The sequence below is a fragment of the Flavobacterium sp. Leaf82 genome (assembly GCF_001422725.1).
Classification (GTDB): Bacteria; Bacteroidota; Bacteroidia; order Flavobacteriales; family Flavobacteriaceae; genus Flavobacterium.
In genome coordinates, this window is record NZ_LMMA01000001.1 from 288,356 (window position 1) to 346,026 (window position 57,671).

Genomic DNA, 57,671 nt, shown 5'->3' on the forward strand with positions numbered 1-57,671 from the left:
CGCATCTTCTGATAGTGGAGAGTTCTTAGTTCAGATCGAAATGCCAAAAGATGCTTCGTTAGAACAAACGAACTTTATGACGCAAAAAGCAGAAGCTTATTTAAAATCTCAGGAATATGTTCACAGCCAGATTACAACGGTAGGACAAACCAGTGAAGGTTTTGGAGCATCTCAGGCTACAGCTTACAAGGCAGAGATTGACGTAAAAATGATCGAACAAAAAGATCGTACAGATGATGCCAATGTTTATGCTGCAAAAATCAAACGTAAACTTGAAAAAGTATTAGTTGGAGCAAAAGTAAAAACAGTTCCTGTAGGTATCTTAGGTACTGCTGAAGATGCTACATTAGGATTAATCGTAACAGGTCCATCAACAGAAAGTGCTATGGCATTTGCTAAATTGGCAGAAGCTGAATTGCGTACAATTCCAGGAACAACAGAGATTAAATTAACTGTTGAGGACGGAAACCCTGAGGTAAACGTTAAAGTAGACCGTGATAAAATGGCGGCTTTAGGATTAACACTTCAAACAGTTGGTTTAACCATGCAAACTGCTTTTAGCGGAAACACAGATGGTAAATACAGAGCTGGAGAATACGAATATGATATTAACATTAGATACAATGCATTTGATAGAAAAAGTATTACTGATGTAAGTAATCTGATCTTTATTAATGCTGCAGGACAACAAATTAAGTTATCTCAATTTGCTGATATTACAGAAGGTTCAGGACCTAGCCAGTTAGAGCGTAGAGACAAATCAGCTTCTGTAACTGTAAAAGGACAAAACGTTGGGGTTCCTTCAGGGACAATTGTAACACAATGGCAGGCTAAATTAGACAAGCTTAAAAAGCCAGCCGGAGTAAATTATATCTGGGGTGGAGATCAGGAGAACCAATCTGAAGGATTTGGTACTTTAGGAATCGCTTTATTAGCTGCAATTATTTTGGTTTACCTTGTAATGGTGAGTTTGTACGACAGTTTCGTTCACCCGTTTGTAGTATTATTTGCTATCCCATTATCATTTATTGGTGCTTTATTAGCATTAGCATTAACAAATAATTCATTAAATATCTTTACCATTTTAGGTATCATCATGTTGATTGGTCTGGTGTGTAAGAATGCGATCATGCTGGTCGATTATACCAACCAAAGACGTGCTGCAGGAGAATCAATCAGAACAGCATTAATTCAGGCGAATCACGCACGTTTACGTCCGATCCTGATGACAACAATTGCGATGGTATTTGGTATGTTCCCAATTGCATTAGCATCCGGAGCAGGAGCTGAATGGAAAAACGGATTGGCTTGGGTAATTATTGGAGGATTAATATCTTCATTATTCCTAACACTTATCGTAGTTCCTGTAATCTACCAAATTATGGAAGGTATTATCAGAAGATTATCTAAAGGTGAGAAAATCGATTACGAAGCTGAAATGGTTGCTGATTATGAGCACACTGAATTAAGCGAAGACGGTTTTAACCCTAAACATACCCATTAATTGATTTAATTTTAGAATGAAAAATCCCAAATTCCTTAACTGGAGTTTGGGATTTTTTTTGAATGCTATTAGCGATATTTTCAAGATTACTTAACAGATTATTGATTCTATACAAATTGATAAAGAAGCTCTAATTGTTTTACAAGGACTAAATATTAAAGGCTAATAAGAGTTTTATAAAAACAAAGAAGCCCAAACTCCATAAGGAGTTTGGGCTTCTTTTTGATTCTTCCTGAAGAAGGATTGGAGTTTTAGTACTCCGTTATTTCTTCACAATCTTAATTGTTTTTGTCTTTCCTTCAGATTTTACTTTTAAGAAATAAAAGCCAGAAGAAACATTCGATAAATCAATTTCAGAATGAGTATTATTTACTTTTTGGTTTAAGATAGATTTTCCAGAAACAGATATTATTTCGATCTCATCAATAACAGCAACATTATCGATCGTTAAAGTATGGTGTACCGGATTAGGATAAAATCTAAAATTAGGTAACGCAATATCCGGAGTAGAAAGAGATCCATTTAATTTTGCTGTAACAGCTAAACGGTCAATACTTTCAATTCCGTTTATGGTTTGAGAGGCATAATATTTAGTTCCATCAACTAAAACTGTTGTTAATGGCAAAGTAGCTTCGGTAAATTTAGTTGTATTTCCTGATAAAGGATTCTGATTGCTGTACCATTTAATATTTTGACCATCAATAACCAAATCTCCTAAAGTTTGACCAGGTTTAAATTCTATAGTTATTACATCTTTACCCTCTATCAAAGGACTTGGAGGATTTAAAGTTGTAGCAACAACTACCATACATCCATTTTGATCTCTTACAAATACATTGTAAATCCCGTAGTTTACAACTGTAAAAATGTTACTGGATTGAAAAATGATTCCGTCTAATGAATATTGATAATTACCAGTTCCGCCAACAGCAGTAACAATTATAGTCTTATTATCTGCGGTTAAAGTAGCAAATATAGGTTCTGGCTCAGTTAATATTATGTTTACAGTTGCAATACAGCCATTAGTATCTTTAGCTTCTACAGTATAAACGCCAGGAGAAAGGTTCGTGAAAATGTTAGTATTTTGAAAAACACTTCCGTTTATCGAATAAATATATGGTTCTTGACCACCTACAGCAATAGCCGTTATTATTCCGTTTGAAATACAAGATGCGTTAGAAACAACTGTTGCATTAAGAAACAATGGATCTATAGGTCTTACTACTATAACAGAAGAGTAGATATCATTTTGCGCATCACGAACCGTTATTATGTAATTGCCGGGTTGTGTAACGACAAAAGTATTTGAAAGATTATATGTTACACCATTATCTATCGAATATTGATAAGGGGCAGTTCCACCTGTTGCGTTTATAGTAATAATTCCCATTGGATTAACACAACTTGGCTGACTAACAGTAGCAGTTGCAAAAAGCGTTTCTAATGATGGTGCTGTAATCGTTACTAATGTAGATGCTGATGTACATCCTTTTGCATCTGTTACAATTACACCGTAAGTTCCGGGTGCAAGATTGCTAAAAGTATTAGACGTCTGGGAAGGAATTATAACAGCATTATTACCATTTAAAAGCGAATAGGTGTAAGGAGCAGTTCCTCCAGTTGCGGCAGCAGTTATACTTCCGTCATTACTATTGTAAGTTGTAGTATTAGTAATCGTCCAGATTGTACTTACAGGTACGCTAGGATATGCTACTATAACATATATTGTTGCAATACAGCCGTTGCTGTCTTTTGCAAATACAGTATAACCTCCGGGTGATAAATCACTTGTACTTGCTGGAGAATAACTATTTCCTCCATTAAAAGAATAAGTATAAGGAGCTTGCCCGCCAATTGCATTAATAGATACAGAACTTTTACCTCCACAAATTGTGGCTTCGGTAATAGTTGAAGTTAATGTCAATAATGATGGCGATTCTACAACAAAAGTTGAGTTGAAAACGCATCCATTAGCATCCTTAACGCTAACATTATGTGTTCCGGGTGCTGCTCCAAAATACATGTTATCGGTTTGATAATTATTTAAACTATTAACCGCGTATAGATATGGAGGCTTACCGCCAGTTGCTGTAATAGTTATCGTTGAATTATAATTTACTGAACAATCTACAATCTTAGTACTCGCAACTGTTGCTGTTAAAGGAACAGGTTGTTCAAGAATTATACTATTTGTAATTACAGTACAATTAAGAACATCTTTTACACGAACAAAATAACTCCCTGCTCCCAAATTTGTAAAAATAGGACTAGTGGTATAAGTTACACCATTATCTAACGAATATTGATATGGAGTTTTCCCTCCGGAAGCAGTAACATTTATAGTAGCATTACTTAAACAATCTATACTTTTACTTAAAACAAGATTAGTTGATAAAGGAACATATGGAACTATAGTAGCTGTAAGACTTATTACAACATTTTGGCTGTCTTTAACAGTTATAATGTAATTTCCCAGAGACAGATTAGAAAATGTATTCGAAGCAGTATAGTTTACACCATTATCTATCGAATATACATAAGAACCAGAACCTCCTGTTGCAAGAACAGTAATTTCAGCTTTGGGATTATTACAAGTTATAGGAGTTATATTAACGGTAGCCAATAATGCAGGTAGATCAGGATTATTAGCAACTGTGATGTTCGTTTTATAGTAAATACATCCGTTTGCGTCTTTAACCTGAATACCATATGATCCGGCTTTTAGACCTGTAAAAATATTCGAAGCCTGAAAATGACCACTTGGCAACCCACTATTATCTGTAATTGCATAACTATAAGGAGAAATTCCACCTGTAGTACTAACAGTTATTACGCCGTCATTACTGCTGGAAGTTGTAGAATTAGTAACAACTTCTGATAATAAAAGAATAGAAGGCTGTAATAGTAATACATCATTAGTAATGGTACAGTTTGCGGCATCTTTTACAGTCACAACATAGTGACCTGCAGATAAATTACTAAAAGTATTTGATGTAATATGTCCGTTTCCTATAGAGTATGTGTATGGGGCTATCCCGCCAATTACTGTGGTTTCTATACTGCCGTCATTGTTTCCAAAACAAGTAACATTTTTATAAGATGTTGTAATAGCCATATTAACATATGGGTTTACAGTAATATTTACTTGGGTTTCACTGCCTGAGACATCTTTTACGGTTACAAAATAAGTGCCTGCGGTTAAACCATTGAAAATATTACTGGACTGATACGCTCCACCATTTAGCGAATAAGAATAGGGAGATTTTCCACCTGTAGCATTTATAACGATAGACGCATTACTCATACAGTCTATTCCTTTAGTTATTATAACATTAACAACTGGTTTTGGATCCTCAATAGTAAAAGGAAAATCAAAAGACTGACAGCCTTTTGAATCTTTAACTCTCATAAAATGGACTCCGGAAGATAAATTGGTAAACACATTCATCGATTGAGAAATAGCATCTACAGAATATTGGTAAGGAGTAGTTCCTCCTTGCGCATTAATTGTTAAAGTGCGACCATCAATAACAAAAACAGGATTGATAGGAGTTGGCTGTGCAACTATATGTTCGAATACAGTTATACAACCAATCGCATCTTTTACTTTAATTTGATAAGCTCCGGGACTAAAGTTATTATAAGTATTGTTCAGGGAGTATATACTATTATTGATAGCATATTGATATGGAGCTTCTCCTCCTGTAGCATTAATAGTTAGCGTAGTTTTATCTTGTGCACAAAGTAATTCTGTATGTAAAGCTGTGGCAGATAATTGCAGATCCTGTTTTATTGTGGCAGTTATTGCAGGAGAAATACACTCACTACTGTCTTTTACCAATACCATATAGTTTCCGGCAGGCAAATCAGAAAAAGTACTGCTTGAAGTATACGTTTTTCCGCCATCAATGGAATAATAAAGAGGGATTTGACCTCCATTTGCAACAATATTTATACCTCCATTATTTGTGCAGCTTGAGGCATTTACAGTTGTTACAGTAGCTGTCACAGGAACAAATGGAAGTAATTCTATCGAAAGATTATTAATGATCGTATTCTTGCTATCTTTTATAGCTATTGGATAAATTCCAGCACTTAAATTGTCAAAAGTATCACTTGTTTGAAATGATTGCCCTCCATTTATGGAATATAAATAAGGAGGTTCCCCGCCATAACCAATTGTTCTAAGAGCTGCGCTTCCCCAACAAGTCACATTTTTAAGGATCATTCCTCCGGAACCTAAAGGAAAATCAGCATCTCCAACCGCAATTGTAGTAAAAACACTGCAGCCTTTAGCGTCTCTTACTGATATAGGTTGGGTACCAACAGGTAAATTAGAAAAAACATTACTGGATTGATACACGATACCATCTAAAGAATACTGATACGGTTCTGTGCCGCCTTCAGCAATAATAGTTGTGTTTTGATTTACTGTACTTGCAGTTGCAGTTAAACGAGGAGGTGCTGTTATAGTATGGTTTATTGAAACTCTACAAACTCCCATACCATCCATTACATCTATTTTGTAAGTTCCGGCAATTAAAAATTTAAAATAATTATTACTGGTATACGGACCCCCGTTTAATGAATATTCATACGAGCCAATTCCTCCGGAAGCATTTACAGTAAGTGTAGCAGTTTCTTCACTGCATATTATTGGTGTATGAGAAGCTGTTACAGTTATAGGTGGTAACGCAGTCAGACTAAAATAATTCGTTATAATATTCCCGTTATTATTAACCCTTCCATAAATATTTGTTACACCCGGTGCGCCAATATATTGAGTAGGATTTACAATTACATTTGTGTTATTTGTTGCATCATCCAGACTTAAAAAATAACTTACAGTTGTTTCGGCAGGATTCAAATTACCAATAAAATCTTTGTTTAAAATTGTTAGATTTAAAGGCTCGTCGGCACAAGTTGTAATAAAGGTAACCTGAGCATAGAAAATATTGGTAAACAAAAAAAAGAAAAAAAGTAGAGTTCTTTTCATACGTATAGGTTTGTTAAAATGTTTTAACAAATATATACAAAAAACCTAATTTTAGATTAAATATAAAGTTATGATTTATAAAGAATTAAAATTAGATTTATCTTAATTTACTTATAGTAATTTTTAGATCATCAGTATTTATAAATTCTTTATTATAACAATCTATTTCAAATACAAATAATGATTGTAGTAATCTATAATCGCCTTACCTTCAAGTAGAACATCAGCTCCAATAATACCGTGAACAGGTTTTGCTTTATACGCTTCAAGAGCTTCATTTACATGTGAAAGATCAAAAATCACCAAACTAAAATCCAAATTTTTCCAGCTTCCTAATTGTAAGAAATTATTAGAAGAAATCTGTGTTTTCATACCACTTCCTCCTGCACCTGAAGCTTTAGTCTTCGATTTTTTTGCATTCAATTCAAAACGTTCAATACTTTCAAAACCCATACAAGAATTAGATGCACCCGTATCTAAAATAAAATTTCCTGAAACACCATTAATTTTGGCTTTTATTAAAAGATGTTGGGTTCTGGTAACTTTGAATTTTATTTTTTTGTATTTCTCTTTTTTGAGAACCTCGTGAAGATTTTCCATTTTCGATAGGGATTGAAAACCAAAAATAAACCAATTACAGTCAATAAACTAATGATGTAATAGATATAATTCACTGATTTTTCTTCAGCCGAAATCGATCCATAATACACAAATGAACTCCAGTAATAAGGAGATTTTTTTGTATTAGGAATTGATTTATCTTGTAAAAAAGCAAGTTTTGCATTCGTATTGGCTTCAAAATACGGAACGTTATTTTTGATGTTTTTATAAAAATCAGCCATAAAAACCGATGTGGTATAATCGTTCACCTTCCATAAAGAGAACAATAAGTTTTGTGCGCCGGCAAACTGAAAACCTCTTGCAACACTCATCGCACCTTCGGCTTTGTAGAGTTTGCCAATTCCGGTTTCACAGGCACTTAAAACTACTAAATCCGGATTAATATTAAGATTATACAATTCAGAATATAAGATTTCCTGATCATAGAATTTAATACTCGCCGGAGTTTCAATATCGCCCGAAGAAGCGTGCGTACTTAAATGTAAAATCGAATATTGGTTTGCATTATTTTTGAAATTAGAAAAACTCGCCTCAGAATTTTCTAAATACTTCCCCTTAAAATTACTTTTGATAGATTCTAATTCTTTCTTCGAATAACTCAACTCAAAAGCAGTTTTTTCGAAAACAGGGAAAACCCCTAAAACTGTTTTTTCTGATTTCGAAACAGGTTTTGAATTCAGATAATTATTAGCCGAATTATTATAAGCAATCCTGAAATCATTTAGCAAATAATGCATTTTAGCAAAATTCGTTGTAGAAGATTTTTGCGTAATTACAGCTTCAAACGGCAGAAAATTCAGAATTCCGTCAGGAACAACGATGAGGTTTTTATAAGTTGTATTTTGAGGTAATTGTAATAAATCATAAACTTTTTTACCATAATAATTATATCCCGAAATATCATTTGTAATAGCTTCAGAAGAACTGAAATAATCAATAAACTTTACAATTTCGAGCATCGCTCTGTGTGCGGTATAAATATGTCTAAGATTGATTCTATTGTTTTGTAGCGTAAAATAAAATAAGTTTTCATTTCCCATAAAATAATAAACCAAAACAGCTTTGTCTTTTTCCAGTTTAGATAACAGCGCTTTTATATCACAATTTTCAGGAATATAATTGGAGCTTTCTGTTTGGATTTTCTTCAGCGAAAGCATTAATTCGTTTTGCTTTTTTATGTCAGAATTAATACTAGAAATATTCGCCAGATCTCCTTTTTGCTGTTCTTTTAGAATATTATTATTTAAAGTTTGAAGTTGATGCAAAAGCTGTTTTTCTTCTGCCGAAGCATTTTTAATATTCGAACGATATCCTTTTAAAATTCCTGATTTTGTTCTTTCAGACAATTGAAAAGCTTCTTCGAGATATTGAATTTTGTTTTCTTTCTTAAATAACGCATCATAAATCAAAAGACACCTTTCGGTACGATTACGAGCTCTGATTTGTGTTAGAATTTTAGAGTTTTCGTAAACCAAAACGTTCATCAATACATCTTCGATATGAAAAGAAAACTGATAAGAGCGAAGTGCTTTTTTATATTGATTTTGATTAAGGAATATTTCGGCTTGTAAATCGAGAACATCTATTAAAACCGTTTCTGCATACAATTGATTTTGATTAGGCAGAATATTTTTTGAATTGTAATTCGGAATCAGGATTTTAAAAATTGCCTGAATCTGTTTGGCACTTTCATCATATTTTCGTTCATCAAAAAATAATAAAGCTTTTTCATAATATAGTTTAGCCAGTTTTCTGGGTTGATGATTCGTTTCTAAAAATAACTTTTCGGCTTTTTCTGAATAAGAAGATGCAATTTCAAAATTTTGCCATTGACGATTTAGAACAGAAAGATTTCGATAAGAATTAGGTAATGTTTCGGATTGTTGCTTTTCATTTTTCAAATATTCCACAGCCAATTCAAATGACTTTTGGGCTTTTTGGTGCGTTTCAGGTCTCATTAAATTTCCTGCGGAACTTAATAAATAACTATTCCCGAGATTATTCAATAAAATTCCTTTTTGAGTATTCGATAATTTTTCTGTTTTCAGAGTACTTTCCAATAATTCAATCGCCAACGAAATTTTACCGGAACTCTGATATACATTCGATAAATTCAAAATCGCGGCAAATTTTTGCTTTTGAGCGTCGGGATAATTTTTGGAAGTATTTACAACAAAAAAATATTGTTTAATCGTGTTTTCGGCGCTGTCATAATCGCCCAAAACCGTATATAAATTGCCTAAAGGTTTCAGGCAATATTCGATAATGTCATAATTGCCCAGTTTCTTTTTCTGGTAGATTTGCCAGGCTTTTTCGTAGCTCGCAATTGCTTTTTCGGTTTGCCCAAATTGGTTTTCATAATACGCTTTATTGCAATTTAAAACCACAATGGCTAATAATTCGTCTTTGGTTTTTTGCTTTGGATTTCTCCAAAAATCAGCTTCAATCTGTTCTAAATTTTCTATGGCTTTCGCCGAAGGATTCGCCACAAAGACATCAACTGCATTGTATATTTTATCTTCCTGATTCTGTCCAAATAGAATCAGTGTTGCAAAAAATAAGATATAGCAATATAGTTTTTTCATGTTAAAGTTTTTTAGCCACGAATTCACGAATTTATTTATATTGATTGAGAAAAATTCGTGAATTCGTGGCTAACTTTTTTATTTAATAATCTTAAAATTTCCAGATTCCGTAAAATTGAAAATAGTTGAAATTCTGTTCAAAATTCATCACATATCTTGCGCCCAAACTCGGTCCAATTCTTGCGAAACCCAAGGTTAAATCGAATAAAAGACCTGTTTTTAAATTAACAAATGAGTTTTTTACTGAACTTGATTCCGTTCTTGTATCCATTAAAAACTGATCTGTTCCGCCTTCAAAAATTTCAATTTTCTTGTTTATATTTTGTTCATCCGAAACATCAAAATTAGCCTGAACTCCGGCGCCAACTCCAATATAATTATTAATATTATATCGAATCAAAACCGGAATTTCCCAGTTTACGCTTTTATTTTCTGTGGTGGTTGTCGTGCGTTGAAATTGTTTTGTGCCATTTGCACCTACAACTGTTTCGTCAATAACCGTTGCGCCACTTTCATACTTATTGATCGCGTTTAACCATTCTGCCTGCCAGTAAAAACGATACGATTTAAAAGGCGAAATCGTTGCGCCCACAAAATAACTCGTCGATTTTTCGAGATCAGGATATACATTATAACCCGCTTTTGCACCAATCGAAATTCCGGGCAGGAATCGGGTAGTGGCATAATTGGTAATTATAGGTTCGTTTTTATCAAAGATAATTGCAGTACGGCTTTTAGTTTTTACTTTATGAAAATCTTCGGCAAACTTCATTGAGTATTTTACAAAACCTTTTGTGCTGTCTTTTTCGTGTACATTTTTTTGCTCGCTTCCGGGTAAATAAATGTTTTTGAACGTAAAGAAAATTTGATTTTTTTTGATAATCGTATCGAGACAACTCACGGTAGGAACCTCATCTTTTGGACAAATGGGACATTTTGGGTACATATCTTCGACCTGAAATGTTTTCTTGTCGAACATATCCGGAATATCAGTTTCAAGTCTGATCATTCGTGCAGCACCTTCGCCATTGTTCTGGAAACGTGTTTTAAAATTCACTCGTTTAAAACGTACCAATCTATAATTCATAAAACTTCCGTTCGATCCCATTTTATTGGGGTCGTGAGAAGTTACGATTTCCATTTCGAGGTTTTTTATTTTGTGGTTTTTATAACTTCTATTGGGTACAAAAATACCGCGCATGGTAACTGTTGCGCTGGTATCTTTAATCATTTCCGGAGTAGTTTTAAACGTATAAAAAACATTACGGGTTTCACCCGGATTCGCATTGTCAAATTCTAAAACCGAAACGTTATGATAGGCTTTATTGGCTTCTAATAAGGAGGCATCAAGATCTTCTTCGGTAGTTGTGTTTCTATATTTTTTGATTTTAAAGTTATTTTCGGCAGAAGCCAAATAACGATTAGAATCCTCAATATCGTTTACCGAAGCAACGGTTTTTTCTTTTACTTCGCGTTCGTTCGCATAAGTCCTAAAATCAATCAATTCGAAATTATTGCTTTTAAATTGTTTCTCATTATAGAATAAATAAAGCTTTCCGCTTGAGACATAATTCTCCAGATTTTGGTAACCTACTACGACTACCATTTCCTGATCCGGAATTGGATCGCAGTTTTTCAGCATCGCAAATCCGTTTTGGTCCGCGATTGAAGCGATGTCTTTATAATTAGTGTCGGTAATATCATTTACGGCGACTTTTTTTGGTCGCGTTGCCGGAGGTTTTCCGTTGTCGTAATTGTTGGTTACAGCCAGTCTTGTAGTATATGTTCCTTTGTTTTTATAGACGTGTTTGGGTTCAGCTTCTTTGCTGTAATGTCCGTCGCCAAGTTCCCATAAATACGAATAACTGGGTTTTGGTGCGCCGGCAATTGGTATTAGTGGCGGCGTTTCAGGCTTGTAGGTAACGGCATTTCCGTTTTGTATAAAAACAATATTTGCTCTACGGGTTATGGTGTCTTTTACTTTGGTTTGTGAGAAAGAGAATATAGATAAAAGAGTAAAGAAAATAGATGATAGTGGTTTCATAACTAGTGTTTTTTAGTCCTGATAGTAGTGGAAATCCTTTTATTTTTTTTCTTTATAAAAATAAAAGATTGCAGCAAATAGCAGGATTAGCTTCTGAAAATCATCAGAATTAATTTGAAAACTGGATTAAATGTAAAAAAAAGTGATGAGCAAATCACCACTTTTTCTTAAAAGTATTTTGTAAGTTACTGAATAGCATTGATTGCCGCTATTAGTTGCGCTTCTGTACCAACTATTGTTTCGGCTAATGTAAAACTGTAAACATCGTTTGCAGCAACCGTTACCGCTTTGATCGCATAACGCCATTGGCCGTTAGATTCTGTTACAAAAATTACATGACATTTTAAACCTATAGGTATTTGCCCGTAATGCTCGCTGAATAATCCTGCGGCGGTATAAGTATCCAGTTTGGCTAATGCATTGTTTCCTTCGCCGTCATATGATAAATAAACTGCGCTATTGTTGTTGTCGTAACCATCCGGAGCATCAGCAAGAATGGTCGTTTTAGGTCTTGGATCGCTGTAAAAACGGTCTACATTTGTCCAGCCAAAGTTGCCAAAAGTCACATAATAATTCGCTCCTTCGCCCTGAACGCCTCCTTTTCCTCCGGTTCCGTCAGCATTGGGTTTGGGTTGTTCCCAGGCTAATTCTCCTTTATCATCGATTACGCCATTCCATAAAGTCATGGCATTATCAACGCCATCTGTTAAAGCTGTTGGTACGATTAAATTCATCGAGCAGGAAGTTTTAAGTTCAATACCGCCTTGAGTCGCTTTTATAAAGAATTCTCCGCCAGAAATTAGCAAGTTTTTCTTTCCGTCAGACATGATTCCCATTGTTGGTTTGTTGGTTACCAACATAGTTCCTTTGTCAAAAAGTTCGATGTACTCGATATCAATTGATCCCGTTACAGGAACTCCGTTTTTAGTCAAACAATCTCCGTTGATGTTTAATTTTACTCCTTTTGCAGATGTTATGGTTTTAAGACCATCTCCCGCCATAATGGTAAATTTTTGTTTATTTGCCGACACTCCTTTCTCGCTAATGCTTTTAAAAGCAGCTCCGCTTGGAGGAAGAATAAGGTTATTATCATCGCCGTCGCTATTGTCGCAACTCATGAAAGTGATAAGGAATAAAAATAAAAGTCCGGTTTTTTTAAAATGTGTGTTCATAATTTCTAGTTTTTATAAATCTGCCCTGATTGTTTTCAAGTGGTTCTCAGATTCTGGTTGTTAATTATATTTCTATATCAATTTGGGTTTGATATTGTTACCCTTATTTTTAATTTTCTTTTGAAAGGCACTTGTCTTCAAATAAATTTCCGTCTTCGTCTACGGCAAGGAGAATGTTTTTTTTCCTCGAAAGTGTAATACTTAAATAAATCCAGACGATTGCCCAAAGTCCCAATGTGAGGCACGTAATAAAAAAGTGCAGGAAATGATTGATTGCTGTTTTTTCTTTGGATAAAACCACATAAGGCAATTTTTCGTTATGTTCTGTGATTATAAAACCGTTTCTGGTTTTGGCAGAAATCATTTGATTAAACTGATCCAGATTTTTTTCGTTTATAAATTGATAGCTTTCCATTTCTCTTAATTTTTTAACTGTTTTAAAAGACATTTGTTTCCATATATCAACTTGATATGTTAATTGTTACCCTATTGTGTGAAATTTATTTACAATTGTTTTTTAAATTAGCTACAAAAAGTTTTTTTATGGGAAAAAGTAAAATTCATCCTGATCAAATGTATATCGAAGGACTTGCTGCAAATGACTCCGCAATCATTCAGACGATCTACAAAAAATTCGTTCCAAAAGTGGTTATGTTCGTCATGAACAATTCAGGAGATAAAGAACACGCTCAGGATGTGGTTCAGGAAATTATGATTTTACTTTTTAATCAGGCAAAAGCCAATACACTACAATTGACTTGCCCGTTTGATGCCTACTTTTTTTTATTGTGTAAAAGAAAATGGCTTAACGAGCTTAAAAAAACATCAAATAAAGGGGTAACAATTAACGAAGATGCGGTATCTATGAATGAATCTGCACTGGAATTGATTACACATACAGAAGAATTTGACGAGAAACAGCAGCTTTTTGATACTATGTTCCTAAAATTGGGAGATAAATGTCAGGAATTACTAAAACTGAGTTTCACAACTAAAACAATGGAAGAAGTAGCAGAGAAACTAAACGTTACTTACGGTTATGTTCGTAAAAAGAAATCGATATGTGTAGGACAATTGACGCAGTGGATTCAGGAAGCAAAAAAATTTAAATCGCTAAAAAATAATTAGTCATGAACGAAGAACGCTATATATTATTCGATCAATATCTTGAAGGAGAAATGACTGTTGAAGAAAAAAATAGTTTCGAAAAACAATTGTCTGAAGATCCCAAATTGTCTTCAGAATTTGAAACTTTCAAAGAAGTACAGTTGCGCCTGAAAGACAAATTTGAGTTTGAAGAAGAAAGAGAAGCGTTTAAAGCAAACCTGACCACAATCTCAGACAAACATTTTAATACCAATAAACCTAAAGTTGTTGTAATGCGACCTTGGTTTTATGCGGCGGCGGCATCGATAATTGTTTTGTTTGGATTGTTCTTTTTTGATTATAATAATCCAACTTTTGAAGATTATGATAATCCGGAACCCGCTTCGTTTGTAGAAAGAGGCGATACAAATGCAAATTTAAAAGAAGCACAAACTGCATTTAATGATGGAAAATACAAAGTAGCAATTCCTTTATTTGAGGAAATTCTAAAAGAAAATAAAACACCCGAAATTCAATATTTTTATGGAATTGCCTTATTAGAAGAAAACAAATATCCTAAAGCCGAAAGTGTTTTTAATGAATTGAGATCAGGAACATCTGCTTATAAAGAAAAAGCAACATGGAATCTTGCCTTGTCTAAACTGAAACAAAAGAAATACAAAGCATGCAAAGAAATCCTTGAGACCATTTCGCAGGATTATGAAAACTATGATGACGTCGAGAAGCTTCTGGATGAATTGAATTAAAGTAGAATTTTATAAAATATGTAAACCTTTGTCAAAGTTTAAAATTTTGACAAAGGTTTTTGATTTTGAATTACTTTGCGGGACTTCGACTTCGCTCAGTCTGACAAACGTTGTAAATAAAAAAATCAGTTTAAATCTGCGTTTTTACGAAGTAAATCCGTGTCATCCGCGTGCCATAACATTCAAATTGGGAAAGTTTTTAATATTGTCGTAATTTTGATCCTTTAAAAATTGTAACATTGAATTCAACACCCATAATTACCGATACACATACACACCTATATTCTGAAGAATTTGATCAGGATCGCGACGAGATGATGCAAAGAGCCATAAATGCCGGGGTAACACGTTTTTTTATTCCTGCTATCGATGCCGCTGCAACAAAATCTATGTACGATTTAGAGCAAAATTATCCGGATTATGTATTCCTGATGATGGGTTTGCATCCCACTTACGTGAAAGATAATTACGAAGACGAGTTAAGACATGTAGAAACTGAACTGGCAAAGAGAAAGTTTTATGCCGTTGGCGAAATTGGGATCGATTTGTATTGGGACAAAACACATTTAAAAGAACAGCAAATCGCTTTTAAGAGACAAATTCAGTTAGCAAAACAATATAAATTGCCAATTGTAATTCATTGCAGAGAAGCTTTTGATGAAATTTTTGAAGTTCTCGAAGAAGAGAAATCCGATGATTTATTTGGTATTTTTCATTGTTTCTCCGGAACGCATGAACAAGCACTTCAGGCGATATCTTACAATATGAAGTTGGGAATTGGAGGAGTAGTTACGTTTAAAAACGGAAAAATCGATCAGTTTTTAAATCAAATCGATTTAGAACATATTGTTTTAGAGACAGATTCTCCGTATTTAGCGCCAATTCCGTACCGCGGAAAACGTAATGAAAGCAGCTATTTGGTAAATGTTATTAGCAAATTAGCCGATATATATGATGTTTCTGAAGAAGAAATAGCAAATAGAACAACTCAGAATTCTAAAGACGTTTTTGGGATTTAACCCGTACCTTACAATACTTTGATTTTTTTTTTGTTCTTTTGCCCACTAAAATAGATATTAATAATGCAGAAATTTGATGCCATTCGACCTTTTTATGATTCCGAAATAAATGAAGCACTTCATGGTGTTGTCAATCATCCGATGATGAAAGCCATGATGAATTTTACTTTTCCAGAATTAGAAGATCAAGTTTGGAAAGATCAATTGAAAAAAACACATTCGATTCGTGATTTTCAATGTAACTTCATTTACAATACTATTCAAAAAGTTCTTGAAAAAAGTTCTGAAGGACTTACAACTTCAGGATTTGAGAAACTGGAAAAAAATACTTCTTATTTATTTGTTTCTAATCACAGAGACATTCTTTTAGATACAACCTTATTAAATGTTTGCCTTTTTGAGCATGGTTTAGTCATGACCGCATCTGCGATTGGAGACAATTTGGTAAAAAAAGCATTCTTAAGCACATTGGCAAAACTTAACAGAAACTTTTTGGTTTTGAGAGGTTTAACGCCAAGAGAAATGTTGCAGAGTTCTAAATTGTTAGCAGAATATATGGGACAATTATTGCTTCGCGAAAATCGTTCGGTTTGGATTGCGCAAAGAGAAGGACGTACAAAAGACGGAAATGACGAAACCAATCCCGGCGTTTTAAAAATGATCGGAATGGGTTCTGACGAAGCTAATTTGATGGATTATTTCAAAAAATTAAAGATTGTTCCCGTTTCTATTTCATACGAATACGATCCTACAGATGTTTTGAAAATGCCGCAATTAATGGCAGAAGCAAATAACGAAGTTTACATTAAAGAAAAAAACGAAGATTTCATGACCATCTTAAGTGGTATCATGGGAACTAAAAAAAGAATACACATTTCTGTTGGAGATGTTCTAGATACTGAAATTGATCAGATTGTGGCTGAAAATGACAACGCAAACAAACAAATTCAGGCTTTGGCACAAGTTATCGATGATTCGGTTTTAAAGAATTATCAGTTATGGCCAACTAATTTTATAGCTTACGACATTTTAAACGAAACAGATAAATTCTCTCATTTATATAAAGAGAGTGAAAAATCACTTTTTGAGCGTCGTTTAGAAATGCGTATTGGCAGCGATAATCCAGTTACAAGACAAGGATTTTTAGCGATGTATGCAAATCCTGTCGTAAATAAATTAAAATATCAGGATGTCATCTAAAGCTAAAATATTGCTAATTTATACCGGAGGAACTATCGGTATGAGCAAAGATTTTGAGACTGGAGCGCTTAAAGCATTCAACTTTGGAAAATTATTGCAAAAAATTCCTGAAATCAAACAATTAGATTGTGAGATTGAAACCGTTTCTTTCGAAAATCCGATAGATTCATCGAACATGAATCCTGAAATGTGGACGAAAATTGCCGAAATCATCGAGGAAAATTATATTGCTTATGATGGTTTTGTAGTATTGCATGGTTCAGATACAATGTCATATTCAGCTTCGGCATTGAGTTTTATGCTAGAGAATTTGGCAAAACCAGTTGTGTTTACAGGTTCTCAATTGCCAATTGGAGATCTTCGTACAGATGCAAAAGAAAACCTGATTACAGCAATTCAGATTGCTTCTCTGCAGGAAAACGGAAAACCGGTAATCAATGAAGTTTGCTTGTATTTTGAATATAAATTATACAGAGGAAACAGAACATCAAAAGTAAATGCAGAACATTTTAAAGCTTTTACAGCGCCCAATTATCCTGAATTGGTAGAATCCGGTGTTCATTTAAAATTAAACTCACATTTATTTCTTCCCGTAAAAGAAAACGCTAATTTGATTGTCCATAAAAACTTAGACAATCATGTTGCCATTATAAAAATGTTTCCCGGAATGAGCGAAGTTGTTTTGGCTTCGATTCTTGCCATTAAAGATCTTAAAGGAATTGTTCTGGAAACTTACGGTTCCGGAAATGCACCAACCGAAGAATGGTTTTTGAATTTGATTCAGAAAGCGATTCAGTCCGGTTTACATATCGTAAACGTTACACAATGTTCCGGCGGAAGCGTAAATATGGGACAATATGAAACCAGTACAGCCTTAAAATCACTTGGTGTTATCTCCGGAAAAGACATTACTACAGAAGCTGCCATTACAAAACTAATGTATTTGTTGGGCGCTAATATTCCGCAATCTGAATTTAAAACTATTTTTGAAACTGCTTTGCGCGGGGAAATTTCGTTGTAGTTTTTCACTGCATTTTTTCACCATATAAGTGTTTTTTCTTTACCATATAAGTGATATAAGTTCATTTTAGTTTAAGTCAAAAAAATGAATTGATCCAGTTTTGTCATTTCGACGTAAGGAGGAATCACACTAGAAACTAGACAACGTTTACACAACGAAAACCCGACAGGTTTTTAAAACCTGTCGGGTTTAGCGTTCAACTTTCATTTAGATTTCTATGATAAAACTGAACTTTTTTTCAGGAGCTATTTCCCGCTATCCGTTCCAATCTTTTGTAGCTCCCAAAGCCTCGGGACCGCCACAAAAGGATTTCCACTTCTATCGGGGCTAGGGCAATCGTTTTTATAATAATATTTTAGTCAATTTTGTCATTTCGAGGCACGAGAAATCCTCGCAAGAAATTCCGTTTCTAATATTTCAATCTTTGTCGAGTTTCTTACGAGGATTTCTCGTGCCTCGAAATGACAAGATCATGGATCGATAATTGGAATTTGGAATTTAAAAAAATGGAATCTATTAATTTTTATACGGAACTTGACAAGTTTCCAAATCTTCTTCTGCAGCACTACGATTTTTATAATATACATACACAATTACAGAAAGAATACAAATAATTCCCTGAACCGCAACAGTATTTCTTGTTCCTATAATGTGAGAAACATAACCTATAATTAAACTTCCAACAGGAATCATTCCCTGATACGCCATTAAATAATAACTAATACTTCTGGAACGCATATTTACAGTACTTTGTGTCTGAATATAGATATTTATAGAAGAGGTTTGAGCCATCATTCCTACGCCACTCAAAGCCATACATATAAGCGCAACAGTTAAACTATTTGAATAGGCAAGGATAATAATGCTAAAACCCAATAACAAACTCGCAGCGATCATTATTTTACCCATATTATTAGATCGTTTAAGATTGGCGAGATAAATAGCCGATACAATAGAACCAATTCCGGCAGCACTTTCGAACCAACTGAAAGTCTGAGCATTTCCGTTAAAAATATCTTTAGCAAAAACGGGCATCAAAGTATTAAAAGAAATTACAAATAAACTGCTGCACATTAACATTAAGAGCATTTTTGCCATTTCGGTTTCTTTTTTAACGTAGTCAAAACCTTCAATAAAATCGTTCAGCATTTTCATTTTATCAGTTGCTTTAATATGCGGAGTGATTTTCATCATAAGCAAAGAAATCAAAACAGGAATATAGCTCAGGAAATTTCCAATAAAACAAATGTCTTCACCGTAATTGTGCAAAATAATTCCGGCTAAAGCTGGACCGGCAATTCGGGCAAAATTATTTAAAGTTGAGTTTAGCGCCACTGCATTTGGCAAATCTTCTTTATTATCTACAATTTCGATCATCATAGTTTGTCTGCAAGTCATATCAAACGAATTGATAATTCCCTGAATTAAACTCAGCGCCATAATAAAGTTGATATTGTATATTTTTAGATAAATCAATAAAGCCAAAGCTCCTGCCTGAAGCATTGCCAAAGACTGTAATACAATCATGGCGCGATGTCTGTCGTAACGACCAATAATACTTCCGGCTAACGGCGCGAGGAATAATGACGGAATCATACTTAAAAATGTAGCGAGTCCTAACAAGAAAACCGAACCCGTAACGCTATAAACCATCCAACTTACGGCAGTTTTTTGAAGCCAGGTTCCTATTACCGAAACAGATTGTCCGTAGAAGAACAACTTGAAGTTTTTTGATTTTAGCGCTTTAAACATGATGTCTGATTTTTGTTTTACAAAGTTCGGGATTATGATTTCATTAGAAAAATTAATAATTTTACTGATAATAAGTATTAAAACTTATCGATATGGAGATTTATCAATTAGAATATTTTATAAAAACGGCTGAGGTTCTTCATTTTACAAAAGCCGCCGAATTGTGTTTTGTAACGCAATCCGGATTGTCACAACAAATAAAAAAACTCGAAGAAGAGCTGGGAATGCCTTTGTTTATAAGGATTGGTAAAAAAGTTCAGCTTACTGAGGCCGGATCTGTTTTCCTGATTCATGCCAAACAAGTAATAGAAAATGTACAAAGCGGGAAACAGGCAATTGATGATTTGAATGAAATGATTGGCGGCGAATTACGAATTGGAGTTACTTATATTTTTGGACTTTTGGTTCTGCCAATCGTCAATTTGTTTGCAAAAACATATCCTAATTTAAAAATCGTTGTAGAATATGGCTCAACAGAACCTCTGGAAAATAAATTACTAAACAACGAATTAGATCTTGTCTTGGTAATTTCGTCTAAAGAGATAAAGCAGACTATCCAGAAAATACCATTATTTACTTCGAATCTTGTTATGGCAGTTGCAAAAACGCATCCGTTAGCTGTTTTAGATAAAATTTCGTTTAGAAAAATAGGAGATTATCCGCTTATTTTACCGGTAAGAGGATTTAGTTCGAGAGAATTCCTCGATGAATTGTTTTTAAAAAATAATATGAAGCCCAAAGTTTCGATAGAATTAAATGCCGTTCATGCACTTTTGCAATTGGTAGAAGAGAGCGAATGGGTTACAATTGTAACCGAGAAAGCCCTAAAAGGCTGGGATAATCTAAAAGCAATCGCCATTACAGGAGTTCCAACACAAAGAGAATCATTCATGTTAACGATCGAAGGAGCGTATCAAAAAAAGGCAGTAAAGCTGTTTATGGAAGAATTTAGAAAAAGTATGTAAACTAATGTTGGATTTTGTTTTTCTAACTCAGATTTTTTTGTGTTCTTTGCAGACCAATTTAGAGAGGTGTCCGAGTGGTTGAAGGAGCTAGCCTGGAAAGCTAGTATATGGGTAACTGTATCGTGGGTTCGAATCCCATCCTCTCTGCAAAATAAAAAACCGCAATTTCGTTTCAATGAAGTTGCGGTTTTTTGCTTTTATATAAATTAAAAAGAATCTATTTCCCTTTTAATAATTTCTCTAAATATTCGTTTTTATCCTTTTCAGCCTGAACTAAACGCTCATAAAGTTCAACAACTTTGTCTAAAGGATTAAATGTACAATCATTATAATGNATTCAGGCCATTGGTGTTTGTGCCGATGTGTCGATTGCTGAAGATGTAAATTTCTCTAAATATTCGTTTTTATCCTTTTCAGCCTGAACTAAACGCTCATAAAGTTCAACAACTTTGTCTAAAGGATTAAATGTACAATCATTATAATGTTTGTTAAAAGCTCCATGATCGTAAATGTTATTAAAATAATTGATTACAGCTTCTTCCTGCAAGTGTTAGTGTTAAAGAATACATTTTGATTTAGCAATAATAAGAAATACGTTTTTAGTTAAAATAGATTTTAGACGAAGAGGTATTTCTATTTATTTCATTTCCATTCTTGTATAGGCTATGGCTTTTCGATTACAAATATTAAACAAAAAAACAAAGGTTTTAACTTTTGCAGAGGGCTTCTTAATAATCTCTTAGGGTTTTAATAGTTTTACAAAGGTTTTGCAATGAAAATATTTAATCAAAAAATAGAGTTTGTTAAATCATTATTTTTGAAGACATATACTATAATTTTACCGTCTAATAAATAAAAAACCAAAATTATATCACACTAAATTTTATCACATGAAAACATAGTAATTAATTAAGTATATATTTGTGTACCTAATATATTTTTTATGATACATAAAATAGTTTTTTTTAACCACAAAGGAGGTGTTAGTAAGACGACAACTACTTATAATTTAGGATGGAAACTTGCAACTCAAGGCCATAAAGTTTTATTAGTTGATGCTGATCCTCAATGTAATTTAACTTCATTAATATTAAATGATGATTTTGAGCAATACTATAGTGAAGACGCGACGAGATTTCAAAATATTATGGATGGTGTAAAGGTTGCATTTGAGGCTAAACCTCAAGAAATAAAAGCAATTGAGTGCCCTGTTGATAAAAGGAATGATCATTTATTTTTGTTACCTGGGCACGCTAATCTTTCAGAATATGATGCAGCATTGAGTTTTGCACAAACATCTAATAATGCAATTGCGACTCTTCAAAATTTACCGGGTGCTTTTAATGATTTAATATTAAAAACAGCAATAAAATACGAAATTAAATATGTCCTAATAGACTTAAATCCCGGTTTAAGTGCAATAAATCAAAATTTATTTGTATTATCAGATTATTTTATTATACCAACTAATCCGGATCCTTTTTCAATTATGGCACTCAATACGCTTGTTTCAGTATTGCCACGATGGGTTGACTGGGTTGAAAGAATGAGACCTTCTTTCGCAGATGCAGCTTATCCGCTACCTGAAACAACTCCCAAATTGATAGGAACATTAATTCAGCGCTTTAACGTAAGAAAAGGTAGAGCTGCAAAACCATATCGTGAAAATATTGAAGAGATAAAATTAGTAGTGCAAGAAAAATTGATTCCTGCATTGGTAACTAAAAACATGATGTTCCCTATTGAAGTTTATCAAAGCGCAGGTATTGAGGCAAGTTTATGTCTTTCTGAAATTCCAGATTTTCAAGGGCTATTACCTAAAGCTAGTGATGCAGGTGTTCCAGTCTTTGCATTGCGAGATGACGAGATTGGGGAGGTTGGTAGTGTTTTGACAGGACTATTAGAAAAACGAGCTATATTTGATGCATTATTTGAAGATATATCCAAAAAAGTAACAATTATTTGTGATTATGCAGAGAGCGTTTGATCAATTTAAAGATAACATGACATATGTTACGGAATTAGATACATTATTTATTCATCTAAAAGAAACCTTAAAGCTTCCCAACGACTTATCAGATTTATTAAGAGCTGAATGGGTATATGCTGTTAGTGCCTTAGACAAGCTTATTCATGAGCTTATTAGGATTGGTATGTTAGAAGCATTTCAAGGTACAAGACCTAGAACAGCTAAGTTTTTAGCATTTAATGTATCATTAAGTACACATACTTTAATAACTTCATCTACTCCAATATCTATACCTCCTCCAGAGTATTTTTTTGAGCAAGAAGTAATGCAAAAACATAAAACATTATCATTCCAAGATCCGGATAAAATCGCAGACGGTTTAAGTTTAATTTGGGGAGAACAACATAAATGGCAAACTATTGCAATATCAATGGGAATTGATAAAAGCGATTTAACTACTCGATTAAGGAATATAATTTCTAGAAGAAATCAAATTGTACACGAAGCTGATCTAGATTTGTTAACTGGACTAAGAAATTCTATTTCAAAAGTCGATATTGATTTTGTTGTCGGATTTATTAATACTTTATCAGAACAAATTTTTAATGCCGTAAAATAATCATTAGTTAGCTATAAAAAAAAAATAAATTAGTTTATGGTAGAAATATATAAAATTGGAACATTAACAGCAATAGTCACTATTCTAACATTTTTGGGAACAATTACTAATATTATTTACACTAGAAAAAACTTAAAAACCTCAAAATTCATTGAGGTCATAACATTAGAAAGAATAAAATGGCTTGATATTATTAGAATTGAAAGTTCAACTCTAATTACTTGGATCAGTGGTTCAATAGAAATATATAAAAAAGAAGAGGAAAGAATTGAATTAGAGAATCCTAGCCAAGCCAAGATCAACCAAATTTCATTTGAATATCAACAAAATTATTATAACCCATTAACTAATCTTGCTTTTGTTGACGAGCAAAATAAATGGAGTAAAAATGATTTAATCCGAAATTTACATCTCTTTAAATTAAGATTAAATCCTATTGAAGATAAAGAAATTATTGCAATATTAGACTTTTTCATAAAATTATATTCAGAAGAAAAGGTTACAAAAGAGAAAATAAATTTAGCTGAAAAGCATACTATAACCTTGACTTTAAAAATACAAACTCTTTTAAAAAATGAATGGGAAAAAGTAAAGAAAGAGGTTAAGGGGAATAACTTTTTTAATCTTTAGTATTTTTTAAAATATGATATTAAAAATAAATTTAAGTTATTTTGATTGAAAATCGATTTTAAGCCTACTTCTTATCAGGAAAGTATAACTAACTATATCCTACCGCCGTCTAATACCTAGTTAAATAGCTTTAATTTTTTATGTAGTGAGAAAGTTTGTTTGCAGAAATTAATGAGCAAATTTGAAAGATTTAATTCGTCTAATACAAAAAAAGAGATCTCTTTAATAAGATCTCTTTTTTGCAATAAGATATTTATATAAAATGCTTTATTTCCCTTTTAATAATTTCTCTAAATATTCGTTTTTATCCTTTTCAGCCTGAACTAAACGCTCATAAAGTTCAACAACTTTGTCTAAAGGATTAAATGTACAATCATTATAATGNAATTTCTCTAAATATTCGTTTTTATCCTTTTCAGCCTGAACTAAACGCTCATAAAGTTCAACAACTTTGTCTAAAGGATTAAATGTACAATCATTATAATGCTTGTTAAAAGCTCCATGATCGTAAATGTTATTAAAATAATTGATTACAGCTTCTTCAGAAAAGTTTTTAATCGCTTCAACAGTCATTCCAAGTGCTTTTGCGATTTCTTTAAGTTTTTCTTCTTCCAGGTTTTCGCTGTTTTCTATAGCAGAAACGGATTGCTGAGATATACCCAAAGCTTGTGCAAGCGCTTCTTGTTTCATGTCTTTAAGTTCACGAATACGGCTAATTTTACGCCCTATATGATATGGTTTTGTTGTTGTGCTCATAAATCAAAGGTATTTAAAATTTTAGAGAAAAATAAATTTTAGTAAAAAACCGACTTGTTTTTGTAAGATACGGTTTTCATTATTTACAACACAGGGATATAAATGTCAAATTTTGCTCCATGACCTAGTTTGCCCGTTGCTGTAATAATTCCGTTATGGTTTTCTACAATTTTTTTTGCAATGGCAAGACCAATTCCGGTTCCTTTATAATCGGTTTTATTATTAAGCTGTTGAAACATTTCGAAAACACGGCTCTCAAATTCAGGTTCAAAACCAATCCCATTATCACTAATTTTAATATGGCAATAATCAGCAGATGTTGAATTTTTCTTTTTTGGTTTTGTATAAATACTTTCTATGATAATATGAGGTGTTTTTTCTTTTGTCGAAAACTTAAGCGAATTACTAACTAAATTGCATATTAATTGGTGAAATTGTGACGGAATTATAAACGCAGTACAACTTCCGGACAATTCAATAACTGCTTTTTTTGCTATTATCTCTTCTTTTAAGTCGTCCAGTACTTTATTAATAATATCATTAAGATTAATGTTTTCAAATTTCTTTTCGGTTACATTAGTGCGCGAATAATTGAGTAAATCATTTATCAGTGCCTGCATATGAAAAGCAGCAACTTCGATACGTTCAAAATAATATTTGCCTTTCTCTGTCAAATTTTGATGTTCATCTGTAGTAATTCTGTTCGAAAAAACCTGTATTTTTCGTAAAGGTTCCTGTAAATGGTGACTTGAAATATAAGTAAAAGCTTCGAGTTCGTTGTTTGCCAGAATTAATTCGGCAGCACGTTTTTCTTTCTCATTGTTCTGATAAGTCAGTTCGGCATTTGCGATAAGCAGTTCAGCAGCGCGATTCTCTTTTTCCTTGTTTTGGTAAGCAAGTTCTTTATTTGCGATCACAAGTTCTGCCGCACGTTTTTCTTTCTCTTTGTTCTGGAAAGTCAGTTCCTTATTTGCAATTGCAAGTTCAGCAGCACGATTTTCTTTTTCCTGATTTTGGTAAGCGAGTTCTGCATTGGCAATAACAAGTTCTGCCGCTCGGTTTTCTTTTTCTTTATTCTGGAAAGTTAATTCTGTATTTGCAATAACAAGTTCAGCAGCACGATTTTCTTTTTCCTGGTTTTGATAAGCCAGTTCTGCATTGGCAATAACAAGTTCTGCCGCTCGGTTTTCTTTTTCTTTATTTTGAAAAGCAAGTTCAGTATTAGCAATAATTAATTCTGCGGCGCGTTTTTTTCGATCTTCTATTGGCTGGGCAAGTCTTTTGTTAACGAGCAATAATTCGTCATTATGATTTGCTTTATTTCGTTCCTGAAAAGTAACTGTATCAGGCAGAATTATCTTTTTTTTACCCATGTTTAACACGCATTTTTCCAAATATAACCTAACTGAGTTTAATGTCTTTGCTTTAAATATAATATGTTAATTTATAATTGAAAAGTAACGGTTTTGTTCAAATGAGTAAATTTTTACACTAAGTTTTTTCTTATTTTTTTAATCTTTGAAATGCTAAATGAACTATTTTGTTTTTAATAATAATTGTTTTTAAATCAATATATTATAAGATAAATGTAGTTTTTTGATGATTTGAATTTTAAAAATATTTTCAAAAGAATGTAGCATTTTCAAATTATGATCGTCTTGATTTAAAATGCCTGAATTATTCTATTTACAAAAATGGCCAAGTTTGTATAAAGGATATGACAAGTAATCAATCATCAATCAAAAATCATTAAATCAATCCCAAAAATATAAATGCTCAGGAACAAGCTAAGAAACTGGCAAGTTTATAATTTCTTTAAATAAAAACCCCTTGCAGAAATGTATCTGCAAGGGGTTTGTATTTTTAAATAAGATTTTGAATCTACAACTTAATCTCAAACAAGCTAAAAGATCCTTCTTTATAATGTTCCGGTAATTCGCTTGTCCATTCGATGGTGCTTATTCCTTTGTATTCGAAACCACAGCTTGTGTAGTATTTGTTTATTCTTTCGTTTCCGCTATGTGTGTCAAGTCTAATATATTCTTTGCCGTTTTCTTTGGCATATTCTTTCGTCCAGTCAATGATTTTTTTGACATATGATTGTCCTCTGAATTTTGGGTTTGTAGCAATACGATGCAAATATACAGCCGGATTCTGAGCCGCTTCTTTCCAGATAATTAAATCATTAAAAGTAAGTACAAATGTACAGGCAACTTCATTTCCTTCTTTGATTATAAAATGGCGATTTTCGGCGATTTCATTTTCTATCAGAGCTCTTTCAAAACCTCTCCAGCTTTTATTATTGACCGTTTTTTGATAAGATGTAGCTTCGTTATAAATATCGAAAACAGCATCGATATCTGCATTTGTAGTTTTAAAAAATTCCATTATTAGGGTTTATTCTGATGATTAATGAATTCCTCAAAGATAATTTTTCATAGGCGTAAAGACCGTAAAAAGTTTGGTTTTAACTTTTTTTACCTGCGTTTAACCAAGCCACATTTTGCTCAGATTCGTGATTCTGACCAATAATATTTCTATACAATTCTGGTCTTCTGGCTTTTATGTAGCGACTTCCTCCAGCCTGAACACATTTTTCAGGAGTAAGAATTGCTGTTGCAAAAGAGTCATCAAAAGAGCGACATTCGGCGACAACATCTCCAAAAGGATCAATAATCATCGAACAGCCATTTTTTAGTTGATTGTCATCCATACCAATTGGGTTCGAAAAAACGGCATAAACAGCATTGTCATAAGCTCTTGCAGGCAACCATTTCATTAACCAGTCACGACCTTTCATTCCGTCAAATTCCAATCGTAAAGAAGTAGGATCCGTTTCGCGGTTTTCCCAAAGTCTAGGAGCTACAAAACCAGCTCCGGGTCGGGTAGAAGGCGTACACATTGTAACGTGGGGCATAAAAATAATATCAGCACCTAAAAGTTTTGTTGCACGCACATTCTCAATTATATTGTTGTCGTAGCAAATTAAGATTCCGCATTTCCAGCCTTTAATTTCAAAAATGCAATAACGATCTCCGGGAGTTAAATAAGGATTAATAAATGGATGCAGTTTTCGATATTTTGCAACCAAACCATTTTTATCCACACAAATGTAAGCTTTGAATAAATTGTCATTTTCATCTTTTTCAAACAATCCCGCTAATATTACAATATTGTTGTTTTTAGCAATATGGGTAAGTTTTAAAATGCTTTCTCCACTTGGGATAATTTCTGCTAAGTCCAGCATTTGTTCTTTCGATAAATGTCTTGCAAATGTATATCCGGTTATCGAACATTCATGAAACGAAATTACATCGCAACCTTCGTTGGCAGCTTTTTGCGAAAGCTTTTCTATTACCGATAAGTTATAACTTTTATCGCCACTTTTATTCTCGAACTGAGCCGTGGCTATTTTTAGATTTTTCATATTAAACGCTATTAATTTTTAGTCAAAAGTAGCGCTCACAGAATTCTATAAATTGTATAAAACCGACATTTTAAAGTATAAATGCAGGAGAAGTTTTGATGAGGTTATTGGTTAATTTCCCGGAACTAAATAAATATTCTTTTGGAGTTATTCCGGTATGTTTTCTAAATTCTTTTATCAAATGAGATTGATCCGAAAATCCTGCATCGTAACAAATCGATGTTAGATTGCCATCATTAGATTTATGTTTTAGTAGTTTTAAAAAATGATGTAGCCTTATAACGTTTCCAAATTTCTTTGGGTTTAACCCGATGCATTCTTTAAATTTTCTTTCCAGATGTCTTTCGGTATAACCCGTATAATCCACCAATTGCTTTAAAGTGAAATCTCCATTATTGGCAATAATAAAATCTAAAGAATTATCAATGATAAACTGATTTGAAACAGGTTTTGCATCGATTAAACTACTGAAAAACTGATTTAAAATTTCAACCCTTCCTTGATTATTTTGTTCTGATAATTTTTCCTGAAGTATACCAGTTTTTCGACCAAATATATCTTCAACAGGAATAATAGAATCCTGAAATTCATGAGCAGGTATGCCTAATAACTGATGAATTCCGTTAGGTTGAAAAACGATAATAATCAAAGATATTTCGTTATCAGAATAAATATCTTTAAAACCATTTAATTGTCCGTATAAAAAAGAAGTCGGCAAATAATTCTTTACTTTATAATTATCGAGACCAGAAATAAGTTTACTTTTCAAGGAAAAAACAACGCCCGTATTACCATCAGAAAACAAACGAAGTTTTTGTATAGCAGTTTCGTTATTCTCTAAAAAAAGATAATGTTTTATGTATGGCGCTAATTCTTTTGGTGGCGAAATTTGCATGATTTTAATCGATTTTTAGAATCCTGAAGAATCTGCTTTTTACAAAATTAAGGATATTTTCCGGATTAATATTTTAGGTTTTTTGCAAATGATTCCCTTTCTAAAATGTAGAAGTAAAGAAAACACACTTGTTAAAATTATCTAAAAAATATTATATATTTGACCCGTATATAAATATCTGAATGGATTTACCCCCTTATTCTCCAGGCTTGCATAAACTGGTAACTTTACATGTCGATGAAACTCAAAAACTAACAAATAGTCAGGGTTTTGTTGCTATTACCAATTCTATTTTAGAAACATACAATCTTGAAAAAGTGGGTGTTATTGTTCACGATTTTGATAATGACAGCTTCACGATTTCGTTTTGCCTCAAAGAATCCCATATTTGTATACATACCTGGCCAGAATATAATCAGCTTACTTTAGATGTTTATTTGTGCAATTACCAACAAGATAATTCGCAAAAAGTCAGAGACGTTATGGCTCATTATATTACCTATTTTGAAGGAACAATTATAAAAGATTTTGAAATTAACCGTTAGTATATGAAAGTTCCTTGTTACAATTGTAATACCGTTACCGAATTAGAAGTTGGTTTTGAAGTCGTAAATTTTGTCTGCCCAAACTGCCACAGTTTATATCTGGCAGATAGTGAAGGCTTGCTTCGTTTAAGATCTAAATATAAGCCAGAAGTAGTAAACGGTTTTGTTTTTAAAATTGGAGATAAAGGCATTCTTAAAGGAATCGAATATATAGTTACAGGTGCAGTAATCAAAAAGATTAGCGGTGGATATCATTGGGCAGAATATATCCTGAAAAATAATGCGAATGAATTTGTTTACCTCTCTGAATCAGACGGACATTGGATATTTTTGACCGAAATGGAGGAGGAATTCGATGTAAGAGTTCATCCAAAATCGATAACGTATGAAAGTAGTTCATTTTATCTTTATGAATATTCTGATGCCGAAATTGACAATGCACAAGGATATTTTGATTTTGAATTGCCGTTTAAAAAAGTGCATCTGGTAGAATATATTCAGCCGCCTTTGATGATCTCAATCGAAAAAATGAACGGAGTCCAGACTGCTTTTCTTGGAGAATATATTACAAAAAAAGAGCTTAAAAAAGCATTTCCTAAAGTTAATTTGCCGTATCAGACAGGTGTAAATATTGCCCAGCCTTATTATTTTGATGTAACGAATACGGCTATTATATTTTGCATTTTTCTTTTAATGATCATTTCTGCAAATTGGTACATTTATAAAGATCAGTCAGAGCAAGTTGTTTTTAATAAAGCGATTGCTTTTACAGATTTTAACGATAGAGAATTTACAAGTGAATCCTTCGTGTTAAACGGAAGCTCAGCTCCAATGACAATTCATGTATCGACAGATGTTGATAATTCATGGGCAAATGTAGATATTGCATTAGTTGATGAAAAAACGAATGATGAAATTCATGCCAATAAAGATATTGAGTATTATCACGGTTATGAAGACGGAGAAAGCTGGACGGAAGGAAACTGGTCAGAAAAATTTAATCTTTGCGGTGTCAAAGGAGGAAAATACCATCTTTTAATAAAACCATTAAAAGCACCGGAAGACATTAAAAATACTGCAATGAAAATTAAAGTAGTCTGGAACGAACCTTCAAATCGAAACGTATGGATTATTGCGATATTTATGATAGTTGTTTATATCGTGATACGATATTTTAAAATTAATTTTGAAAAAACCAGATGGGCAGATAGTTCATATTCACCCTACAGCGAATAGCATATGAAAAGTATTTTTGATTTTTTAAAAAATAATCTGGCCGCATTAGCAATAGGACTATTTTGCTTTGCAGCTTATTTGTATTTTGCTTATTCCGGAAACAGAATTTGCGATTGCGAAACCACAGAAAAATATAGTACCTCAGGAAGTCGAAGTTCAGTGAATCATTTTTATCATAAATAAATTTATAAAGTATGGATTTAATACATTATCAGCCCATCGTTAATTCGATTATTTATTCACTTTTAGGATTCGTTATCTTATTAGTAGCCTATTTCATTATCGAAAAAATGACTCCTGAAAACACCTGGAAAGAGGTTGTGGAGAAAAATAATATTGCTGTTGCTATTGTTTTGGCAGCATTTATCATTGGTATTTCAATGATTATTAGTGCCGCAATTCATGGGTAAAAAGTTTCTTAGGTTTGAATTTTTACTACTATTTGCTGTATTTGTTATTGCAACCTGCGGACTTGTTTATGAACTTGTCGCGGGTACATTAGCCAGTTATTTACTAGGAGATTCAGTCAAACAATTTTCGTTTATTATTGGCGTTTACCTGTTTTCTATGGGTATTGGCTCTTTCTTTTCTAAGTTTTTCCATAAAAACCTGCTCAATACATTTGTCGAGATCGAGATATTAGTGGGGTTAATTGGCGGATTGAGTTCTGTCGTTTTATTTTTATTGTTCGAAAGCGTCGAGTACTTTCAGTTCATCTTGTATTTACTGGTTTTTATAACCGGATTTTTAGTGGGACTGGAAATTCCGCTTTTAATGAATATCCTCAAAGACAAAGTCGAATTCAGGGATCTGGTTTCTAATGTTTTTACGTTCGATTATATTGGCGCTTTACTGGCATCGATTCTTTTTCCTTTAATTCTGGTTCCAAAACTAGGAATAATGGGAACCTCGCTATTCTTTGGTATGATAAACGTAAGTATTGCCATTGCGTTGTGTTTTCTTTTAAAAAGAGAATTAAAAAACAGCTATTTCTTGAAAGCAAAAGCCATTTTTTCATTTATCATATTATTGAGTGTTTTCATGTTTTCTGATGGTATTCTGGCATATTCAGAAGGAAAACTTTACGGCGAAAACATCATTTATACGAATTCAACTCCTTATCAAAGAATTGTTTTAACGCACAATAAAAGCGATTACAGGCTTTATTTAAACAACAACCTGCAATTTAGTTCTGCTGATGAATATCGGTATCACGAAGCTCTTGTGCATCCGGTAATGTCGATTGCTAAAAATGTCAAACATGTTTTGGTTTTGGGCGGAGGAGATGGTTTGGCAGTCCGTGAAATTTTAAAATACAAAGACGTTCAAAAAGTTACGCTTGTCGATCTGGATCAGGGAATGACAAAATTGTTTAAAACCAATAAAGTACTAACAGATTTTAATAAAGGCTCGCTTAATAATCCAAAAGTTACCGTCATTAATACCGATGCTTATATTTGGGCAAAAAGCTGCAAAGAAAAGTTTGACGTTGCTATTATCGATTTTCCGGATCCATCCAATTATAGTTTAGGAAAATTGTATTCGCTGAATTTTTATCAAACCCTAAAAACGATTCTGCAACCAGATGCAGCAGTTGTTATACAAACTACATCACCGTATTTTGCGCCAAAATCATTTTGGTGTATCAATAAAACTGTGATGCAGGTTTTTCCTCAGGTTGATGCCTATCACGCGTATGTTCCTTCGTTTGGAGAATGGGGTTATACGATCGCAATAAACGGTTTTGGAACTACATTTAATACAGTAAACAGAAAAGCTGACGGACTAAAATTCTACAATTATCAGTTTGACAGATTTAATTATTTTACCAATGATATGATCTCAAATGAAATTGAAATCAATCGATTAGACAACCAAATTTTAGTACGCTATTTCGATGAAGAATGGGGAAAATTACAGTAAATCAAGGCGCAGTTTTGTAAAAGGAATTGGAGCTTCGTTATTGTTGATTCCGTTTCTGCAATTTTGTTCTGATAAAATTATTCAGCTGTTACTTCGTTTGTCCGGAACGAATCATCTTTTGGGACATCGATTATGGATAAAAGATTTTCCAAAACCAACGACCCAAATTCATATTCCGTATCTGATTGTAGGTGGTGGAATTTCTGGTTTAAGTGCAGCACGACAATTTCATAAAAAAGGAATTTCTGATTTTCTTTTAATTGAATTAGAAGGACATTTAGGCGGAAATTCATCCAACGGAGAAAATAAGTATTCTAAATTTCCACTTGGCGCGCATTATTTGCCTTTGCCCAATTTTAAAGATAAAGAATTATTACAGTTTCTTGAAGAAGAAAAAATTATTCTGAGTTATGATTCTAAAGGATTTCCTGTATTTGATGAATTGCAATTATCATTTGCTCCAGATGAACGTTTATTTTACAAAAATAACTGGCAAGAAGGCGTTGTACCAAAAGAAGGAAACCCAAAAAATCAGGATTTAGAGTTTCAGCGATTTTTTAAAGTAATGGACACTTTCCGCGAAGGAAAAGGAAACGACGGAAAGTACTTATTTGATATTCCGCTTCATCTTTCATCTGAAGATATTGCAACCAGAAATTTAGATAAAATCACGATGAAAGAATGGTTTGAAACGAACAATTTCAAAGCAGAACCTTTATTCAATTATATCGATTATTGTTGCAAAGACGATTTTGGACTCGGAATAAACTATGTTTCGGCTTGGGCTGGAATTCATTATTTTGCCGGACGAAAACAAGATGCGACTTCAGATAAAAAAGATAGCGTTTTGACGTGGCCGGAAGGAAACGCCAGATTAGCTTCTCATCTAAAAAAATACACGGACCAGAAAACGTTGAAAAATCATTTGGTTTACGAGGTAAAAGTCGAAAAAGATAAAGTTGTTGCCAAAGCATTTGATGATATCAAAAAGGTTTCGGTACAAATTATTGCAGACAAAGTAATCATGGCAACCCCGCAGTTTGTAAATCAGTATTTGATAAAAGAGCGCAAAGAATTTACAAAAGAGTTTCATTATACACCGTGGCTTTTAGCGACCTTAACCGTGCCAGATTTAGCAGATAATTATAGTTTTCCGCTTTGTTGGGATAATGTTATTTACGATGCAAAAGGTTTGGGTTATGTTTATGATCAGCATCAGTCTTTGAATCAGGTTCAGACAAAAAAAGTGATTACATATTACTATAGTTTCTCTTCGTCTGATTTAAAAAAGTCACGAAAAGAACTTTATAAAAAAGATAAAGAATATTGGAAACAATTTGTTTTTAATGATCTGAAAATTGCTCATCCTGATATTGAAGAATGTACAGAACAAATGGAGGTTTTTTTACTAGGACACGGGATGGTAAGTCCTGCTCCGGGATTTATTTTTGGTGAAGCTAAAGAACAAGCCTCAGAAAGCATTGAGAATAAGATTTATTTTGCCCACACTGATTTATCCGGAATATCTATTTTTGAAGAAGCTTTTCATCACGGAATTAATATAGTAAACCAAATTTTAGATGAAACAACCCTGGATTCATAAAGCCAAAACCGATTTTGCATTCATAATTGGACCATCATTTTTTGTATTGGCGATTGTGTTTTTATTTCAGGATTATATTACCGAAATTGAAAATAAATACTCCTTCTATACCTGGCTTTTTTTAATTGTTTTTATTGATGTTGCCCATGTTTATGCAACATTATTCAAAACATATTTTGTAGCAGACGAATTTAAAAAGAACAAAAAAAGATTATTGCTTTTGCCAACAATTTGTTTTGCAATTGGGATCATTCTTTTCTCTTTTGGCAGTTTGGTTTTTTGGTCTTTTTTGGCGTATGTTGCTGTATTTCATTTTATAAGGCAACAATATGGTTTTATGCGATTGTATGCCAGAAACGAAGAAAAAACAAGAATTTCTGTTGCTATAGATAATCTGGCGATTTATGCTTCAACCGGATATCCAATGTTATATTGGTTTTTTTCTTCTAAAAGAAAATTCAACTGGTTTGTAGAGAACGAGTTTTTTCGATTTGAGAATGCATTTTTATTAGAAATCCTATTTTGGATTTATGTGATTATCCTATCGATTTATGGAATCTATACCATTAATAAAAGCATTAGAAATAAGTTTTTTAATATTCCTAAAAATGCCATTATTCTGGGAACCGCACTTTCCTGGTATTTTGGAATTGTCTATTTTAATAATGATCTTATTTTTACTTTGCTAAATGTCGTTTCTCACGGAATTCCTTATATGGCATTAGTATATTTTAGAGAAATCGAAAATACGCCAAACAAAAGTCAGCGAGTTTTTAAAGGTTTAAAAACATATAATGTAATCTTTATATATATTCTGATTTTATTAGTAATTGCTTTTACAGAAGAATTTTTATGGGAAGTTTTAGTCTGGAACGAAAATATTTCATTCAGAATATTTGACTTCTCTTCGTGGCAATTTTTACTCGTACCATTATTAAGTGTGCCTCAATTTACTCATTATTTACTTGACGGATTCATCTGGAAATCGAACAAAAAAGCAGTTAAAACTTCTTGATATACAGTTTTTTATTTTATTGCTTTTGTTCTAAAAAAAGATTTATCTTAATCCTGTAATATCATTTTTACTTTAGGTAAAATACGTTCAACAAATAAGCTGTAAGCGCCAGCCGAAGGATGTAAACCATCTGAAGCTACTAAATTAGGATTTTCAAGACCTTTTCTGGTAATGTCTGTAATAGATACAAAAGAGACTCCATTTGTTACACAATAATGCTCTGCAAAAGAGTTGTATTGATTTATTTCATTTGAGATTCTCATGCCCTGACCTTGCATTTGAGTCGTTCCAAATGTGGTATAAGCATAATCTGGAATCGAAATAACAAGAACATTTTTTTTGTCTCCCTTTGCCAGCATAATTGCTTTTGTTATCAATGCCGGAAATTCTTTTTCATAAATAGCAAAATCCCTCCCTTGATATTGGTTGTTTACACCAATTAAAAGAGTGACTAAATCATAATTAGAATCCGGGTTTTGATTGTTTATTGCAGCAACTAAGTTAGTCGTAGTCCAACCGGTTTTCGCAATTATTTTTAAAGAAAAGTTGCTTTGCGGATAAATAGCTTTTAAGCTCGATTTTAACTGTTCCGGATAACGGCAAGTTTCACAAACGCTTTCGCCTATGGTATAACTGTCTCCCAATGCCAGATAATTTACGGTATTTGGCAAAGGCAACGGGTTGTTAGGAACTTCTGTTACAGGAGGTATTGTAGTAGTCGTTGACTTTGTTTCGTCAGAACTGCAGCTTAAAAGAAAGATTGAAAGAATAACAATAACTATTTGTTTGAAATGCGGTTTCATAATTTAGGTAAATTAAGTTTTGGGTCATCTTAAACAAATAGTTACGTTATATAACTTGTTTTGGTTTTATACCATTTCTGTTTTCATCAGAATTTGTTCTTCGATGGCATTCCAGAGACCAATTCGTTTTTCTAAAGCCAGAATAGAAATTTCTTCAACTTCTTTCCATTTCTGGTCATCATCTTCGCATAAATCAGTAATCATTTGCATTGCCATTGGTCCATGTTCATCGGCATCTAATTCTATATGTCTTTCAAAATAATAAAGAAGTTTACTCAAATCAGTATCCGGAAGATTTTTTTGAAAGTTTTTCAGGATCGCGGTAAACATACTCGGAATTAAATCTTCTCTTCCAAAAGTAAATGCAGCAGCAATTTGATGAGGTTTTCCTTCTTCGATAACTCTAAAAGTAAAATCTAAAAAAGCTTTTATATCCGGATGTAAGGAGCTTTGTTTTATGGCAACAAAAATATTATGCAACGAATGCACTTCAGATAAAAATGTATTGATTCCGTTTGTATCAGCACCACAATCTTCCATTGCTTCCAGATACATTTCATAATGGCTTTGTCTTCTTCCGTCGATCGTTAAATCAGTTTCTTCGGCAAGAACAATTTCATTTATTAAATATCTTGTTTCCGAATTTTTTGTAGCAAACCATGGTGTTGTTGTGCAGGTAAGTTTCGCTTGCAGCGCTTTTAATAAGGACATAAAATCCCAAACAGCAAAAACATGACTTTCAAGGAAACTGTGTAAGTCGTCGATGCTTTGAATTTTATTGTATAAAGAATGGTTTAAAAGTTGGTCTTTTTGAGGTTGAATGCTATTGTTTATAGTTTCAATATTCATTTTCGTAAATTTTGTGCAAATATAAAAAGCTTCTCGGTTAGAAGAAGCTTTTTATATTGTTTTTGTATATATTTTAATAGTTATTTACTATTTAAAAGCTGGAATTCCAGTTACATCCATTCCTGTAATTAACAAATGAATGTCGTGAGTTCCTTCATAAGTAATTACACTTTCAAGGTTCATCATATGGCGCATAATCGAGTATTCACCCGTAATTCCCATTCCTCCCAACATTTGTCTGGCCTCTCTGGCGATATGAATTGCCATATCTACATTGTTACGTTTTGCCATTGAAATTTGAGAAGTTGTAGCTTTTCCTTCATTTCTCAAAACACCTAAACGCCAGGTTAATAATTGCGCTTTTGTAATTTCGGTAATCATTTCTGCCAGTTTTTTCTGCTGTAATTGTGTTCCTCCAATTGGTTTTCCAAACTGGATTCTTTCTTTAGAATAACGCAAAGCAGTATCATAACAGTCCATTGCAGCACCAATTGCTCCCCAGGCAATACCATATCGGGCTGAATCTAAACAGCCAAGCGGAGCGCCTAAACCGGATTTATTAGGTAATAAGTTTTCTTTAGGAACTTTTACATTATCAAAAATCAATTCTCCGGTTGATGATGCACGAAGTGACCATTTATTATGGGTTTCAGGAGTCGTAAAACCCTCCATGCCGCGTTCTACGATCAATCCGTGAATTCTTCCTTCTTCATTTTTTGCCCAAACAACAGCAATATCAGCAAAAGGAGCATTAGAAATCCACATTTTGGCACCATTTAAAAGATAATGATCTCCCATATCCTTAAAATTGGTAATCATACTTCCCGGATCAGAACCGTGATCTGGTTCAGTCAGTCCAAAGCAGCCCATGAATTCTCCTGTTGCCAGTTTTGGTAAATATTTCATGCGTTGCTCTTCGTTTCCGTATTTCCAGATTGGATACATCACTAACGAAGACTGAACAGATGAAGTCGATCTTACACCAGAATCTCCGCGCTCGATTTCCTGCATAATCAAACCATATGAAATTTGATCTAATCCTGCACCGCCATATTCAACAGGAATGTAAGGTCCAAAACCACCTATTTCTCCAAGTCCTTTTATAATTTGTTTTGGAAATTCTGCTTTTTGAGCATATTCTTCTATAATAGGAGAAACTTCTCTTTTGACCCATGCACGAGCAGATTCGCGAACTAATTTATGTTCGTCTGTAAGTAAATCGTCTAGGTTATAATAATCGGGAGCTTGAAATAAGTCTGGTTTCATTTTTTGATAGTTTTACAAAACAAATTTACGTAATAAAAATATAACAAAACAACGTTAAATTGTTATATTTTTTTCAATGTTAAAGAAGAAAAATAATATAAAGACGAATAAATTTTAGTTTATTGAAAATTTATAAGCTATTTTTGAGATTCCAAAAACAATTTTAATGAGGCTGATCATCTCTTTTTTACTCTTTTTTGTTCTGAATAGTGCATTTGCTCAGCAAAAAAGTGCTTTAACAGAACAAGAGTATCTCGTATTACAAGACAAAATTCGATTAAATATTAATGTAAACGTCGATAGTGCTGTAGTATATGCTAATAAAATGGCAAAATCCAACAATTATAAACATTTGGCTTTCTCAAATGGAGCATTGTCATATTTATTCCAGTTGAAAGGAAATACAGTAAAATCAAAACAAAAATATCAGCTTGCATTTGATTATTTGGATAAAATGCCGGACACAGATGATAAAATTCAATTAAAATCATACTTATATAATTACGCCGGCTTATCAGAATGGAAAAGAGGAAATTTTAGTGGAGCCTTAGATAATTACCAGCAAGGAATCAAACTTTCGACCCAAATTAGAGATGTTATTCAAATTGTAAAATTCAAAAATAATATAGCCTCCATAAATGATGCCGTAGGTAATTATCGTTTAGCCATTAAAGATCTACGACAACTTAATGATTTTGTGGATAAAAATGAAGGAGTTTACACCAGAGAACAATATTTAAATAATAAAAGTAATATCAATCTGAGTTTGGCAGGTTCATATGAAAACTTTTATATGAAAAACTCTAAAGAAAGGCTTTTACTGGACTCAGCAGAATATTTTTATAAAAAAACAATAAGTTATTCACAGAATTTTACAGATAACAAGATTGTGGCAAAGTTAAGCCTGGGTAACATTTATAGCGTACTTAAGGAATATGAAAATGCCGAAAAAACCTATTATGATATTGTTTTTCTGGCGCACCAAAATAATATGCAGCAACTGTTATGTTCTGCAAATTATAATTTAGGCGACATTTATTATACTACAAAAAAGTATGATAAAGCATTGGTGTTTTTTAAAAAATCAGATTCAATTGGTGCGATCACAAAGAGCAATGAACTGGATTATTTAAAGTCAAATTATTTTCAGGCAAAAATTTACAACATCCTCAAAGAGCCAGATTTGGCTTATAAACATTCAAAAATTTATTTGGATAATTATGAAAAATCCGAAGCCAAATTAAACGATCAGATTCTGGAAGTAAATTACAAACTAGGAGTTGGAGGTTTGACAGATGAGATGGTTACCATCAGGGAAAAATATAAATACGACGTTTTTTTAACTAAAGCGTTGAGAGTGTTTTATGTCGTTTTATTTGTTGGAATTGTTTTTTTATTAATTAAAAATATAAGAGATAAAAATAAGGCACATAAAAAGATGAATGCCCTGATAGAAGAATTTAAAGCCAATCTGGAAAAGAAAAACCAACCAGAAATAGAGGAGGTTTTAATTGAACACGAAGAGGGAGAAGTGCATTCTAAAAAAGAAAATGTCAATTTAAGTATTGATGAAGCCAAAGAAAACAAAATAGTTGAGAAACTGTTAGCGCTCGAAAACAAACACGAATATCTAAATGCCGATTTTACGCTGCCTTATGTGGCTAAAAAGATAAAAACAAATACAACTTATTTATCCTATGTCGTCAATAAACGATTTGGTAAATCATTTGGAGAATATTCGAATGAACTTAAAATTAATTATGTGATTAACGAAATGATTACCAATCACATGTATCGAAAATATTCTACTCAGGCAATTGCAGAAAGCGTAGGATTTAAAAATGCAGTATCATTTGCTAAATCATTTCGCAAAAGAACTGGAGTATCTCCAGCTCAATTTGCGAATAATTTATAATTAAAAATAATTATTTTATAAAATAATATCTCTTAAGGACGACCACTTCCGTTCCCATTTCCTTTTGTAGGCTCTTCGTCCCCGCCATGAATCGTTTTTTGTTGTTTTTTTGATAATTTTTCATTTTCAAAATCTTCGAAATTCAATTTACAATTTTTCATCTTTTTATTTATTATTTGTATTAGTGCTATTTGTATTAGTTTTATCTATTGTTTCCTGAGTATTTCCGTTCCCATTTCCCTTCGTAGGTTCTTCACCATCACCGCCTCGAACTGTTTTTTGATGACTTTTAGATAATGTATTATTTTCAAAGTCCTGAAGATTTAATTTATAATTTTTCATATCTATTTATATTTATTTCTATTATTTATTTTTATTTTATTACTGGTTGAGTACTTCCGTTTCCGTTTCCTTTTGTTGGATCATCATCACCACCACGAACAATTTTTTGTTGGATTTTAGATAACTTTTCATTTTCAAATACTTTAAAATTTAATGCTTGCTTTGTCATGTTTGTGTGTATTAGAGTTTATGATTTATCAAAACTAGACAAAAAGCAAAACCCTTAATCGAGATTAGGGTTTTTAGAGTTTTGTTACAAATTTAATCAATTTAACTTATTGTTTAATAGGTGTTTACGTGTTTCATTCAGACTGATATAATTTATAAATTGTATGTAGTATAATTGATAAAATGTGTGCCAATAGCGTTTTTTTCTCGATAAAAACACCAATATTTGCATTGTAATTATGATTTTAAAGATTCGAAAAGATGTTAAAACTTGTTCAAAAATTTCTACAAATAAATAGGTACTCAGAAATTAAAAATGAGTTTAAGGATTTGTTTCTTTCTCATCCTAATTATCCGAGCTTATTTGCGATAACAGATTCTTTGGATTTATTATCTGTAGAGAATGCCGCAGTAAGAGTTTCGAAAGAACAGATAGTAGATTTGCCATCGAATTTTTTAGCTTATTTTAAAGATGAACTTATACTGGTTGAAAAAGCAAAAAACTTTGTTCGCATTAATACTATTAAAAAAGGAAGCTTAAAATTATCCTATGAAAAATTCCTTTTAGACTGGAATGGAGTAATAGTTGCAATAGAACCAAATAATGTAATTGCGAGAGAAAACCTAAAAGTCGAATATAGTTGGTTAAAATATACATTGCCATTAGTATTAGTAACGGGATTATCTTTTTTCTATAATACGTATGATGTATTTAGTCTTATTTTTCTAACGACATCTATTTTAGGGCTTATTGTTAGCGTATTTATTGTTCAGGAGAAATTGGGGTTTAAAAATAGCATCATTTCAAGATTTTGTAATCTAAGTTCTAATTCATCTTGTAATTCAGTTATTAATGAGAAAGAAGTAATTGGAAATAAATGGATCAGTTTTTCTGATTTACCGCTTATTTTCTTTGGTTCAAGTTTAATAGCGATTTTGGTTCAGCCATTACAGTCTGCAATTTTTGTCGGATTTCTGAGTTTATTGGCTATTCCGGTAATTGTATCCTCAATTTGGATTCAAAAATTTGAAATTCAAAAGTGGTGCGTAATGTGTTTAGCTGTGTCAGCTTTAATTTTTACGCAAAGTGCAATATGGTTTGCATCAGATTTATTTACGTTGAGTTTTAGTTTTGGTGAAATGTTCCCGTTTTTATTTGCTGTCCTTATTCTAATACCAATTTGGTCAGTATTAAAAACAATGATAAAAAATATATTGGATAGTGAAAGCTCTCTAAAAGAGATGAAAAAGTTTAAAAGAAATTATTCTTTATTGAACTTCCTCTCAAAGAAAGTTCCCTATACAGATGATTTTGAAGATTTAAGAGGTTTGAATTTTGGAAATAGAAATGCAGCAGTAAAACTTTCTATTATTATAAGTCCAAGTTGCGAACATTGCCATAAAACATTTCAGGAAGCCTTTGATTTGGTTTTAAGATTTCCGGACAAGATTTTTTTAAATGTATTGTTCAATATCAATCCTGAAAATGTAGAGAATCCATACAAAGCTGTTGTCGAAAGACTTCTGGCGATAAACAGAGCAACTCCGGGCAAAACCGTAGAAGCAATATCTGACTGGCATATTAAAAAAATAGGCCTTAAAAAATGGTTGAAGAAATGGCACGTAGATTCTGTAAGTATAATGATCAGTCAGGAAATACAAAAACAATATGAGTGGTGCTCTAAAAATAATTTTAATTACACACCTATTAAAATTGTAAATGAAAGAGTATTTCCTAATGAATACGAATTGAGTGAATTAAAATATTTCTTAAATGATTTTGTTGAAGAAACTCAAGTCCTGGAAAAAAAGATTGCATAAAGCTTTCGGGATAAATAAAGTTCTGGCAATTAGTGAAGTATAGGAAATTGAATTGTAGATTTCCATTTGAATAATATTAGATTTAATTTTTAGCACGATATATGTTAAAGAAGATTTTGAATTTAGAAAGTGCACAACACATAAGCAAAAACGAGCAAAAAACGATAAAGGGAGGAATACCTGAATGTTGGGTTTATGCTATAGAAGCTGGATGTGTTTTAATACCCGTAGGCGGAGCTTGTCCTGTAAATACACAAGCAGGAATTTGTGAAACAAGTCGCCTTTGTTGTTAATTTTTAGCGTTTTAATAGAAGTACAGTACAGCCTTTTTTAGAATTTAGTCATGTTTTTTTTAATTTGTAGGCGCTCGATCGTGGAACATTGAGCAATTTCCCCACATTGATGATTGGTGTAGGGATTCTTAGGAAAATTGGTCACTGAGTTGATTTTATTTGGTTAGGGTTAACCAGTGCCATATCCTACAGAAATTGTATTTCTAATAAATATGCTTTTAAATACCTGACAGAGAAGATCTTAATCTTCTCTGTTTTTTTATGTCAAATCAAGAAATTAAATCTTAAATTGCTCTGAAATTAATAATTAGAAGTTGAAAAAATTTACCAATTATAAGCAGGCTGATTATAAAGATTGTGGACCAACATGTTTAAAAATTATCGCTAAACATTACGGAAAAACAATCCAAATTCAGGAGTTGAGAGACATTAGTGAAACAACTCGTGAAGGTAGTAACTTGCTTTTTTTAAGTGATGCAGCAGAGAAAATTGGTTTCAGGACACTGGGCGTAAAATTAAATCTGGAGCGATTAAAAGAAGCGCCTTTGCCATGTATTCTACATTGGAATAAAAACCATTATGTGGTACTTTATAAAATTAAAAAAGAGGTCTTTTATATTTCAGATCCCGCCTTTGGTTTAATTGAATATAACAAACACGATTTTCTTAAATTCTGGATCGGCAACAATGCAGACGATTCGACACAGGAAGGCGTTGCCCTATTAATGGAAGCTTCACCAAAGTTTTTTCAGTCAGAATTTGATAAGGAAGAGAATAGTGGCTTGGGTTTTAAATTGTTATCACAATACGTATTGCGGTATAAATCATTTCTGATACAGCTTAGTATTGGTCTATTAGCCGGTAGTTTACTGCAATTAATTGCTCCTTTTCTAACCCAGAGTATTGTTGATATTGGAATTCAAAACCAAAATATCCGCTTTATTTATCTCATACTTTTTGCACAACTATTTCTCTTTGCTGGAAAAACAGGACTCGAACTCATAAGGAGCTGGATATTACTGCATCTTTCTACCCGAATCAATATTTCGCTTATTTCAGATTTCTTCATTAAATTAATGAATTTGCCCATCTCATTTTTTGATGTTCGAATGACCGGAGACATTATGCAGCGCATCAATGATCATCGCAGGATTGAGCGCATTTTAACCACATCCTCATTGAGCGTTCTGTTTTCTGTAATCAATATGTTTATTTTAGGAGGCGTTCTGGCGTATTTTAACTTGCAGATCTTTTTCGTCTTTTTTGCCGGAAGCATACTCTATTTTGTATGGATTACTTTGTTTCTAAAACGTAGGGAGGTTCTCGATTATAAACGTTTTGCCGAGGTTTCACAAGAACAAAGCAAAGTAATGGAGCTCATTAACGGAATGCAGGAAATAAAGCTTCATAACGCCGAAAAACAAAAGCGCTGGGGTTGGGAATATGTTCAGGCAAGACTTTTCAGGGTTTCAATAAAAGGACTTTTATTAGAACAGACACAAACTATTGGTTCATCTGTAATCAACGAATTAAAAAACATTTTTATTACATTTCTTTCTGCAAAACTGGTCATCGATGGCTCGATTACGCTGGGTATGATGTTAGCAATAAATTCGATTGCAGGAAGTTTAAACGGACCAATTATTCAGCTTATTACATTTGTGAGAGACCTTCAGGATGCCAGGATTTCTTTGGCCAGATTGTCTGAAATTCATGAAAAAGAAGATGAAACCCAACAGGAAGTTCATCAAACTAATGATGTTCCTTATGATTCAGATATTGATATAAAGGATCTTTCGTATCGATATCTGGGTTCAGATATTCCTGTTTTGGATAATCTAACCTTAAGAATTCCGGCCAATAAAATAACCGCCATTGTGGGTGTCAGCGGAAGTGGGAAAACAACACTAATGAAACTCCTTCTTAAGTTTTATGAACCTGAAAAAGGAGAAGTGATTATAGGGAATACACAGCTAAAAAACATTTCGCAAAAAGCCTGGCGTTCGAACATTGGCGCCGTCATGCAGGAAGGTTTTATTTTTAGTGATACCATTGCTAATAATATCGCCATTGGAGTTGATAAGGTCGATAAAGAACGATTAGTTTATGCGGCAGATGTTGCCAACATAAAAGAATATGTAAGTGGTTTGCCGCTTGGTTATAATACTAAAATTGGTTCTGAAGGAGTAGGTATGAGTACCGGTCAAAAACAACGTTTGCTAATTGCAAGAGCTGTTTATAAAAACCCGGAAATCTTATTTTTTGATGAAGCTACTTCCGCGCTGGATGCCAATAATGAAAAAGAGATTATGCAAAAACTGGATGTTTTCTTTAAGGAGAAAACAGTTGTAGTAATTGCACACCGATTAAGTACCGTTATGAATGCAGATCAAATTGTGGTTCTGGATAAGGGAAAAATTATAGAAATAGGAAATCATTCGGCTTTGGTAGGACAAAAAGGAAACTATTTTGAGCTGGTTAAAAATCAATTACAATTAGGAAATTAAGTCATGGCTGAAGATACTGCATTCGAATTAAGAAGTGAAGAAGTTCAGGACATTCTCACCAAAGTGCCACATTGGATGATACGTTGGGGAACAGTCTTGATATTCGTAATTATCTTTATGTTGTTTTTTGTATCCTGGTTTATCAAATATCCAGATGTTGTAAATACTCAGATTGTTATTACCACCAATATTCCGCCGGAGAAGATTGTCTCAAAATCCTCAGGCCGAATAGAGGCTATTCTGGTAAAAGACAAATCGGTAGTTTCAAAAAATAGTACATTGGCGATTATTGAAAATACGGCGAACTATAAAGATGTTTTTTTATTAAAAAAAATAGTCGATGAATATAACATCAATAACCCTAAGAAAGATTTTCCATTTGGTTTGCTTAAAAACGCACAATTGGGGGAAATTGAAAGTGCCTTCGCTGTTTTTCAGAAAGATTATCAGGCAGAGCAGTTAAACAAAGACTTGCAGCCTTTTGAAGTTGAGAATAGGGCACAGGTTTCTGAGAAAGTACAGATTAAGGAAAGACTGGAAATTCTGCAGCAGCAAAAAGTAATCAATGAAAGCGAATTACAGCTTCAAAAAAATGAAATCGTCCGTTTTGAAACCTTGTTCAATAAAGGAATTATTTCTGCACAGGAAATGGAAGCCAAGAAGTTGGGATATCTTCAGGCACAAAAGAGTTATAAAAGCCTTTTAACGTCGATTTCTCAGTTGAGGTCCTCTTTGATTGATAATTCGAAATTAAGTCAGAATACGCAAATAAGTGGCACTAAAGAAGAGGTTACGCTAGGGAGAAACATGGCGCAATCTTTCTATCAGTTAAAAAAAGTAATAAAAGATTGGGAATTGGCTTATGCCTTAAAATCATCGGTTAGCGGGGTGGTTACTTTTCTGCAGGTCTGGACAGAGAATCAGACGATAAATGTTGGCGATAATGTTTTTTCGATTATTCCGGATACTAAAAATGGTTTTGTAGGCAAAGTAAAAGCTCCTGCTTTGAATTCCGGTAAAATAAAAGTAGGACAAGTGGTCAATATCAGACTGGCTAATTTTCCCGACAGAGAATTTGGAGTGTTAAAAGGCAAAATCAGAAACATTTCCCTGATCCCGGATAAAGACGGGAATTTATTGCTGGATGTAGCCTTGCCAAACGGATTGCTGACTTCTTATAAGAAACAAATTGTGTTCCAGCAGGAAATGAAGGGAAGTGCAGAAATTGTAACCGAAGATTTACGATTGATCGAAAGAATCTTATATCAGTTCAAGAGTATTTTTGAGCAGGTTTAAAACTTCAAATAAAACTCTTTTGTCAACTCGACATATTCAGGAGTGTAAACGTGTCTGTCAATTTCGATTGTTAACTCGTCGATTTCAGGTTCAGGGTTTTCATTTCGGCTAAAAGCCAATAAGCTGCGTTTTACAGCAGAAGCAGGAGTTCCTTTAACACGTGTAATTTTTATAGGATATAATTCTGATTCTTTGGCTAAAGCGATAAAATTTTCTTCTTCCTTGAAGGGGAGAATAACGGCAAATATTCCGTTTTCAGAAAGTAATAAATCAGCGGCTTCGATTAATTCTTCAAAAGGCATTGCGTCTTGAAAACGGGCTAAATCGCGTTGTTCATTTTCTGTTTTATAATTTTCAGCATAAAAAGGAGGATTTGAAACAATCAAATCATATTCGTCTTCCGGTTCTTCGATAAATTCATCTAAACCTGCATGAAAACAAAATAAACGATCGCCCCAAGGAGAGTTTTCGAAATTATCAACCGCTTGTTCATAAGCATCTTCATCAATTTCAAGAGCGTCAATTTGTTCAGCATGAGTTCGCTGAGCAAGCATCAAAGCAATAATTCCGGTTCCTGCACCAACATCTAATACACTAAACGGATTATGATGAATTGGAGCCCAGGAGCCCAATAAAACACCGTCTGTTCCGACTTTCATAGCGGTTTTATCTTGGTTTACAGAAAATTGCTTGAAAGTGAATTTAGACATTGCTGAAAAATTTAAAATAAAGATATTTAAGAAAAGTGAGCAACTGAAAACTGCGACCTAAAGCTGAAAAATTTTTACAAGTACATCTCTACCAATCCTTCAGGAAGGTTCATGATGACTTTTTTATTTTCACGGTCAATTTTTACAAGGAAATGATCGATCATCGGAATTAGCATTTCGACTTCACCATTTAATACTTCAAAAAGAGGTTGTGCGGTACTATCATTTACGGCAACGATTTTGCCAAAAACACCCACGCGCTGATCTTCGATTTCAAAACCGATAACCTCGTGGAAATAAAATTTATTACCAGAAAGTTTTGGTAACATGTTTAAAGGAAGATAAATAGCATTTCCCATAATGGCATCTGCATCTTCTTCGGTATTCATATCTTCAAAACGGATTCTTAAAAAATCGTTTTTATGTAATGAACTTTTTTCAATAAAAAAAGGAACCAAGTGTTTGTTGCATTCAACAAACACTGATTCCAGATTTTCGTATAACTCAGGTTCGTCCGTGTCTAAATAAGCCAGAACTTCACCTTTGAAACTAAATTTTTTAGCGATTTTACCTAAATAAAAACATTCTTCTTTACGCATTCCCGCTAATTATAATTTATGCTTCAGTTGTTTCGTTATTTTCTTCAGCAGCAGGAGTTTCTTCAGTTGATTCAACTTCAGCAACTTCTTCTTCAACTGCAGGAGTTGCAGCAGCGATAGCATCAGCTTCAGCTTGAGCTGCAGCAGCTAAACGTTTAGCATTAACTTCTTGTTCTGCTTTAAAAGCTTTAGCTTTAGCATCAGCTTGCGCTTTTGTTAAACCGTCTTTTTTAGCATCAACTTTTCCAGCTTTAGCATCTAACCAAGCAGATAATTTAGCATCAGCTTGCTCTTGAGTTAAAGCACCTTTACGAATACCTCCATCAAGGTGGTGTTTCAATAAAGCTCCTTTGTAAGAAAGAATCGCTTTAGCAGTATCAGTTGGTTGTGCACCATTGTGTAACCATTTAACTGCGCTATCAAGGTTTAACTCGATAGTTGCTGGGTTTGTGTTTGGATTGTAAGTACCGATTTTCTCTAAGTATTTACCATCTCTTTTTGAGCGTGCATCTGCAGCTACAACCCAGTAAAAAGGTTTTCCTTTTTTACCGTGTCTTTGTAATCTAATTTTTACTGACATAATCTTATGATTAAATTTTGAGGTACTCGACCTCTGTTAATTAAGAGGCGCAAAGATATAATTTTTTTATGAATTATCCGTTCCAAACTTTATTAAATATGTTTGGGATGAATTTTTGCTGTTTTTAATGTTTTTTCAGCCCTGCATATTTATAATTATTTATCTCAAAACTTTATTTTTGCTTCAAATTCATGACTTTATGAAAAAATATTTCTATCTATTAATGACTGTTATTTTATTTTTATCTTGTACAGAAGATGTAAAATTCAATAATCCTGCTTTTCAGGGTTTAAAAGACAACAATTTTTGGAGGGCTCAAAATTATAATGCTTATACAACTACAAACGGGGACTTTATTATCGAAAGCACTTTAGGTTTCGAAAAAATAACTTTTAAGATGCCATACCCAACTCAAAAAACATATATGTTAGGTGTTGATGATATAACGACTGCAACATATTCAAATGCTCTTCCTTCGCAATCACAAGAGTTTATGACAGGAGAAAATAGCGGCAGTGGGCAAATTGTAGTAACAGAATTTAATGCTGAAACGAAAACGATCTCCGGAACATTTAAATTTAAAGCAGTAAATGTTGACAAAGAAAATGTCGAAAAGCCTGAGATTAATTTTACAGAAGGAGTTTTTTATAAAATTCCAGTTGCTATTACTTCTAACTACTAAGAATTAAGTTTTTCATTTACAATTGGTTGGTTTTTGTTTTTTAAATCTAAATAAAAACATAAATAAACTAATATATAGTAGATTACAGAAAAATAAGACTACATTTGCTATATTATTATAAATAAGTACATATGAACATTTTTGTTGGAAGCCTTCCATTCAGTATTGAGGAAGCAGATTTAAGAGAGTCTTTCGAGGCTTACGGAGCAGTAGATTCAGTTAAGATCATTACTGATAAATTTACAGGAAGAAGCAAAGGTTTTGGTTTTGTTGAGATGCCAAACGATGCTGAAGCTCAAAAAGCAATTGATGAATTGAACGGAGCTACTGTTCAAGGTCGTGCAATTGTGGTTAATAAATCTGAACCGAAACCAGAAGGCGAAAGAAGAAGCTTTAACAATAACAGTCGTGGTGGAGATTCACGCGGTGGTTATGGTGGAGGAAACAGCCGTGGTGGAAATGACCGTGGTGGTAACAGAGGAGGATATTAATATTTTTTTCTAAATATATAAAAGGGATCAACGCAAGTTGATCCCTTTTTTTATGCAATAAAATTTGTTTCAGGTTTCAAGTTTCAGGTTGCGTAACTTGAAACTTGAAACAAATAAAACTTGAAACAATATTATAAGTTTTCTACAAGCCAGTCTCCAACTTCGCTGGTTTTGTATGCTTTAGTTCCTTTTACGGCTAAATCTTCAGTAACAATTCCTTGTTCTAATGATTTGTTTACAACTGCTCTGATAGCTTCAGCTTCGTCTTTTAGTCCAAAAGCATCTTCGAACATCATTGCTGCAGATAAAATAGTTGCTAACGGATTAGCAATATTTAATCCGGTTGCTTGTGGGTAAGATCCGTGAATTGGTTCGTATAATGAAGTGTGTTCTCCAACAGAAGCAGAAGGCATTAATCCCATTGAACCTGAAATTACAGATGCTTCATCTGTTAAAATATCTCCAAATAAATTCTCCGTAATTAATACATCATAAGAGTTTGGCCATTGTACCAAACGCATTGCTACAGCATCTACAAATTCGTATGAAACAGTAACTTCCGGATAATCTTTTTCCATTGCCTGAACCGTTTCTCTCCATAAACGAGAAGTTTCAAGAACGTTAGCTTTATCAACACAACATAATTTTTTGCTACGAGTCATTGCAAGTTCAAAACCTTTTTTAGCCAAACGCTGAACTTCTGCTCTTGTATAAACACAATTATCGAAAGCAGTTTCTCCGTCGTCTCTTCTTCCTTTTTCTCCAAAGTAAATTCCGCCTGTTAATTCTCTTAAGAAAACTAAATCAGTTCCTTCGATTCTTTCTCTTTTTAAAGGAGAATTATCAATCAAAGAAGGAAAAGTAAATGTAGGACGTACGTTTGCAAACAATCCTAATTTTTTACGCATCAACAATAATCCTTGCTCCGGGCGAACCGGCGCACTTGGATCGTTATCATATTTTGGGTGACCAATTGCGCCAAATAAAACCGCATCAGCTTTCATACAAACCTCATGTGTTTCATCAGGATAAGGAACTCCAACTGCGTCAATTGCTGCTGCTCCGGTTAACGCCGGTGTCCATGTTATTTCGTGACTGAATTTTTTTGCAATAGCATCAGATACTTTTACTGCTTCATTAATTACCTCAGGACCAATTCCGTCTCCTGCTAAAAGGGCTATGTTAAATTTCATTTTTTATTTTTTAAAAAGGTTCTAAGATTCTAAGTTGCTAAGATTCTAAGGTTTTATTCTTATCCGCTTAGCTTTATTTTTAAAGGCTCTGAGTTGCTAAGATTCTAAGTTTTTTATCTCAGAACCTTAGAATCTTAGCAACTTAGTACCTTACGTAATCACATTAAGCATTTTTTGAGTTGCGATAATCGCGGCAACGGTTTGGTCAGAATCTAATCCGCGGGTTTTAAATTCTTTTCCATTATTTACCCAGGTTATAATTGTTTCGCATAAAGCGTCAGAACTACTTCCCGGAGGAATTCTCACGGCGTAGTCGATCAATTTTGGAAGTATTAGTTTTTTACTTTTGTAAATTTTAGATAAAGCATTCATGAAAGCATCAAACTGACCATCGCCCTGCGCATGTTCTTCTATGATTTCTCCATCAAGATTTAAGCTTAAGGTTGTTGATGGGCGTGTTCCTTTAGAATGAATTAAGATATAAGATTCGATTGTAATTTTGTCCTGATACGTATGACTGTCCAAAACATCTGAAATGATGTACGGAAGATCTTCCTTAGTAACCGTTTCTTTTTTGTCGCCTAATTCGATGATTCTTTGGGTGACCAATTTCAAATCTTCCGGGTTTAATTTTAAACCTAATTCCTGAAGATTTTTTTCGATATTGGCTTTTCCTGAAGTTTTTCCTAAAGCATATTTTCTTTTTCTCCCGAAGCGTTCCGGAAGTAAATCATTAAAATATAAATTGTTTTTATTGTCTCCATCAGCGTGAATTCCTGCTGTTTGCGTAAAAACATTATCACCAACAATTGGTTTGTTGGCAGGAATACGATATCCGGTAAAAGTCTCTACTAATTTACTAACGGTATATAAAGAGGTCTCTTTTATATTGATGCTTACTTCTGGCAAATAATCATTTATAACGGCAACGGTACTTTCAAGCGGAGCATTTCCAGCGCGTTCTCCCATTCCGTTTACCGTAACGTGAAGTCCGTTTATACCAGCTTTTACAGCTTCCATAACATTTGCGATGCTTAAATCGTAATCGTTGTGTGCGTGAAAATCAAAATGAATATGCGGATATTTAGCTGTAATTTTAGAAATAAACTCAAAAGCCTGTGCTGGAATTAAAACACCTAAAGTATCCGGTAATAAAATTCTTTTAACAGGTTGAGTAGAAAGGAAATCTAAAAACTGAAAAACATATTCTTGAGAATTTCGCATTCCGTTACTCCAATCTTCCAGATACACATTAGTTTCTATATTGTTTTCTTTTGCTAAAGCGATGATTTGGGCAATTTCAGAAAAGTGCTGTTCCGGAGTTTTTTTTAATTGATGCGTCAGGTGATTCATAGAACCTTTGGTCAACAAATTTTGCACTTTGGCACCTGCTTTTTTCATCCATTCGATTGAAACTCCACCGTCTACAAACGAAAGCACTTCGATTCTGTTAATATATCCGCGTTCTTCAGCCCAGGATGTAATGCCTTTTACGGCTTGAAATTCTCCTTCGCTTACACGTGCCGAAGCAATTTCGATTCTATCAATATTTAATTCCTCCAACAACAATTGTGCAATGGTTAATTTTTCTGCAGCAGAAAATGATACTCCAGAGGTTTGTTCACCATCACGAAGCGTCGTATCCATTATTTCAATTTTTCTTTTTTCCATATTGATATTCTATATTTCTAATGGGTTGGATATAATTGATATCCGCATTTTAATTTTTGACGCTGATTTTACGGATTCGCTGTCGCGAAGACGCTGATAAAAACTTTTTTTTTCATTAAATAACTAAAAAAAATCCATATCAATCCGCGTTTTACGATAGCAGATCTGTTTTATCCGCGTCCTATTTGTTCTCATTTAATTTAGAAAGACCCGACAGGTTTCAAAAACCTGTCGGGTCTAATAGATCGAACAAGATTTTTTAGTACGGAAGTTTATCGGCGAAAGTCACAATATCTTCCTTAATATTTTGCAAATAATCAATGTCATCAAAGCCATTAATCATGTTGTTCTTTTTGTATCCGTTAATTGCAAAAGATTCTGATTGACCAGTTGCTAATAAAGTAATTGTTTGGTTTGGCAAGTTGATTTCTAATTGTGTATTTGGATCAGCTTCGATTGCTTTAAAAATAGTATCAGCAAATTCCGGACTAACCTGAACTGGCAAAACACCAATATTTAAACAGTTTCCTTTAAAGATATCTGCAAAGAAACTCGAAACTACAGCTCTAAAACCGTAATCGTAAACTGCCCAGGCAGCGTGTTCTCTTGAAGATCCTGAACCAAAGTTTTTTCCTCCAACAAGGATTTTTCCGCTATAAGTTGAATCGTTCAAAACGAAATCAGCTTTTGGAGTATCGTCTCCGTTATATCTCCAGTCTCTAAAAAGATTGTCTCCAAAACCTTCACGTTTTGTAGCTTTCAGGAAACGAGCCGGAATAATTTGATCTGTATCTACGTTCTCAATTGGTAGTGGCACAGCACTACTAGTAAGTATATTAAATTTATCGTATGCCATTTTTTCTTTTGCTTTAGGCTGCAGGCTTTAAGCTTTAGGCTTTTCCTACAGGTGTGTATTATGTATTGTGTTTTTAGCTTAAAGCTTATTGCTTAAGGCTTATAGCGAGAATTAAAATAACTCGCGCGGGTCTGTTAGTTTTCCAGTAACAGCAGCAGCGGCAGCCATAATTGGACTCGCTAATAATGTTCTTGAACCAGGGCCCTGACGACCTTCAAAGTTTCGGTTTGAAGTACTTACTGCATATTTTCCGGCAGGAACTTTATCGTCGTTCATTGCTAAACAGGCTGAGCAACCCGGCTGGCGTAATACAAAACCAGCTTCGGTTAAAATGTCTAATAAACCTTCTTCTTTAATCTGAGCTTCAACAACATGAGAACCCGGAACTAACCAAGCGGTAACATTATCTGCTTTTTTTCTTCCTTTTACAATTTCAGTAAAAGCTCTAAAATCTTCAATACGACCATTTGTACAACTTCCTAAGAAAACGTAATCAATTGGTTTTCCAATCATCACATCATCTTCTTCAAAGCCCATATAAGCAAGAGATTTTTTGTATGTTTCCTCACCGCCTTCAACTTGATTGGCGTTCGGAATATGTTTAGAGATGCCAATTCCCATTCCTGGGTTAGTACCATAAGTAATCATTGGTTCAATATCTGAAGCTTTGATGTTTAATTCTGCATCAAAAACAGCATCATCATCTGTTTTAAGAGTTTTCCAGTATTCAACAGCTTTTGTCCATGCTTCGCCTTTTGGAGCAAATAATCTTCCTTCAAGAAAATCAAACGTTTTTTGATCAGGAGCAATCATTCCGCCACGAGCACCCATTTCGATACTTAGATTACAAACAGTCATACGACCTTCCATAGTCATGTTTTCGAAAACATCTCCGGCATATTCAACAAAATATCCTGTACCTCCAGAAGTAGTCAATTGAGCAATAATATAAAGTGCAACGTCTTTTGGACCAACACCTTTGCTTAATTCACCATTTACGTTAATACGCATTTTCTTTGGTTTTGGCTGCATGATACATTGTGTAGAAAGTACCATTTCAACCTCAGAAGTTCCGATACCAAAAGCAATCGCTCCAAAGGCACCGTGAGTAGACGTGTGAGAATCTCCACAAACAATAGTAGCACCAGGCAAAGTAATTCCGTTTTCAGGACCAACTACGTGTACAATTCCATTTTTAATGTGACCTAATCCCCAGTGCGAAATTCCGTATTCGGCAGCGTTATCTTCAAGCGCTTTAAGCTGATTTGCAGATAGTGCATCTTCAACTGGTAAATGTTGGTTTATGGTTGGTGTATTGTGATCTGCAGTTGCAAAAGTACGTTCCGGGTATAAAACCTTAACGCCTCTGGCTTTTAATCCTAAAAAAGCAACAGGACTCGTAACCTCATGAATGAAATGACGGTCAATAAAAAACACATCTGGTCCATCTTCAATTTTACGTACTACATGTGAATCCCATACTTTGTCAAATAATGTCTTACTCATTTTTTATTTTTTTTAATTGTAATTCTATAACCACAGCAATTTCCTGCTCATTATAATAGGAAAACAAAATTAGAAAAAGATATAAGGGCGTCAATTTGAATATTTCATTATATACGATGCCCAAACTTAAATACAATTTGCGATTGGCTTTTTTGCCCTTAGATTTGATTGTAGAATGAATATAAATTGGTTTTCCTTTTCCTTTTCAGGTTAATTTTGATTTGATTGCTTTAATTTTAATAGTTGGCAAATTTATCTCAAAATCAATATTAAATATAGGGTTTTATTAAAAAAAATGTAACAAAATGAGTTAAAATAGTAATAATTGTTAGGTTTGATTTGTTTTGAAGTTTTTGTTTTTATGGATTGTAATGACTTTAAATACCAATTTTGGAAGTTTTAAAATATTCTAAAATTCATTAAAATACTACGACATCCAAGAAATGTATTTTTATGAAATTTTATGATTTTAAAGTAAAAACTGATTTGTAGACGAAGATAATTTTAAAGATTAATTCAATGAGTTTTTGAATTCTAATGGAGTAAGACTGGTTTTCTTTTTGAAGAGTTTGCTAAACGATTGAGGATATTCAAAACCTAATTGATAGGCTATTTCTGCTACCGAAAGATTGGTAGAAATCAGGAAATCTTTTGATTTTTCGATAAGTTTCGAATGAATGTGCTGTTGGGTATTTTGTCCGGTTAGATTGCGGAGCATATCGCTCAGGTAATGTGTAGAAACGTTGATTTGTGAAGCAAGAAAATCTACTGTAGGTAATCCTTTTTTTAAAGTTTCGGCATTATTAAGATAATTATCCAGCGTTTCTTCTACTTTAAGTAATAAATCGTGGCTGACTGTTTTTCGGGTAATGAACTGGCGTTTGTAAAAACGATTGCTATAATTGAGTAAAACATCAATATAGGAAACAATTACATCCTGACTCATTTCATCTATTGCTGTGTGAAGTTCATTATCAATACTGGTTAGTAATCCCGTAATGATTGTTTTTTCGCTATCAGAAAGATGAAGCGCTTCATTCGTATCGTAGGAGAAAAAGCCGTATTTTTTGATGTTTTTTCCTAAAGGATAATTTCTAATAAAGTCAGGATGAAAAAGCAAGGTAAAACCAAAATATTCAACACCTTCTTCATTATCAGTAAAAATCAATTGATTGGGTGAGGTAAACATTAATCCGCCTTCGTTGAAATCGTAATATCCCTGACCGTAACCCATTTTTCCGTTAGTAGAATATTTATAAGATATTTTATAAAAATCAAGCAAAAAAGAAGTATTCGTTAAATCAGCATTTATCACAAGTTGCGTATTATCGACTAAACTTATCATAGGATGAAGCGGTTTTGGAAGTTTCAATACACTATGAAATTGCGATATAGAGGAAATTTTTGCAGGATTGTTGTTTTTCTTTTCCATGATATAAAGTTATAAAAATTGGAGAATTAATTAGGCTTTCCGAAAAGTATTAAACAGTTTTTAACTTTGAAAAAATAGCTTCGGAGAAGCGAAATATTTATAGAAATCATATTAATTATTGATAGCAAAGCTCCAGCGGAGCGAAATATTTTTTTATTTCGCTCCGCTGGAGCTCTTTTGTATCCGCATGATTGAATTTCTATAAATATTCTGCCCCGCTGAGGCTTAATAAAATCAAAAAGAATGTTCAATACTTTTTGAGTATTCTTATCCGTAATAAATTATACTCCTAAAAATTGTTTGCCAAATGCAGCGCGAAAAACTTCGTCACCTACTTCCAGTCTTTGTTTGTAAAGTGCTTTTGCATCTTCTCCGGCTACATATCTCAATTGGGTTTTTCCATCTGTTGCAGCTTCATACACCACATCGGCAATTTGTTCTGGAGTCGAGGCCATTTCAAACATAACATCTACATTTTCAAACATTTTGTCAGCCATTGCCTGATATTCAGGTTTAACGCCGGTATCAAGAGAACCGTGAAGGAATTCTGTTTTGATACCGCCCGGAGAAACTGTTTTAATATTGATTCCAAACGGATTTAATTCATACGCCATACTTTCGCTCCAGCCTTCTAATCCCCATTTTGTTGCATGATATACAGATCCTAAAGGAAAAGAAATCAATCCGCCAATAGAAGTTGTAGAGATAAACAATCCGCTTTTTCTTTCTCTGAAATACGGAATAAAAGCATTGGTAACACGAATTACTCCCAATAAATTAGTATTAAGTTGTTTCGTAATTTGATCGTCAGAAAGACTTTCTAAAGGACCAATTAAACCGTAACCTGCATTATTAAAAACGATATCAATGTTGCTTAATTCCAGTGCTTTTTTAATGGTGCTTTGTATTTGGTCAAAATTGGTAACGTCTAATGGTAAAAGGGTTACATTTTCTAAATTAGAAAGTTCAGTTTCCTTTTCAGGATTTCTCATTGTTGCGATAACATTCCATCCTTTTTGTTGAAATAATTTTGCTGTAGCTTTTCCTAATCCTGATGATGCGCCTGTGATAAAAATAGTTTTCATGATTATTATTTTTTAATTGTTATAATTTGATGAAGCAAAGTTCAGAATAGAGTGCAGTTTAAAAGTGCTCATTTTGGTGCAATGAGTGTCCAAAATGAATAATCGAAGTTTTTTGGATAAATTATATTATGCACAATTGTTTTAACACATAGAAACATAGATTTTTTACTTTACAAAAGGCGTTTCACTTATTTAAAACAAACATAGCTATGTGTAAAAATCAAGATTTTTTTTACCCTCTTTTTAATTAAATGAC

General features: G+C 33.2%; 50 protein-coding genes, 1 tRNA gene and 3 pseudogenes (1 of these 54 cut by a window edge). 24 read left to right on the forward strand and 30 right to left on the reverse strand.

The genetic code is table 11. The features are described 5' to 3' along the window. Nucleotides 1-1,504 carry the final stretch of an efflux RND transporter permease subunit gene (locus ASF10_RS01200; RefSeq protein WP_056244285.1) on the forward strand. The gene continues 1,667 nt to the left of window position 1, outside the view, so only the last 1,504 of its 3,171 coding nucleotides appear in the window; its start codon lies off the left edge, out of view; it ends in the stop codon at nucleotides 1,502-1,504. A 262-nt stretch (nucleotides 1,505-1,766) separates the two neighbouring features. On the opposite strand, the gene ASF10_RS01205 is transcribed toward ASF10_RS01200, so the two are convergent. The 6 genes from ASF10_RS01205 to ASF10_RS01230 form a co-directional block, all read right to left on the reverse strand. Beyond that, on the reverse strand, nucleotides 1,767-6,500 hold the full coding sequence (locus ASF10_RS01205; protein ID WP_056244289.1) for a T9SS type A sorting domain-containing protein: 4,734 nt from the start codon (nucleotides 6,498-6,500) through the stop codon (nucleotides 1,767-1,769). Nucleotides 6,501-6,662: 162 nt separating this feature from the next. Beyond that, complete coding sequence (locus ASF10_RS01210) at nucleotides 6,663-7,100, reverse strand: retropepsin-like aspartic protease (RefSeq protein ID WP_056244292.1); 438 nt, start codon at nucleotides 7,098-7,100, stop codon at nucleotides 6,663-6,665. After that, on the reverse strand, nucleotides 7,052-9,706 hold the full coding sequence (locus ASF10_RS01215) for a CHAT domain-containing protein (protein ID WP_056244295.1): 2,655 nt from the start codon (nucleotides 9,704-9,706) through the stop codon (nucleotides 7,052-7,054). Before ASF10_RS01215 ends, ASF10_RS01210 begins: the two co-directional genes overlap by 49 nt. A gap of 91 nt (nucleotides 9,707-9,797) precedes the next feature. Next, entirely contained in the window at nucleotides 9,798-11,750 is a 1,953-nt protein-coding gene (locus ASF10_RS01220) for a PKD domain-containing protein (RefSeq protein ID WP_056244299.1), read from the reverse strand. Nucleotides 11,751-11,935: 185 nt separating this feature from the next. Beyond that, a complete protein-coding gene (locus tag ASF10_RS01225) occupies nucleotides 11,936-12,922 on the reverse strand; it encodes a hypothetical protein (protein ID WP_056244302.1) in 987 nt (328 codons plus the stop codon). Between the two features lie 109 nt (nucleotides 12,923-13,031). Next, nucleotides 13,032-13,337 carry a hypothetical protein gene (locus tag ASF10_RS01230; protein WP_056245533.1) on the reverse strand — a complete coding sequence of 102 codons (306 nt, stop codon included), beginning with the start codon at nucleotides 13,335-13,337 and terminating at the stop codon, nucleotides 13,032-13,034. 128 nt (nucleotides 13,338-13,465) lie between these two features. Between ASF10_RS01230 and ASF10_RS01235 the strand changes: the two genes are divergently transcribed. From ASF10_RS01235 to ASF10_RS01255, 5 genes are all read left to right on the forward strand, one after another. After that, nucleotides 13,466-14,050 carry an RNA polymerase sigma factor gene (locus ASF10_RS01235; protein WP_056245535.1) on the forward strand — a complete coding sequence of 195 codons (585 nt, stop codon included), beginning with the start codon at nucleotides 13,466-13,468 and terminating at the stop codon, nucleotides 14,048-14,050. A 2-nt stretch (nucleotides 14,051-14,052) separates the two neighbouring features. After that, a complete protein-coding gene (locus ASF10_RS01240) occupies nucleotides 14,053-14,775 on the forward strand; it encodes a tetratricopeptide repeat protein (protein WP_056244306.1) in 723 nt (240 codons plus the stop codon). A 239-nt stretch (nucleotides 14,776-15,014) separates the two neighbouring features. Then, nucleotides 15,015-15,794 carry a TatD family hydrolase gene (locus ASF10_RS01245; protein ID WP_056244309.1) on the forward strand — a complete coding sequence of 260 codons (780 nt, stop codon included), beginning with the start codon at nucleotides 15,015-15,017 and terminating at the stop codon, nucleotides 15,792-15,794. 63 nt (nucleotides 15,795-15,857) lie between these two features. Next, nucleotides 15,858-16,994, forward strand: a complete 1,137-nt coding sequence (locus ASF10_RS01250) for a 1-acyl-sn-glycerol-3-phosphate acyltransferase (protein ID WP_056244312.1) — start codon at nucleotides 15,858-15,860, stop codon at nucleotides 16,992-16,994. Further along, on the forward strand, nucleotides 16,984-18,015 hold the full coding sequence (locus tag ASF10_RS01255) for an asparaginase (protein ID WP_056244315.1): 1,032 nt from the start codon (nucleotides 16,984-16,986) through the stop codon (nucleotides 18,013-18,015). The genes ASF10_RS01250 and ASF10_RS01255 overlap by 11 nt, the downstream gene beginning before the upstream one ends. Nucleotides 18,016-18,531: 516 nt before the next feature. On the opposite strand, the gene ASF10_RS01260 is transcribed toward ASF10_RS01255, so the two are convergent. Continuing rightward, nucleotides 18,532-19,767: an MFS transporter gene (locus ASF10_RS01260; protein ID WP_056244318.1), complete on the reverse strand. Its 1,236-nt coding sequence runs from the start codon at nucleotides 19,765-19,767 to the stop codon at nucleotides 18,532-18,534. 92 nt (nucleotides 19,768-19,859) lie between these two features. On the opposite strand from ASF10_RS01260, the gene ASF10_RS01265 reads away from it, so the two are divergent. Next, on the forward strand, nucleotides 19,860-20,732 hold the full coding sequence (locus ASF10_RS01265) for a LysR substrate-binding domain-containing protein (protein WP_056244321.1): 873 nt from the start codon (nucleotides 19,860-19,862) through the stop codon (nucleotides 20,730-20,732). A 60-nt stretch (nucleotides 20,733-20,792) separates the two neighbouring features. Continuing rightward, nucleotides 20,793-20,879, forward strand: a tRNA-Ser gene (locus ASF10_RS01270). A 70-nt stretch (nucleotides 20,880-20,949) separates the two neighbouring features. On the opposite strand, the pseudogene ASF10_RS24655 reads toward ASF10_RS01270, so the two are convergent. Both ASF10_RS24655 and ASF10_RS01275 read right to left on the reverse strand, forming a co-directional pair. After that, nucleotides 20,950-21,066: pseudogene (locus ASF10_RS24655) on the reverse strand (transcriptional regulator); the annotation flags it as partial. A gap of 3 nt (nucleotides 21,067-21,069) precedes the next feature. After that, on the reverse strand, nucleotides 21,070-21,279 hold the full coding sequence (locus ASF10_RS01275) for a hypothetical protein (RefSeq protein WP_410503536.1): 210 nt from the start codon (nucleotides 21,277-21,279) through the stop codon (nucleotides 21,070-21,072). Nucleotides 21,280-21,675: 396 nt separating this feature from the next. Between ASF10_RS01275 and ASF10_RS01280 the strand changes: the two genes are divergently transcribed. From ASF10_RS01280 to ASF10_RS01290, 3 genes are read left to right on the forward strand one after another with little or no spacing between them, the layout of a single operon-like run. Continuing rightward, nucleotides 21,676-22,719 (forward strand): ParA family protein, encoded by a 1,044-nt coding sequence (locus ASF10_RS01280; RefSeq protein WP_056244324.1) that lies wholly within the window; start codon nucleotides 21,676-21,678, stop codon nucleotides 22,717-22,719. Nucleotides 22,720-22,735: 16 nt separating this feature from the next. Then, nucleotides 22,736-23,320 (forward strand): HEPN domain-containing protein, encoded by a 585-nt coding sequence (locus ASF10_RS01285; RefSeq protein ID WP_131726496.1) that lies wholly within the window; start codon nucleotides 22,736-22,738, stop codon nucleotides 23,318-23,320. A gap of 36 nt (nucleotides 23,321-23,356) precedes the next feature. Beyond that, on the forward strand, nucleotides 23,357-23,950 hold the full coding sequence (locus ASF10_RS01290; RefSeq protein WP_056244330.1) for a hypothetical protein: 594 nt from the start codon (nucleotides 23,357-23,359) through the stop codon (nucleotides 23,948-23,950). A gap of 267 nt (nucleotides 23,951-24,217) precedes the next feature. On the opposite strand, the pseudogene ASF10_RS24660 reads toward ASF10_RS01290, so the two are convergent. From ASF10_RS24660 to ASF10_RS01315, 6 genes and pseudogenes are all read right to left on the reverse strand, one after another. Then, a pseudogene (locus ASF10_RS24660) lies at nucleotides 24,218-24,334 on the reverse strand (transcriptional regulator); the annotation flags it as partial. 1 nt (nucleotide 24,335) lies between these two features. Beyond that, a pseudogene (locus ASF10_RS01295) lies at nucleotides 24,336-24,706 on the reverse strand (helix-turn-helix transcriptional regulator); the annotation flags it as partial. An 83-nt stretch (nucleotides 24,707-24,789) separates the two neighbouring features. Beyond that, entirely contained in the window at nucleotides 24,790-26,079 is a 1,290-nt protein-coding gene (locus ASF10_RS01300; protein WP_056244333.1) for a sensor histidine kinase, read from the reverse strand. Nucleotides 26,080-26,587: 508 nt separating this feature from the next. Further along, nucleotides 26,588-27,094 carry a GNAT family N-acetyltransferase gene (locus ASF10_RS01305; protein ID WP_056244336.1) on the reverse strand — a complete coding sequence of 169 codons (507 nt, stop codon included), beginning with the start codon at nucleotides 27,092-27,094 and terminating at the stop codon, nucleotides 26,588-26,590. 79 nt (nucleotides 27,095-27,173) lie between these two features. Next, a complete protein-coding gene (locus tag ASF10_RS01310; RefSeq protein WP_056244339.1) occupies nucleotides 27,174-28,133 on the reverse strand; it encodes a nitrilase family protein in 960 nt (319 codons plus the stop codon). 70 nt (nucleotides 28,134-28,203) lie between these two features. Next, entirely contained in the window at nucleotides 28,204-29,028 is an 825-nt protein-coding gene (locus ASF10_RS01315) for a helix-turn-helix domain-containing protein (protein ID WP_056244343.1), read from the reverse strand. Nucleotides 29,029-29,210: 182 nt separating this feature from the next. Here ASF10_RS01315 and ASF10_RS01320 point away from each other — a divergent pair, with 182 nt between their 5' ends. From ASF10_RS01320 to ASF10_RS01350, 6 genes are all read left to right on the forward strand, one after another. Further along, nucleotides 29,211-29,573, forward strand: a complete 363-nt coding sequence (locus ASF10_RS01320) for an S-adenosylmethionine decarboxylase family protein (RefSeq protein ID WP_056244345.1) — start codon at nucleotides 29,211-29,213, stop codon at nucleotides 29,571-29,573. 3 nt (nucleotides 29,574-29,576) lie between these two features. After that, on the forward strand, nucleotides 29,577-30,809 hold the full coding sequence (locus tag ASF10_RS01325; protein ID WP_056244348.1) for a DUF4178 domain-containing protein: 1,233 nt from the start codon (nucleotides 29,577-29,579) through the stop codon (nucleotides 30,807-30,809). Nucleotides 30,810-31,003: 194 nt separating this feature from the next. Continuing rightward, nucleotides 31,004-31,219 (forward strand): DUF350 domain-containing protein, encoded by a 216-nt coding sequence (locus ASF10_RS01335; protein WP_055097443.1) that lies wholly within the window; start codon nucleotides 31,004-31,006, stop codon nucleotides 31,217-31,219. After that, on the forward strand, nucleotides 31,212-32,732 hold the full coding sequence (locus tag ASF10_RS01340; protein WP_056244352.1) for a polyamine aminopropyltransferase: 1,521 nt from the start codon (nucleotides 31,212-31,214) through the stop codon (nucleotides 32,730-32,732). The genes ASF10_RS01335 and ASF10_RS01340 overlap by 8 nt, the downstream gene beginning before the upstream one ends. Beyond that, entirely contained in the window at nucleotides 32,707-34,335 is a 1,629-nt protein-coding gene (locus ASF10_RS01345; protein WP_082472365.1) for an NAD(P)/FAD-dependent oxidoreductase, read from the forward strand. Before ASF10_RS01340 ends, ASF10_RS01345 begins: the two co-directional genes overlap by 26 nt. Then, the gene (locus ASF10_RS01350; RefSeq protein WP_056244354.1) at nucleotides 34,313-35,350 is read left to right on the forward strand and encodes a hypothetical protein; all 1,038 of its coding nucleotides are present in this window, start codon (nucleotides 34,313-34,315) and stop codon (nucleotides 35,348-35,350) included. The genes ASF10_RS01345 and ASF10_RS01350 overlap by 23 nt, the downstream gene beginning before the upstream one ends. 47 nt (nucleotides 35,351-35,397) lie before the next feature. Here ASF10_RS01350 and ASF10_RS01355 read toward each other — a convergent pair whose 3' ends face one another. The 3 genes from ASF10_RS01355 to ASF10_RS01365 form a co-directional block, all read right to left on the reverse strand. Next, a complete protein-coding gene (locus tag ASF10_RS01355; protein WP_056244356.1) occupies nucleotides 35,398-36,153 on the reverse strand; it encodes an SGNH/GDSL hydrolase family protein in 756 nt (251 codons plus the stop codon). 66 nt (nucleotides 36,154-36,219) lie between these two features. Continuing rightward, nucleotides 36,220-37,002: a DUF3050 domain-containing protein gene (locus ASF10_RS01360; RefSeq protein WP_056244359.1), complete on the reverse strand. Its 783-nt coding sequence runs from the start codon at nucleotides 37,000-37,002 to the stop codon at nucleotides 36,220-36,222. 87 nt (nucleotides 37,003-37,089) lie between these two features. After that, nucleotides 37,090-38,268: an acyl-CoA dehydrogenase family protein gene (locus ASF10_RS01365; RefSeq protein ID WP_056244360.1), complete on the reverse strand. Its 1,179-nt coding sequence runs from the start codon at nucleotides 38,266-38,268 to the stop codon at nucleotides 37,090-37,092. 166 nt (nucleotides 38,269-38,434) lie between these two features. Between ASF10_RS01365 and ASF10_RS01370 the strand changes: the two genes are divergently transcribed. Continuing rightward, a complete protein-coding gene (locus tag ASF10_RS01370; RefSeq protein ID WP_056244363.1) occupies nucleotides 38,435-40,183 on the forward strand; it encodes a helix-turn-helix domain-containing protein in 1,749 nt (582 codons plus the stop codon). A 32-nt stretch (nucleotides 40,184-40,215) separates the two neighbouring features. Here ASF10_RS01370 and ASF10_RS24025 read toward each other — a convergent pair whose 3' ends face one another. From ASF10_RS24025 to ASF10_RS24035, 3 genes are read right to left on the reverse strand one after another with little or no spacing between them, the layout of a single operon-like run. Beyond that, the gene (locus tag ASF10_RS24025) at nucleotides 40,216-40,344 is read right to left on the reverse strand and encodes an rSAM-modified peptide (RefSeq protein ID WP_117611344.1); all 129 of its coding nucleotides are present in this window, start codon (nucleotides 40,342-40,344) and stop codon (nucleotides 40,216-40,218) included. Between the two features lie 4 nt (nucleotides 40,345-40,348). Next, the gene (locus ASF10_RS24030; RefSeq protein WP_117611345.1) at nucleotides 40,349-40,525 is read right to left on the reverse strand and encodes an rSAM-modified peptide; all 177 of its coding nucleotides are present in this window, start codon (nucleotides 40,523-40,525) and stop codon (nucleotides 40,349-40,351) included. 31 nt (nucleotides 40,526-40,556) lie between these two features. After that, entirely contained in the window at nucleotides 40,557-40,694 is a 138-nt protein-coding gene (locus tag ASF10_RS24035; RefSeq protein WP_117611346.1) for an rSAM-modified peptide, read from the reverse strand. Nucleotides 40,695-40,954: 260 nt separating this feature from the next. Between ASF10_RS24035 and ASF10_RS01375 the strand changes: the two genes are divergently transcribed. The 4 genes from ASF10_RS01375 to ASF10_RS01390 all read left to right on the forward strand — a co-directional run bounded on the left by ASF10_RS01375 (nucleotide 40,955) and on the right by ASF10_RS01390 (nucleotide 46,610). Continuing rightward, nucleotides 40,955-42,514: a vitamin K epoxide reductase family protein gene (locus tag ASF10_RS01375; protein ID WP_056244366.1), complete on the forward strand. Its 1,560-nt coding sequence runs from the start codon at nucleotides 40,955-40,957 to the stop codon at nucleotides 42,512-42,514. A 101-nt stretch (nucleotides 42,515-42,615) separates the two neighbouring features. Beyond that, nucleotides 42,616-42,807, forward strand: coding sequence for a hypothetical protein (locus ASF10_RS01380; RefSeq protein WP_056244370.1), 192 nt, complete (start codon nucleotides 42,616-42,618; stop codon nucleotides 42,805-42,807). 314 nt (nucleotides 42,808-43,121) lie between these two features. Beyond that, nucleotides 43,122-45,314, forward strand: coding sequence for a peptidase domain-containing ABC transporter (locus ASF10_RS01385; protein ID WP_056244372.1), 2,193 nt, complete (start codon nucleotides 43,122-43,124; stop codon nucleotides 45,312-45,314). A 3-nt stretch (nucleotides 45,315-45,317) separates the two neighbouring features. Beyond that, complete coding sequence (locus ASF10_RS01390; RefSeq protein WP_056244375.1) at nucleotides 45,318-46,610, forward strand: HlyD family secretion protein; 1,293 nt, start codon at nucleotides 45,318-45,320, stop codon at nucleotides 46,608-46,610. On the opposite strand, the gene ASF10_RS01395 is transcribed toward ASF10_RS01390, so the two are convergent. The 3 genes from ASF10_RS01395 to ASF10_RS01405 all read right to left on the reverse strand — a co-directional run bounded on the left by ASF10_RS01395 (nucleotide 46,607) and on the right by ASF10_RS01405 (nucleotide 48,499). After that, nucleotides 46,607-47,320 carry a tRNA1(Val) (adenine(37)-N6)-methyltransferase gene (locus ASF10_RS01395; protein WP_056244378.1) on the reverse strand — a complete coding sequence of 238 codons (714 nt, stop codon included), beginning with the start codon at nucleotides 47,318-47,320 and terminating at the stop codon, nucleotides 46,607-46,609. The genes ASF10_RS01390 and ASF10_RS01395 overlap by 4 nt on opposite strands. Before the next feature lie 74 nt (nucleotides 47,321-47,394). Beyond that, the gene (gene rimM, locus ASF10_RS01400; protein ID WP_056244382.1) at nucleotides 47,395-47,919 is read right to left on the reverse strand and encodes a ribosome maturation factor RimM; all 525 of its coding nucleotides are present in this window, start codon (nucleotides 47,917-47,919) and stop codon (nucleotides 47,395-47,397) included. A gap of 16 nt (nucleotides 47,920-47,935) precedes the next feature. Next, nucleotides 47,936-48,499, reverse strand: a complete 564-nt coding sequence (locus ASF10_RS01405; RefSeq protein WP_056244384.1) for a 30S ribosomal protein S16 — start codon at nucleotides 48,497-48,499, stop codon at nucleotides 47,936-47,938. A 199-nt stretch (nucleotides 48,500-48,698) separates the two neighbouring features. On the opposite strand from ASF10_RS01405, the gene ASF10_RS01410 reads away from it, so the two are divergent. Both ASF10_RS01410 and ASF10_RS01415 read left to right on the forward strand, forming a co-directional pair. After that, nucleotides 48,699-49,181, forward strand: coding sequence for a DUF6252 family protein (locus ASF10_RS01410; protein ID WP_056244388.1), 483 nt, complete (start codon nucleotides 48,699-48,701; stop codon nucleotides 49,179-49,181). Between the two features lie 131 nt (nucleotides 49,182-49,312). Beyond that, a complete protein-coding gene (locus tag ASF10_RS01415) occupies nucleotides 49,313-49,672 on the forward strand; it encodes an RNA recognition motif domain-containing protein (RefSeq protein ID WP_026982652.1) in 360 nt (119 codons plus the stop codon). 131 nt (nucleotides 49,673-49,803) lie between these two features. On the opposite strand, the gene leuB is transcribed toward ASF10_RS01415, so the two are convergent. From leuB to ASF10_RS01445, 6 genes are all read right to left on the reverse strand, one after another. Then, nucleotides 49,804-50,865 carry a 3-isopropylmalate dehydrogenase gene (gene leuB / locus ASF10_RS01420; RefSeq protein WP_056244391.1) on the reverse strand — a complete coding sequence of 354 codons (1,062 nt, stop codon included), beginning with the start codon at nucleotides 50,863-50,865 and terminating at the stop codon, nucleotides 49,804-49,806. A gap of 150 nt (nucleotides 50,866-51,015) precedes the next feature. Continuing rightward, complete coding sequence (locus ASF10_RS01425; protein WP_056244394.1) at nucleotides 51,016-52,536, reverse strand: alpha-isopropylmalate synthase regulatory domain-containing protein; 1,521 nt, start codon at nucleotides 52,534-52,536, stop codon at nucleotides 51,016-51,018. Between the two features lie 259 nt (nucleotides 52,537-52,795). Further along, entirely contained in the window at nucleotides 52,796-53,392 is a 597-nt protein-coding gene (leuD, locus tag ASF10_RS01430) for a 3-isopropylmalate dehydratase small subunit (protein WP_056244400.1), read from the reverse strand. 111 nt (nucleotides 53,393-53,503) lie between these two features. Then, the gene (leuC, locus tag ASF10_RS01435) at nucleotides 53,504-54,898 is read right to left on the reverse strand and encodes a 3-isopropylmalate dehydratase large subunit (protein WP_056244404.1); all 1,395 of its coding nucleotides are present in this window, start codon (nucleotides 54,896-54,898) and stop codon (nucleotides 53,504-53,506) included. 511 nt (nucleotides 54,899-55,409) lie between these two features. Further along, complete coding sequence (locus tag ASF10_RS01440) at nucleotides 55,410-56,330, reverse strand: helix-turn-helix domain-containing protein (RefSeq protein WP_056244407.1); 921 nt, start codon at nucleotides 56,328-56,330, stop codon at nucleotides 55,410-55,412. A 281-nt stretch (nucleotides 56,331-56,611) separates the two neighbouring features. Beyond that, complete coding sequence (locus ASF10_RS01445) at nucleotides 56,612-57,415, reverse strand: SDR family oxidoreductase (RefSeq protein WP_056244410.1); 804 nt, start codon at nucleotides 57,413-57,415, stop codon at nucleotides 56,612-56,614. Nucleotides 57,416-57,671: the final 256 nt, after the last annotated feature.

What these genes read in the sequence shown, in the direction of transcription:
- ASF10_RS01340 (WP_056244352.1), top strand. Translation starts at nt 31,212, where the DNA reads ATGGGTAAAAAGTTTCTTAGGTTTGAATTTTTACTACTATTTGCTGTA.
- ASF10_RS01230 (WP_056245533.1), bottom strand. Translation starts at nt 13,337, where the DNA reads ATGGAAAGCTATCAATTTATAAACGAAAAAAATCTGGATCAGTTTAAT.
- leuC (WP_056244404.1), bottom strand. Translation starts at nt 54,898, where the DNA reads ATGAGTAAGACATTATTTGACAAAGTATGGGATTCACATGTAGTACGT.
- ASF10_RS01235 (WP_056245535.1), top strand. Translation starts at nt 13,466, where the DNA reads ATGGGAAAAAGTAAAATTCATCCTGATCAAATGTATATCGAAGGACTT.
- ASF10_RS01445 (WP_056244410.1), bottom strand. Translation starts at nt 57,415, where the DNA reads ATGAAAACTATTTTTATCACAGGCGCATCATCAGGATTAGGAAAAGCT.
- ASF10_RS01250 (WP_056244312.1), top strand. Translation starts at nt 15,858, where the DNA reads ATGCAGAAATTTGATGCCATTCGACCTTTTTATGATTCCGAAATAAAT.
- ASF10_RS01405 (WP_056244384.1), bottom strand. Translation starts at nt 48,499, where the DNA reads ATGTCAGTAAAAATTAGATTACAAAGACACGGTAAAAAAGGAAAACCT.
- ASF10_RS01365 (WP_056244360.1), bottom strand. Translation starts at nt 38,268, where the DNA reads ATGAAACCAGACTTATTTCAAGCTCCCGATTATTATAACCTAGACGAT.
- ASF10_RS24025 (WP_117611344.1), bottom strand. Translation starts at nt 40,344, where the DNA reads ATGAAAAATTGTAAATTGAATTTCGAAGATTTTGAAAATGAAAAATTA.
- ASF10_RS01380 (WP_056244370.1), top strand. Translation starts at nt 42,616, where the DNA reads ATGTTAAAGAAGATTTTGAATTTAGAAAGTGCACAACACATAAGCAAA.
- leuB (WP_056244391.1), bottom strand. Translation starts at nt 50,865, where the DNA reads ATGAAATTTAACATAGCCCTTTTAGCAGGAGACGGAATTGGTCCTGAG.
- ASF10_RS01305 (WP_056244336.1), bottom strand. Translation starts at nt 27,094, where the DNA reads ATGGAATTTTTTAAAACTACAAATGCAGATATCGATGCTGTTTTCGAT.
- ASF10_RS01225 (WP_056244302.1), bottom strand. Translation starts at nt 12,922, where the DNA reads ATGAACACACATTTTAAAAAAACCGGACTTTTATTTTTATTCCTTATC.
- ASF10_RS01215 (WP_056244295.1), bottom strand. Translation starts at nt 9,706, where the DNA reads ATGAAAAAACTATATTGCTATATCTTATTTTTTGCAACACTGATTCTA.
- ASF10_RS01260 (WP_056244318.1), bottom strand. Translation starts at nt 19,767, where the DNA reads ATGTTTAAAGCGCTAAAATCAAAAAACTTCAAGTTGTTCTTCTACGGA.
- ASF10_RS01425 (WP_056244394.1), bottom strand. Translation starts at nt 52,536, where the DNA reads ATGGAAAAAAGAAAAATTGAAATAATGGATACGACGCTTCGTGATGGT.
- ASF10_RS01350 (WP_056244354.1), top strand. Translation starts at nt 34,313, where the DNA reads ATGAAACAACCCTGGATTCATAAAGCCAAAACCGATTTTGCATTCATA.
- ASF10_RS01290 (WP_056244330.1), top strand. Translation starts at nt 23,357, where the DNA reads ATGGTAGAAATATATAAAATTGGAACATTAACAGCAATAGTCACTATT.
- ASF10_RS01415 (WP_026982652.1), top strand. Translation starts at nt 49,313, where the DNA reads ATGAACATTTTTGTTGGAAGCCTTCCATTCAGTATTGAGGAAGCAGAT.
- ASF10_RS01395 (WP_056244378.1), bottom strand. Translation starts at nt 47,320, where the DNA reads ATGTCTAAATTCACTTTCAAGCAATTTTCTGTAAACCAAGATAAAACC.
- ASF10_RS24035 (WP_117611346.1), bottom strand. Translation starts at nt 40,694, where the DNA reads ATGACAAAGCAAGCATTAAATTTTAAAGTATTTGAAAATGAAAAGTTA.
- ASF10_RS01345 (WP_082472365.1), top strand. Translation starts at nt 32,707, where the DNA reads ATGAAGAATGGGGAAAATTACAGTAAATCAAGGCGCAGTTTTGTAAAA.
- ASF10_RS24030 (WP_117611345.1), bottom strand. Translation starts at nt 40,525, where the DNA reads ATGAAAAATTATAAATTAAATCTTCAGGACTTTGAAAATAATACATTA.
- ASF10_RS01240 (WP_056244306.1), top strand. Translation starts at nt 14,053, where the DNA reads ATGAACGAAGAACGCTATATATTATTCGATCAATATCTTGAAGGAGAA.
- ASF10_RS01440 (WP_056244407.1), bottom strand. Translation starts at nt 56,330, where the DNA reads ATGGAAAAGAAAAACAACAATCCTGCAAAAATTTCCTCTATATCGCAA.
- ASF10_RS01280 (WP_056244324.1), top strand. Translation starts at nt 21,676, where the DNA reads ATGATACATAAAATAGTTTTTTTTAACCACAAAGGAGGTGTTAGTAAG.
- ASF10_RS01325 (WP_056244348.1), top strand. Translation starts at nt 29,577, where the DNA reads ATGAAAGTTCCTTGTTACAATTGTAATACCGTTACCGAATTAGAAGTT.
- ASF10_RS01360 (WP_056244359.1), bottom strand. Translation starts at nt 37,002, where the DNA reads ATGAATATTGAAACTATAAACAATAGCATTCAACCTCAAAAAGACCAA.
- ASF10_RS01220 (WP_056244299.1), bottom strand. Translation starts at nt 11,750, where the DNA reads ATGAAACCACTATCATCTATTTTCTTTACTCTTTTATCTATATTCTCT.
- ASF10_RS01255 (WP_056244315.1), top strand. Translation starts at nt 16,984, where the DNA reads ATGTCATCTAAAGCTAAAATATTGCTAATTTATACCGGAGGAACTATC.
- ASF10_RS01370 (WP_056244363.1), top strand. Translation starts at nt 38,435, where the DNA reads ATGAGGCTGATCATCTCTTTTTTACTCTTTTTTGTTCTGAATAGTGCA.
- ASF10_RS01335 (WP_055097443.1), top strand. Translation starts at nt 31,004, where the DNA reads ATGGATTTAATACATTATCAGCCCATCGTTAATTCGATTATTTATTCA.
- ASF10_RS01320 (WP_056244345.1), top strand. Translation starts at nt 29,211, where the DNA reads ATGGATTTACCCCCTTATTCTCCAGGCTTGCATAAACTGGTAACTTTA.
- ASF10_RS01300 (WP_056244333.1), bottom strand. Translation starts at nt 26,079, where the DNA reads ATGGGTAAAAAAAAGATAATTCTGCCTGATACAGTTACTTTTCAGGAA.
- ASF10_RS01265 (WP_056244321.1), top strand. Translation starts at nt 19,860, where the DNA reads ATGGAGATTTATCAATTAGAATATTTTATAAAAACGGCTGAGGTTCTT.
- ASF10_RS01390 (WP_056244375.1), top strand. Translation starts at nt 45,318, where the DNA reads ATGGCTGAAGATACTGCATTCGAATTAAGAAGTGAAGAAGTTCAGGAC.
- leuD (WP_056244400.1), bottom strand. Translation starts at nt 53,392, where the DNA reads ATGGCATACGATAAATTTAATATACTTACTAGTAGTGCTGTGCCACTA.
- ASF10_RS01375 (WP_056244366.1), top strand. Translation starts at nt 40,955, where the DNA reads ATGTTAAAACTTGTTCAAAAATTTCTACAAATAAATAGGTACTCAGAA.
- ASF10_RS01315 (WP_056244343.1), bottom strand. Translation starts at nt 29,028, where the DNA reads ATGCAAATTTCGCCACCAAAAGAATTAGCGCCATACATAAAACATTAT.
- ASF10_RS01355 (WP_056244356.1), bottom strand. Translation starts at nt 36,153, where the DNA reads ATGAAACCGCATTTCAAACAAATAGTTATTGTTATTCTTTCAATCTTT.
- ASF10_RS01210 (WP_056244292.1), bottom strand. Translation starts at nt 7,100, where the DNA reads ATGGAAAATCTTCACGAGGTTCTCAAAAAAGAGAAATACAAAAAAATA.
- ASF10_RS01410 (WP_056244388.1), top strand. Translation starts at nt 48,699, where the DNA reads ATGAAAAAATATTTCTATCTATTAATGACTGTTATTTTATTTTTATCT.
- rimM (WP_056244382.1), bottom strand. Translation starts at nt 47,919, where the DNA reads ATGCGTAAAGAAGAATGTTTTTATTTAGGTAAAATCGCTAAAAAATTT.
- ASF10_RS01285 (WP_131726496.1), top strand. Translation starts at nt 22,736, where the DNA reads ATGACATATGTTACGGAATTAGATACATTATTTATTCATCTAAAAGAA.
- ASF10_RS01310 (WP_056244339.1), bottom strand. Translation starts at nt 28,133, where the DNA reads ATGAAAAATCTAAAAATAGCCACGGCTCAGTTCGAGAATAAAAGTGGC.
- ASF10_RS01205 (WP_056244289.1), bottom strand. Translation starts at nt 6,500, where the DNA reads ATGAAAAGAACTCTACTTTTTTTCTTTTTTTTGTTTACCAATATTTTC.